This is a genomic window from Aquimarina celericrescens (assembly GCF_042682765.1).
GTDB classification, from domain to species: domain Bacteria; phylum Bacteroidota; class Bacteroidia; order Flavobacteriales; family Flavobacteriaceae; genus Aquimarina; species Aquimarina celericrescens.
Genome location: NZ_JBHUHY010000003.1, coordinates 692,055 through 749,725, shown reverse-complemented (window position 1 = coordinate 749,725; position 57,671 = coordinate 692,055). Strand labels below are relative to the sequence as shown.

45 protein-coding genes (2 of these 45 cut by a window edge) are annotated in these 57,671 nt (G+C 35.2%); 21 read left to right on the top strand and 24 right to left on the bottom strand.

From position 1 onward, the window contains the following. The 6 genes from ACFSJT_RS07120 to ACFSJT_RS07095 form a co-directional block, all read left to right on the top strand. Positions 1-302, top strand: partial view of a peptidase domain-containing ABC transporter gene (locus ACFSJT_RS07120; protein WP_378319532.1) — the 3' portion only. Its footprint begins 1,960 nt before the window's first position; 302 of the gene's 2,262 nt are visible here — the last part of the coding sequence; its start codon lies beyond the left edge, outside the window; the stop codon is at positions 300-302. Positions 303-328: 26 nt separating this feature from the next. Continuing rightward, positions 329-1,633, top strand: a complete 1,305-nt coding sequence (locus ACFSJT_RS07115; RefSeq protein WP_378319531.1) for an HlyD family secretion protein — start codon at positions 329-331, stop codon at positions 1,631-1,633. Between the two features lie 18 nt (positions 1,634-1,651). Beyond that, positions 1,652-1,816 carry a hypothetical protein gene (locus ACFSJT_RS07110; RefSeq protein ID WP_378319530.1) on the top strand — a complete coding sequence of 55 codons (165 nt, stop codon included), beginning with the start codon at positions 1,652-1,654 and terminating at the stop codon, positions 1,814-1,816. A 35-nt stretch (positions 1,817-1,851) separates the two neighbouring features. Then, positions 1,852-2,007, top strand: a complete 156-nt coding sequence (locus ACFSJT_RS07105; RefSeq protein ID WP_378319529.1) for a hypothetical protein — start codon at positions 1,852-1,854, stop codon at positions 2,005-2,007. Positions 2,008-2,236: 229 nt separating this feature from the next. Continuing rightward, positions 2,237-2,713, top strand: a complete 477-nt coding sequence (locus tag ACFSJT_RS07100; protein WP_378319528.1) for a hypothetical protein — start codon at positions 2,237-2,239, stop codon at positions 2,711-2,713. An 82-nt stretch (positions 2,714-2,795) separates the two neighbouring features. Continuing rightward, positions 2,796-3,224, top strand: coding sequence for a regulatory protein RecX (locus ACFSJT_RS07095; protein ID WP_378319527.1), 429 nt, complete (start codon positions 2,796-2,798; stop codon positions 3,222-3,224). Positions 3,225-3,232: 8 nt separating this feature from the next. Here ACFSJT_RS07095 and ACFSJT_RS07090 read toward each other — a convergent pair whose 3' ends face one another. From ACFSJT_RS07090 to ACFSJT_RS07080, 3 genes are all read right to left on the bottom strand, one after another. Continuing rightward, entirely contained in the window at positions 3,233-4,099 is an 867-nt protein-coding gene (locus ACFSJT_RS07090) for a cupin-like domain-containing protein (protein ID WP_378319526.1), read from the bottom strand. A 54-nt stretch (positions 4,100-4,153) separates the two neighbouring features. Then, entirely contained in the window at positions 4,154-5,257 is a 1,104-nt protein-coding gene (gene bioB / locus ACFSJT_RS07085) for a biotin synthase BioB (protein ID WP_378319525.1), read from the bottom strand. Between the two features lie 83 nt (positions 5,258-5,340). Further along, positions 5,341-6,519, bottom strand: coding sequence for a beta-ketoacyl synthase N-terminal-like domain-containing protein (locus ACFSJT_RS07080; protein ID WP_378319524.1), 1,179 nt, complete (start codon positions 6,517-6,519; stop codon positions 5,341-5,343). Between the two features lie 134 nt (positions 6,520-6,653). Between ACFSJT_RS07080 and ACFSJT_RS07075 the strand changes: the two genes are divergently transcribed. Beyond that, positions 6,654-7,082, top strand: a complete 429-nt coding sequence (locus tag ACFSJT_RS07075; protein WP_378319523.1) for a cytochrome c oxidase assembly factor Coa1 family protein — start codon at positions 6,654-6,656, stop codon at positions 7,080-7,082. On the opposite strand, the gene bioA is transcribed toward ACFSJT_RS07075, so the two are convergent. From bioA to ACFSJT_RS07060, 3 genes are read right to left on the bottom strand one after another with little or no spacing between them, the layout of a single operon-like run. Next, positions 7,079-8,398 carry an adenosylmethionine--8-amino-7-oxononanoate transaminase gene (bioA, locus tag ACFSJT_RS07070; RefSeq protein WP_378319522.1) on the bottom strand — a complete coding sequence of 440 codons (1,320 nt, stop codon included), beginning with the start codon at positions 8,396-8,398 and terminating at the stop codon, positions 7,079-7,081. The two genes, ACFSJT_RS07075 and bioA, sit on opposite strands and share 4 nt — an antisense overlap. Next, positions 8,395-9,012, bottom strand: a complete 618-nt coding sequence (gene bioD, locus ACFSJT_RS07065) for a dethiobiotin synthase (protein WP_378319521.1) — start codon at positions 9,010-9,012, stop codon at positions 8,395-8,397. The genes bioA and bioD overlap by 4 nt, the downstream gene beginning before the upstream one ends. Positions 9,013-9,047: 35 nt before the next feature. Beyond that, positions 9,048-10,199 (bottom strand): aminotransferase class I/II-fold pyridoxal phosphate-dependent enzyme, encoded by a 1,152-nt coding sequence (locus ACFSJT_RS07060; RefSeq protein ID WP_378319520.1) that lies wholly within the window; start codon positions 10,197-10,199, stop codon positions 9,048-9,050. A 160-nt stretch (positions 10,200-10,359) separates the two neighbouring features. Here ACFSJT_RS07060 and ACFSJT_RS07055 point away from each other — a divergent pair, with 160 nt between their 5' ends. Then, on the top strand, positions 10,360-12,159 hold the full coding sequence (locus tag ACFSJT_RS07055) for a M61 family metallopeptidase (RefSeq protein ID WP_378319519.1): 1,800 nt from the start codon (positions 10,360-10,362) through the stop codon (positions 12,157-12,159). A 13-nt stretch (positions 12,160-12,172) separates the two neighbouring features. Next, on the top strand, positions 12,173-12,712 hold the full coding sequence (locus ACFSJT_RS07050; protein WP_378319518.1) for a GNAT family N-acetyltransferase: 540 nt from the start codon (positions 12,173-12,175) through the stop codon (positions 12,710-12,712). Positions 12,713-12,766: 54 nt separating this feature from the next. On the opposite strand, the gene ACFSJT_RS07045 is transcribed toward ACFSJT_RS07050, so the two are convergent. Further along, on the bottom strand, positions 12,767-13,045 hold the full coding sequence (locus ACFSJT_RS07045) for a F0F1 ATP synthase subunit delta/epsilon (RefSeq protein ID WP_378319517.1): 279 nt from the start codon (positions 13,043-13,045) through the stop codon (positions 12,767-12,769). Between the two features lie 97 nt (positions 13,046-13,142). Further along, entirely contained in the window at positions 13,143-14,651 is a 1,509-nt protein-coding gene (gene atpD / locus ACFSJT_RS07040; protein WP_378319516.1) for a F0F1 ATP synthase subunit beta, read from the bottom strand. 266 nt (positions 14,652-14,917) lie between these two features. Between atpD and ACFSJT_RS07035 the strand changes: the two genes are divergently transcribed. After that, positions 14,918-16,180 carry a sterol desaturase family protein gene (locus tag ACFSJT_RS07035; RefSeq protein ID WP_378319515.1) on the top strand — a complete coding sequence of 421 codons (1,263 nt, stop codon included), beginning with the start codon at positions 14,918-14,920 and terminating at the stop codon, positions 16,178-16,180. 65 nt (positions 16,181-16,245) lie between these two features. On the opposite strand, the gene ACFSJT_RS07030 is transcribed toward ACFSJT_RS07035, so the two are convergent. From ACFSJT_RS07030 to ACFSJT_RS07005, 6 genes are all read right to left on the bottom strand, one after another. Then, positions 16,246-17,835: a G-D-S-L family lipolytic protein gene (locus tag ACFSJT_RS07030; protein WP_378319514.1), complete on the bottom strand. Its 1,590-nt coding sequence runs from the start codon at positions 17,833-17,835 to the stop codon at positions 16,246-16,248. Positions 17,836-17,861: 26 nt separating this feature from the next. Further along, positions 17,862-20,630 carry a TonB-dependent receptor gene (locus ACFSJT_RS07025; RefSeq protein ID WP_378319513.1) on the bottom strand — a complete coding sequence of 923 codons (2,769 nt, stop codon included), beginning with the start codon at positions 20,628-20,630 and terminating at the stop codon, positions 17,862-17,864. A gap of 224 nt (positions 20,631-20,854) precedes the next feature. Next, complete coding sequence (locus ACFSJT_RS07020) at positions 20,855-23,617, bottom strand: TonB-dependent receptor (RefSeq protein WP_378319512.1); 2,763 nt, start codon at positions 23,615-23,617, stop codon at positions 20,855-20,857. Between the two features lie 468 nt (positions 23,618-24,085). Beyond that, the gene (gene glmS / locus ACFSJT_RS07015) at positions 24,086-25,933 is read right to left on the bottom strand and encodes a glutamine--fructose-6-phosphate transaminase (isomerizing) (protein WP_378319511.1); all 1,848 of its coding nucleotides are present in this window, start codon (positions 25,931-25,933) and stop codon (positions 24,086-24,088) included. 27 nt (positions 25,934-25,960) lie between these two features. After that, positions 25,961-27,676: a DUF4270 domain-containing protein gene (locus tag ACFSJT_RS07010; protein ID WP_378319510.1), complete on the bottom strand. Its 1,716-nt coding sequence runs from the start codon at positions 27,674-27,676 to the stop codon at positions 25,961-25,963. A 16-nt stretch (positions 27,677-27,692) separates the two neighbouring features. Then, positions 27,693-28,502, bottom strand: coding sequence for a glycogen/starch synthase (locus ACFSJT_RS07005; protein ID WP_378319509.1), 810 nt, complete (start codon positions 28,500-28,502; stop codon positions 27,693-27,695). A 112-nt stretch (positions 28,503-28,614) separates the two neighbouring features. Between ACFSJT_RS07005 and panC the strand changes: the two genes are divergently transcribed. The 5 genes from panC (at position 28,615) to radA (ending at position 33,638) form a co-directional block, all read left to right on the top strand. Beyond that, positions 28,615-29,463 carry a pantoate--beta-alanine ligase gene (panC, locus tag ACFSJT_RS07000; protein ID WP_378319508.1) on the top strand — a complete coding sequence of 283 codons (849 nt, stop codon included), beginning with the start codon at positions 28,615-28,617 and terminating at the stop codon, positions 29,461-29,463. Positions 29,464-29,482: 19 nt separating this feature from the next. Beyond that, on the top strand, positions 29,483-29,833 hold the full coding sequence (panD, locus tag ACFSJT_RS06995; RefSeq protein WP_324181540.1) for an aspartate 1-decarboxylase: 351 nt from the start codon (positions 29,483-29,485) through the stop codon (positions 29,831-29,833). A gap of 4 nt (positions 29,834-29,837) precedes the next feature. Beyond that, positions 29,838-30,797: a lysylphosphatidylglycerol synthase transmembrane domain-containing protein gene (locus ACFSJT_RS06990; RefSeq protein WP_378319507.1), complete on the top strand. Its 960-nt coding sequence runs from the start codon at positions 29,838-29,840 to the stop codon at positions 30,795-30,797. Positions 30,798-30,852: 55 nt separating this feature from the next. After that, positions 30,853-31,998 carry an alpha/beta hydrolase gene (locus ACFSJT_RS06985; protein ID WP_378319506.1) on the top strand — a complete coding sequence of 382 codons (1,146 nt, stop codon included), beginning with the start codon at positions 30,853-30,855 and terminating at the stop codon, positions 31,996-31,998. Between the two features lie 272 nt (positions 31,999-32,270). Beyond that, positions 32,271-33,638, top strand: a complete 1,368-nt coding sequence (gene radA, locus ACFSJT_RS06980; RefSeq protein ID WP_378319505.1) for a DNA repair protein RadA — start codon at positions 32,271-32,273, stop codon at positions 33,636-33,638. 1 nt (position 33,639) lies between these two features. Here radA and ACFSJT_RS06975 read toward each other — a convergent pair whose 3' ends face one another. The 3 genes from ACFSJT_RS06975 to ACFSJT_RS06965 form a co-directional block, all read right to left on the bottom strand. Continuing rightward, positions 33,640-34,671, bottom strand: coding sequence for an aldo/keto reductase (locus ACFSJT_RS06975; protein ID WP_378319504.1), 1,032 nt, complete (start codon positions 34,669-34,671; stop codon positions 33,640-33,642). A 702-nt stretch (positions 34,672-35,373) separates the two neighbouring features. Beyond that, positions 35,374-38,628 (bottom strand): CHAT domain-containing protein, encoded by a 3,255-nt coding sequence (locus ACFSJT_RS06970; RefSeq protein WP_378319503.1) that lies wholly within the window; start codon positions 38,626-38,628, stop codon positions 35,374-35,376. A 191-nt stretch (positions 38,629-38,819) separates the two neighbouring features. After that, on the bottom strand, positions 38,820-39,332 hold the full coding sequence (locus ACFSJT_RS06965) for a hypothetical protein (RefSeq protein WP_378319502.1): 513 nt from the start codon (positions 39,330-39,332) through the stop codon (positions 38,820-38,822). 277 nt (positions 39,333-39,609) lie between these two features. Between ACFSJT_RS06965 and ACFSJT_RS06960 the strand changes: the two genes are divergently transcribed. Then, positions 39,610-40,017, top strand: coding sequence for a hypothetical protein (locus ACFSJT_RS06960; protein ID WP_378319501.1), 408 nt, complete (start codon positions 39,610-39,612; stop codon positions 40,015-40,017). A gap of 69 nt (positions 40,018-40,086) precedes the next feature. Here ACFSJT_RS06960 and ACFSJT_RS06955 read toward each other — a convergent pair whose 3' ends face one another. Then, positions 40,087-41,046, bottom strand: a complete 960-nt coding sequence (locus ACFSJT_RS06955) for an OmpA/MotB family protein (RefSeq protein WP_378319500.1) — start codon at positions 41,044-41,046, stop codon at positions 40,087-40,089. 136 nt (positions 41,047-41,182) lie between these two features. Next, on the bottom strand, positions 41,183-41,947 hold the full coding sequence (locus tag ACFSJT_RS06950; protein WP_378319499.1) for an exodeoxyribonuclease III: 765 nt from the start codon (positions 41,945-41,947) through the stop codon (positions 41,183-41,185). A gap of 131 nt (positions 41,948-42,078) precedes the next feature. Between ACFSJT_RS06950 and ACFSJT_RS06945 the strand changes: the two genes are divergently transcribed. Then, entirely contained in the window at positions 42,079-42,441 is a 363-nt protein-coding gene (locus ACFSJT_RS06945; protein WP_378319498.1) for a hypothetical protein, read from the top strand. Positions 42,442-42,443: 2 nt separating this feature from the next. Here ACFSJT_RS06945 and ACFSJT_RS06940 read toward each other — a convergent pair whose 3' ends face one another. The 3 genes from ACFSJT_RS06940 to ACFSJT_RS06930 all read right to left on the bottom strand — a co-directional run bounded on the left by ACFSJT_RS06940 (position 42,444) and on the right by ACFSJT_RS06930 (position 48,211). Further along, positions 42,444-45,449, bottom strand: coding sequence for a GEVED domain-containing protein (locus ACFSJT_RS06940; protein ID WP_378319497.1), 3,006 nt, complete (start codon positions 45,447-45,449; stop codon positions 42,444-42,446). A gap of 227 nt (positions 45,450-45,676) precedes the next feature. Next, positions 45,677-47,212, bottom strand: a complete 1,536-nt coding sequence (locus ACFSJT_RS06935) for a glycine--tRNA ligase (protein ID WP_378319496.1) — start codon at positions 47,210-47,212, stop codon at positions 45,677-45,679. Between the two features lie 117 nt (positions 47,213-47,329). Next, positions 47,330-48,211 (bottom strand): hypothetical protein, encoded by an 882-nt coding sequence (locus tag ACFSJT_RS06930; protein ID WP_378319495.1) that lies wholly within the window; start codon positions 48,209-48,211, stop codon positions 47,330-47,332. Between the two features lie 76 nt (positions 48,212-48,287). On the opposite strand from ACFSJT_RS06930, the gene ACFSJT_RS06925 reads away from it, so the two are divergent. Continuing rightward, the gene (locus ACFSJT_RS06925) at positions 48,288-48,968 is read left to right on the top strand and encodes a ComF family protein (protein ID WP_378319494.1); all 681 of its coding nucleotides are present in this window, start codon (positions 48,288-48,290) and stop codon (positions 48,966-48,968) included. 179 nt (positions 48,969-49,147) lie between these two features. Beyond that, a complete protein-coding gene (locus ACFSJT_RS06920) occupies positions 49,148-50,761 on the top strand; it encodes an Ig-like domain-containing domain (protein WP_378319493.1) in 1,614 nt (537 codons plus the stop codon). Here ACFSJT_RS06920 and ACFSJT_RS06915 read toward each other — a convergent pair. Together ACFSJT_RS06915 and ACFSJT_RS06910 are read right to left on the bottom strand one after the other, a co-directional pair. Next, positions 50,753-51,535, bottom strand: coding sequence for an amidohydrolase (locus ACFSJT_RS06915; RefSeq protein WP_378319492.1), 783 nt, complete (start codon positions 51,533-51,535; stop codon positions 50,753-50,755). The genes ACFSJT_RS06920 and ACFSJT_RS06915 overlap by 9 nt on opposite strands. A 153-nt stretch (positions 51,536-51,688) precedes the next feature. Beyond that, positions 51,689-52,324 carry a MarR family winged helix-turn-helix transcriptional regulator gene (locus ACFSJT_RS06910; protein WP_378319491.1) on the bottom strand — a complete coding sequence of 212 codons (636 nt, stop codon included), beginning with the start codon at positions 52,322-52,324 and terminating at the stop codon, positions 51,689-51,691. 126 nt (positions 52,325-52,450) lie between these two features. Between ACFSJT_RS06910 and ACFSJT_RS06905 the strand changes: the two genes are divergently transcribed. Together ACFSJT_RS06905 and ileS are read left to right on the top strand one after the other, a co-directional pair. Next, positions 52,451-54,805, top strand: a complete 2,355-nt coding sequence (locus ACFSJT_RS06905) for a TonB-dependent receptor (RefSeq protein WP_378319490.1) — start codon at positions 52,451-52,453, stop codon at positions 54,803-54,805. 175 nt (positions 54,806-54,980) lie between these two features. After that, positions 54,981-57,671 carry the 5' portion of an isoleucine--tRNA ligase gene (gene ileS / locus ACFSJT_RS06900; RefSeq protein ID WP_378319489.1) on the top strand. Its footprint extends 714 nt past the window's final position, so 2,691 of the gene's 3,405 nt are visible here — the first part of the coding sequence; it begins with the start codon at positions 54,981-54,983; the stop codon falls past the right edge of the window.

The window sequence follows — 57,671 nt, the reverse complement described above, 5'->3', positions numbered from 1 at the left end:
CAAGTGCATTAGATGCCAAAAATGAAAAAATTATTATGGAAAACCTAAATACCTTCTTTAAAGGTCGTACAGCTGTAGTAATTGCTCACCGATTGAGCACGGTAAAAAATGCAGATCAAATTTTGGTGATGGACAAAGGAAAAATTGTAGAAAAAGGAACGCATCAAGAACTAGTTACCTTAAAAGGAGCATACTATGAATTAGTGAAAAATCAACTTGATTTAGAGCGCTTAAACAATAGAAAACAAATGGTGGCTGAAAAACCGAAAACCAATGGTAAGAAAGTAGTAGTCGGCGTTTAAAAATTAACAAAATAAAACAATACATCATGTCTGATAAAAAAGAAAACACATTACAAGATTTTGAGCTACGCTCAGAAGAAGTACAGGAAATTCTGAGCAATCCACCAAGTTGGATGACTCGATGGGGAATAACGCTAGTCTTCTTTATCATCTTACTGATTATAGGGGCCAGTTGTATAGTTGAATATCCTGATGTAGTTACTTCAAAGATTACTATTACAACCGAAGTACCTGTAGAGAAAATAGAAGCCAAAACCAGTGGCCGTATTGTCAAAATATTGGTGCAAGACCAACAACAGGTTAAAAATGGTCAAATTCTTGCAGTAATAGAAAACACCGCAAACTTTGATGATTTTTTACAGTTAAAAAGTATCATTGATACTCTACAATTGGATTATAAAAGCTTTGAATTTCCAATCGAAAAAACAGAACACTTATCTCTTGGTGAATTAGATCAGGATTATGCTTTATTTGAAAAATCATATATCGATTTTGTATTGAATAAAAACTTAAAGCCCTATGCGATGGAAACATTATCTGGACAACGAACATTGTCTGAATTAAATAGCAGAATACAAGTTCTCAGAACGCAAAGAGAATTAGAAAAAAGAGAACTGGAGGTTAGAAAACAAGATTTAGAGCGTACCAAATTACTATTTAACAAAGGAGTAATTTCTAAAGTAGAACTTGAAAATAAAGAATTAGGATACTTGCAAGCGAGACGTAATTATGAAAACACCAGAATTAATATGTCTCAAATACAGGAATCCAAAAACAATACCCGTAGAAGTATTCAAGGATCCAACATTAATAAAATCCAAAATGAAACCAAATACCTAAAAGAAGTAATTTCTTCTTACAAACAATTAAAAAGAGCCTTGAAACAATGGGAACAAAACTATTTACTTATTGCATCCATAGATGGTAAAGTGAGTTTCCAAAAGTTTTGGGGTGAAAACCAATTTGTGAAATCTGGAGATGATGTCCTTTCGATTTTACCTAAAGCATCAGCACTTGTTGGAAAAATAACCACTTCTGCTATTAATACTGGGAAAATAAAACCCGATCAAAACGTACTGATAAAACTAGATAGTTATCCCTATCAGGAATTTGGAATGATAAACGGAGAGGTAATTAGCATGTCTTTATCACCGGATAATGAAGGAAATTATTACGTCGAGGTAGATTTGTCAAAAAAATTAAAAACCACTTATGGAAAAACACTGGTATTTAATAGAGAAATGAGAGGTACAGCAGGGATAGTTACCGAAGATCTAAAAGTAATAGAGCGGGTGTTTTACCAATTCAGAAACATCTTTAAATACAATTAGTACCAAAAAAATAAAATTATGAACAGTTTAAATCAATTTTCAGCACTAAAAAGAAATGAGCTAAAAGGAATTTATGGAGGTCAATTGGTACCACAATCCGAAAATAATAAGGAAATACCCATTATTAGTTTCGGAGATCCACAAGATTGGGATTCTAATTTCGCAACTCAGAATTTATTTTAAAACTTTTAATAATCACTTTTACAAAATTAATAATCATGAAAAATTTAACAATGCTTTCAAAACAAGAATTAAACAAGATTAATGGAGGAAATGACTATTACGACGATGGTAATGGAGGATGCATTCCTGACCCAAATAAGAAGCCAAAAACAGGCGGACCAATTATAATTATAGACCCTGTTTTATATTAAAAACGGTATCAATACCATTATACAGAACATAGGGAAAAATCTGTAAAATAACCCAAAGCTGAAATATCATGGTAAATAGGGCAGAAATGATACTATTTTCGGGGGTAATGATATCAAGGCACTACGTTATTTATGGAGTATTGTGAGTTCAGATTCCTCTGCGCTTATTAGTTCGGGGGAATCATTCTCAAAATACACTCGATTACCAGGAATTAAAAATCAAACCAGTATGACCGATAAAAACAAACTTCTTTATAAAATAGTAAAAAAGCTAAATGGATTAAGTAAAATAGAGGCTTATGAATTAGCTCATAGGTTAGAAACATTTTTATTTTATGCTTCTAATCCTATCGATATAAAAAATCTGAAACAAATTGTGGATTCTGATATTGATGACAACCAGGAAATTGATCCTTTTCATTTTACTATTTTACCCAACGGAAATTTCTGTGAATTTGATGGGTCCAATGACTGGCTACATATTTATAAAGAAAACAAAAGAATCCTTCCAAACTGGCCTATATTTAATACTTATTATTTTAAAACTAAATATGCGCCTTTAGAGCTTATAAAACTCACCAAAAAAAACTTATTAGAGAATATTCAAAATACCGAAAAGGAGAAAGATATTCTTGATTTTCTAAAAACACACGCTGTTACAAAAAAAAACGTACTAACCAATAAGTTATTACTTTTAGATTCATAGATAAGCAAAAAAGGTTTCTATCTTTGTATCTATGCATCAAAATTCGGCACAATCCGTAACAGTAATAGAGGCTCTAAAAAAAATGGAGCACTACTGTGCTTATCAGGAACGATGTCATAAGGATGTTGAGGATAAGCTTAAAACAATGAAACTGATTCCTGAAGCAAAAGAAAAAATAATTCTGCATCTTCTAGAGCAAAACTTTCTTAATGAGGAACGTTTTGCTAAAAGTTTTGCCAGAGGGAAATTTAGAATTAAAAATTGGGGCAAACAAAGAATTGTAAGAGAGTTAAAATATCGAAACATCTCTTTATATAATATTAAGACTGCCCTAAAAGAAATTCCAGAAAAAGACTATTTTAACATGTTTCATCAAATAGCCGAAAAAAAACACACTTCTCTTAAAGGAACCAACAAATACAAAAAACGAAAAAAACTAACCGATTATTTACTCTATCGAGGTTGGGAAACTCATTTGATTTTTGATAAAGTTAAGGAACTAATAAAATAGCATGTTAATTAGAATCTATTCATCATATTAGTTCTTCGAATAGCTTCTGTATTCTTGTATTCTATCCATTTTTGGCCTCTAATCTTTCGCATAAAATTGTCAAAATATCTCATAAAAAACACATTATATGTTGCTTTTGCAAAATTGCTTATATTTCTAGGAACTGAACGGATGCTCATAGAAAAACCAGGAGTAAGATATGTCATTTGATGCCAATATCCTTCGGGCATATAAAGCGTTTCTCCGTGCTTTAAGTTTGCAATATATCCTTTTGCATTTTTTAGTGCCGGCCATTTTTTAAAATCCGGATTGGTAAAATCTATCTCCTGATGTGATATTAGTGCATGTGGTACTTTGTATAGATATTTTGTTTCTGAAGGAGGAAACAATATGCATTGTTTTTCACCATGAAAATGAAAATGGAGAATATTGCCGAAATCAATATCGTAATGCATAAATACCTTGGATCCAGTACCACCAAAGAACAGAAATGGCATTTTTTTCATGAAAGTAAGTCCAATATCAGGATAGGTAAAATCCTTTTGAAGCTCTGGCACTTCTTTAAGTAAATTGTATAAGAAAATACGGTAATTTGTAGGTTTCTCATCGAGTAAATCGATGTATTCACTCATTTTCATGCGGTCATGAGGCTCATTGAATTTATGTTCTGAAGTAATTGGCCTGTCATCGTATATAGGAACTATCTTATCACCTGCCAATTTATTGATATAACCTAAGTCCCATTTTTGATACGCTGGCCAACCTTCAATTAAATGCTCAATCACCACTGGTTTTTGCAATGCAACATACTGCCTAAGAAATTCTTCTTTGGTTATTTTTTGTACGCGTGGTATTTGCTCTAAATTTAATCCCACCTAGTTTTAGAAAATAATTCAAAACCTTACTTGACAAAGATACTAGTAGTGGCTTTATTTATCTGCTGCAACCTTTTTAGCCTTTTCTTTAGCAGCCTCATTTCTTTCGATAGTATGTCCTGGCCTTGACCATTTCGGTTTTTCTCCATAAGCCTCAAATTTTGAGGCTGAAGCTTCAATGGTTTCTGGTTGTGCCTTTTTAACAAATGGTTTTTGAGGTTGAAGGCCTAATAATTTAAACATTTTCATATCCTCATTTACATCAGGATTAGGAGTGGTTAATAGTTTATCTCCTGCAAAAATAGAATTTGCTCCGGCAAAGAAGCACATGGCCTGCCCTTCTCTATTCATTTGAGTTCTTCCTGCAGACAATCTCACCTGTGTATTTGGCATTACGATTCGAGTAGTAGCCACCATTCTTATCATATCCCAAATAGGTACAGGCTTTTCATCTTCCATAGGTGTACCTTCAACAGCTACCAGTGCATTTATTGGTACAGATTCTGGTTGCGGATTTAACTTGGATAATGCTACAAGCATTCCTGCACGATCCTCAACGTTTTCTCCCATACCTATAATTCCGCCACTACAAACCGTTACATTGGTTTTGCGAACGTTATCAATTGTTTTTAATCGATCTTCGTATCCTCTGGTTGAGATCACTTCTTTATAATACTCTTCTGAGGTATCTAAATTATGGTTGTAGGCATATAAACCTGCTTCAGCAAGACGTTGTGCCTGATTTTCGGTAATCATTCCAAGCGTACAACATACCTCCATATCTAATTTATTAATCGTACGAACCATCTCTAGTACGTCTTCAAACTCTTGCCCATCCTTCACATTACGCCATGCTGCTCCCATACATACTCTAGAACTTCCTGAAGCCTTTGCACGTAGGGCCTGAGCTTTTACCTGTTGTACACTCATCAAATCATTACCATCAATATCTGTATGGTACCGAGCAGCTTGCGGACAATATCCACAATCTTCTGGGCATCCTCCTGTCTTTATAGATAACAAAGTTGATACTTGTACCGTATTTGGCTCATGATACTGCCGATGAATTGTGGCTGCTTCATACAGCAAATCCATCATAGGTTTATTATAAATGTCTAAAATCTCTTGCTTTGTCCAATCGTGTCTTATAACGCTCATAAAAAAGGTATGTAAGTCTTCAAAAGTAATTGTTTATAATCAAAAAACACAACTTATAAACATCAAATTACTAGTTTTTGAGTTTAAATTTTGTTAATTCTTGAAGGCGTTTCTAACAGCACACTAACTGCATTACCACCAAAACCAACGGCATTTATCATTATTTTCTGTAATCGTTCTGGATTCTTTTTGTGGTCTACATAAGGTACAGGTATAAATTCATTCTGCCTAAGCATTAATATAGCAAGCTCAACACTTAGAATTCCACTAGCGCCAAAAGTGTGCCCTATTTTCCATTTGTTGGTAGTTAATGCAGGAATATTATCTCCAAAAACAGCTTTAATAGCATTATACTCTGCTACATCACCTTTTACGGTTCCTGGGGCATGCATCACGATGGCATCTACTTCATTGATAGGAGTACCGGCTAATGCCATACGCATCGATTTTTGAAAACAATCGGCTTCCGTAGAAATCGATATATTATGTTGTAATATTTCTGTAGCATATCCTATCCCTGTTACGAATGCTAAAGCATTTTCTTTTTCTCCTTTTTCTAAACATGCAATCGCTGCACCTTCACCCAGCAACATCGAATTTGTATTTTTGTCCCAATGCATAGCTTGACAAGGGTAAGCTGCTGTATTTTCTTTGGCATAGATCTTTAATGCCTTCATTTGTGCTATAGTAAATGGAGTCAAAGGCGCCTCGCTGCCTCCTACCAAAAATTTATCTGCCAAACCTGATTGTAGCCATGCAACCCCATTAAGCAATGCATGTAGTGCGGTTGAGCAGGTAATAGAATGGCTGATTTCTGGGCCATTGCTTTTTAAATCATGTGCTATCCATGATGAGATATTACCCAATGTAGTGGTTGGCGAACTTAATGTGGATGATGTACCGGTAGAAAGAAATTCCTGATGATATTTTTCAAAAAGTTGAGTAGCACCACGAGAAGATCCTACATTGATTCCAAAATCATAATCATCACTCCACCCAGAATTTTTAATTGCATGTCTGGCAGCATAAATTCCGAAAAGAACAGAATCATCGAGGGAGCGATACTGTTGGCTTTCTGATCTCAGTTTTGAAATTACATGCTTACCTTTAGTAGAAAGTTCGGCAACAGGAGTTTGCTCTCCGCTATACTCTTTAAAAGAAATACAATGAGAAGTACTTTTGTAACTGTCCCATATTTCTTCCGCAGAAATTCCTAATGGGGATATCGAAGAAATGCCGGTAATGGATATTTTGTGCTGCAATTTTTAAATTTTGACAAATGTAGGGGTTTGTTCTTTTTTGTTCAATAGTAAACTACTAAATTGTAGCTATACTTTAGTAACAAAAATACAGTTTGATCTACTTATTCGTTAAGAACTCATAATTACATTGTACTATGGAAAATCAAATACCACAAAAAAGCTGGTTTGCGCGTAACTGGGGTTGGGTAGTTCCTCTGGGTGGCTGTCTCACTATAATTGTCTTGTTTTTTGTTTTTTTAGGTTCTGTGATATTTGGTGTGAGCGAATTAATGACGGGGTCTGACCCTTACAAAGAAGCTTTAGCCAAAGTAAAGCAAGATGAATATGTTATTGAAATACTAGGTGAACCTATAGAAACCGATGGTATTATGCAAGGAGAGCTTTCCTTTAAGAATAGTACCGGTAAAGCAGATATTTCTATTCCGATCAAAGGACCCGAAGGTAAAGCCAAAGTTTATGTAGTGGGCACCAAACAAAATGATCGATGGGAGTATACCGAGATGTATGTTATCATTGCTAAAACAGACGAGCAAATAGACTTATTGGGATATGAAAATGATTAGACTACATTAAGCAACTCAATAATAGCATGGTAGATTTTTTCTAATTGGTCGTTGGTGATGATATATGGAGCCAGGACATATATAGTATTCCCGAGAGGCCTTAAGAATATACCTCTATCCATAAAGTGATTAAAAATCTCATATCTTTTTTTACCATATCGATCCATTTCTATATTTAAATCTAATGCATAGATTACTCCTTTTTGTCTTGTTGACTTTATTTTAGGATGGTTCTTTATTTTATTATCAAAATTTTTGTGAGATTCTATAATTCGTTGAATTTTATTTTGAATTGCTTCAGTTTTCAGCAATTTTATTGCAGCTAATGCCGCAGAACAAGCAATTGGATTGGCAGAGTAGGTATGTGCGTGAAAAAAAGCTTTCCCTACAGAATCATCTAAAAAAGCATTGTAAATTTCCTGAGTACAACTTGTAACTGCCATAGGGACAAAACCTGCAGTTAATGCTTTTGACATTGAGATGATATCAGGTTTCTCTTCAACATGATCCGAAGCAAAATCACTACCCGTCTTCCCAAAACCTGTCATTACCTCATCGGCAATAGTGATAATCTTATTTTCCTTACAGATTTTTAGGATTTGATCTAGATATTCTGCTTCAAACATATGCATTGCATTGGCCCCTTGTACTAAGGGTTCGTAAATAAAAGCTGCCACTTTATTACTTTTAATAATACCTTGCAATTGTTCTAAAACAGTATCAATATTTTCTGAATTGGGAGTAGAAATGCGCTTTACATCGATAAAAAAATCTTCAAACGGACCATTATAAACCGATAACCCGGAAGCAGACATTGCACCAAAAGTGTCACCATGAAAACCATTTTCAAAAGCAATGATGGTATTTCTTTTGTCTCCTTTGTTAAAGTGATACTGTAAAGCCATTTTGATTCCTACCTCATTAGCTGTAGAACCATTATCCGAGAAAAAGATCTTTTCCTGATTGTCAGGAAGGATTTTGATCAATTCTTCTGACAATCTAATAGCAGGTTCGTGTGTAAATCCAGCAAACACAATCTGATCCAACTGTTGCATTTGCTCTTGCACCTTATTTAAAATAAAATCATTACAATGCCCGAACATGGCTGTATACCATGATGCTATTCCATCTATGTATTCTTTGCCATCTTCTCCATATAATAGCGCTCCCTTTGCTTTTACAATAGGTAAGGCTTCTGGATGAATTTTATGCTGGGTAAGTGGGTGCCACAAGTGTTTTTTGTCTCTTTCTTTTAAGGTACTACCCCGAGCCATCTCTTCAGAAATTATAGGAAGTTCTTCGTTTAGTTTCTTCATAGTTCTTCTAGTCTTTCCGCGAATAAGTCTGCATATTCCTTAATTACCATCGAGTCAAAATACGGTTCATCATTAATTCTTCCCAACACATTCACATCGGTCATCTTTTTGATAATATCTTCGGTAGTTTTGTGTTCATCGCCATTAAAAATTATCGATACATTAAAACCTCGCTCTTTTAAGATCCAAAGGGTCATTAACGTATGATTAATACTTCCCAGGTAATGTCTTGAAACCACAATAACGTTATAATCTGGTCTGATTAAGTCTAAAATGGTGTCTTTATTATTTAATGGAACCAATACACCCCCAGCTCCTTCGATCACCAGATAATTATCGGTTTCGGGAATTTTTATGTTATCCAATTCGATAGTAAGTTGATCAATTTCTGCAGCCGCATGAGGGCTCATAGGTGTGTTTAATGCATAACTGTTTTTATGAAACTTTGACTTTTTATTAGATATAAGTTGTTTTACCTTATCCGTATCAGAAAACTCTAAATCTCCTGCTTGTACAGGTTTAAAATAATCTGCCTTCAGGGCTTCAACAACAATAGCCGAAGCTACTGTTTTTCCGACATCGGTTCCTATTCCTGTAATGAATATTTTTTTCATAAACCCAAAAATGATACTTTATATGATTGTGTTTCTTAATTAGAAACAAAGGTAGTCAACAACTCTAAAACTTCAGTTATTTCAGCTTTAGAATTAAAACTATGCAAACAAATACGTAATCGCTCTTTACCTTTGGGAACGGTTGGTGATAAAATAGGTTTTACATCAAAGCCCTTCTTTTGAATTTCTTGAGCCACATGTTTTACACGATCATTACCCGAGATAATACAACAATGTATCGCAGAATCACTTTTAATAAATTTTGATTTCAGGTTCAATTCTTCAAGTTTATTATTAAAAAAACTAATATTGCTTTTAAGTTTTTCAATTTCTGAAGTGCTTTGAAGGGTCTTGTAAGCTGACTGAATAGCAGCTAAAGAATGTGGAGGCAATCCAGTAGTATAAATAAAACTTCTTGCAAAATTAACCAGGTAGTTGATCAAATCCTGTGATCCCAAAATCACAGCACCATGGCAGCCTAAAGCTTTTCCAAAGGTATTGATCCTTGCAAATACTTGATCTTCGATTCCTAATTCTTGAAGTATACCAACGCCTTGTTTCCCAAAAACACCCGTGGCATGAGCTTCGTCTACTATCAAATGGCAATTATTGTCTTTACAAAATTGAACAAAGCCTTTAAGGTCCGGCACATCACCATCCATAGAGAATATAGATTCGGTGGCGACATACACTTCTTTGTAATCATTGTTTACATTTCGCCTACGCCCAATGTGAAGGCGAAGATTTTCTAAGTCATTGTGCTTAAACTTGTAGGATTTTGCATGACTCATTTGTATTCCATCCCTAATAGATGCATGAATCAATTCATCATAAAAAATAAGGTCTCCTCGCTGTGGTACAGATGAGAAAAAGCCTATGTTGGCGTCATACCCCGAATTAAAAATTAAAGCCGCTTCAGCATGGTGAAACTTTGTCAATATTTTCTCAGCTTCTACATACCATTCGTGATTACCCGATAATAAACGTGATCCTGTTGACCCGTTTTTTTTTTGACCTCTATTTCTAATAAGTTCATTTGTATAGTCAAAAAGATCTTTGGAAGCTGCGAACCCCAAATAATCATTTGACGAAAAATCAATGAGATTACTCTTTTTTGTGAGTGTACGCAGCGCATTGCTCTGTGCTCTGTTCTGAAGTTTTTTCTGAAGTTTTTTTGGCAATTGCATAATGTTCAAAAATAAAACAAATACTGCTTACCATACTCAAATTTTTGAATTTAAGAAGATACTTCAACTACAATAGTCTTATTTTTCGTTTACGCAAAACTATTCAAGATCAGTTCTAATACTTATATTTGATACTCATCAATCTTCTTAATGACTTAAAATGAAAACACTACAAGCTGCGTTTCTAATCCTTATTGTCCAACTTGCTTTTTCCCAAGCAAAGAATCAATATAGAATTTCTTTTGAGAATGCGATTCATCACGAAGCCAAAATACAAGTCACTTTTCCCGATATAAAAACAGACACATTATCTGTAAGAATGAGCAGAACCTCTCCTGGTAGATATGCCTTACACGAATTTGCCAAAAATGTATACGATGTTGTTGCAACAGACGGACAAGGTAAAAAGATTAACGTTACCCGTCCTAACCCGCATCAATGGGATATATCTAATCATGATGGGACAGTACATCTATCTTACATTTTATTTGCAGATAGAGGAGATGGCACTTATTCTCAAATCGACGAAACTCATGCTCATCTCAATATTCCTGCGACTTTTATGTATGCTCCGGCGTTAAAAGACAGAGCTATAGCTCTAACTGTTGAACCAAGAGGTGATCTTAACTGGAAAGTGGCTGCACAGCTTAACGATGCAGGGAATAACGTATACACCGCTCCTGATCTACAATATTTTATGGATAGCCCTGTTGAAATAAGCAACCATACGGTAAAAGAGTTTAAAGTTACATCAAATGGAGCAGAGTATATCATAAGGCTTGTGTTACACCATCAAGGTACCGAAGAAGAAGCAAATACCTATTTCGAAAACGTAAAAAAAATTGTTCTGCAAGAAGAAGCAGTATTTGGAGAATATCCAAAATTTGATAATGGCATATATACTTTTTTGGCTTGTTATATGCCACAAGTATCCGGTGATGGTATGGAACATCGAAATTCAACAATACTCACCAGTACCCGTAGTCTTGCTAACGAAGGAATGAAAAAGAATATAGGTACTGTTTCTCACGAATTCTTTCATGCCTGGAATGTTGAACGTATTCGACCTAAAACTTTAGAACCTTTTAATTTTGAAGAAGCCAACATGTCTGGAGAACTATGGTTTGCTGAAGGATTTACCAGCTACTATACCAATTTAATTTTATGTAGAGCTGGAATTTTAAGCCAAGAAGAATATATTAAAGGGCTTACTAAAACCTTTAATTATGTATGGAATTCACCGGCAAGAGCCTATTTTAATCCTATAGAGATGAGTTATCAGGCTCCTTTTGTAGATGCAGCAACATCTGTTGATCCTGTAAACCGGGCAAATACTTTTATCTCTTATTACTCCTATGGAAGCGTACTTGGATTAGCTCTTGATCTATCACTAAGAAGCTATAAAAACGATCTCAATTTGGATGACTACATGAAACTTGTCTGGGGAAAATATGGTAAGACCGAAGTACCTTACACCAAAGAAGATTTGCAAAACACCTTACGACAATATGCCGGAGAAACCTTTGCAAATAATTTCTTCGGCAAATATATTGACAATAGTCAAATGCCTGATTATAAAACTTTATTTTCAAACTTTGGGATTGCATTACTAAACAATACTAAAATTCCGTATCACGGCATCCCAATTACATTTGATAATAATCAAACAATTGTATCCTCTTATCCCAAAAAAGGTACACCCGCATATGCTATAGGATTAAGTAAAGATGACATTATTTTAGATATAGACGGTCATTCTTTTACTAATAAAAAAGAACTATCTGAATTACTTAATAACTATCGCCCTGGACAAGAAGCAACAATCACCTATAAAAGATTTGAAAAAGAGATAAAAACAGAAATCACTTTTGCTGTCAATCCTAACTTTGAAATCTCCTTGCAAGAAAAACCTAGCAAAGATGCTTTGGCTAAAAGAGAACATTGGTTGAAGGCCAAATAACAATTGTATCGATATGAATCTCTCTTATACCGTAACCTCGTCTATAGAAGAATTACAACAGATCATTCATCTCCAGCAAAGTAATTTGCCTTCTTCGATTTGCGAGGAAGAAAAAGAAGCCGAAGGATTTGTGACTGTACAACATGATTTGGAAATTTTAAAAAAGATGCATGATTATGAACCTCATATAATTGTTAAAGATGAGGGTAAAATAGTGGGATATGCATTATCAATGGTAAGCGATTTTAAAACAGATATTGAAGTACTAAAACCTATGTTCGAAAAAATTGAGCTGTTATTAGATGGTCAAACTTCTTACCTGGTGATGGGACAAATATGTATTGATAAAGCCTATCGGAAACAGGGGATGTTCAGAGGGCTATATTATAAAATGCGAGATGAGTTTATGCATAAATACGATTTACTAATTACCGAAGTAGCTGCAAACAATACGCGTTCAATGCAAGCGCATTATGCTATTGGATTTTCAGATTTGCTTGTATATGAAGCTGATGGATTTACCTGGCACTTAATCCAATGGAATTGGAAATAGAAAAAACGCCTTCTAATTTGAAGGCGTTTTATGATTCTTATCAAAGTAAATTGCTTAATCTGCCAAAACAATCACTTTATTATCTTTCATTTCAATAGTTCCCGAATTAATAGGAAGTAATGTTGCCCCATTTTCTCCTTTAGAGAATTTATCTGCAACTTCTTCTTCCAAATTCATGTCTCCATACACTTTTACATTTCCTTGTCCTAATAAAGAAACAATAGGCGCATGATTGTCTAACATCTGAAATTCTCCATCAACACCCGGCACTGCAACTGAAGTTACTTCACCGCTAAATAATACTGCCTCTGGAGTTACTATTTCTAAATACATAATTTTTAAGTATTGAGTAGTTAGTAGTTAGTAGTTAGTACTTAGAAATTAAGAAAGTAACCCTTCTCATTACTCAATACTAACTTCTCACTTCTATTTACGCTTCAGCTAACATTTTCTCACCAGCCTCTATAGCTTCTTCAATCGTACCTTTAAGGTTAAATGCTGCTTCTGGAAGGTGATCTAACTCTCCATCCATAATCATATTAAATCCTTTGATGGTATCTTTAATATCTACCAATACTCCAGGAATACCGGTAAACTGCTCTGCTACGTGGAATGGCTGAGATAAGAAACGTTGTACACGACGTGCACGCCCTACTGCTAATTTATCTTCTTCAGATAATTCTTCCATACCCAGGATGGCGATAATGTCCTGTAATTCTTTATAATGCTGTAATAACTCTTTTACTCGTTGTGCACAATTGTAATGTTCATCTCCTAAAATATCTGCAGTAAGAATTCTTGACGTAGAATCTAACGGATCTACCGCTGGATAAATACCAAGCTCTGCAATTTTACGAGATAATACAGTTGTTGCATCCAAGTGAGCAAAAGTCGTTGCCGGTGCTGGATCTGTTAAATCATCTGCAGGTACATAAACTGCTTGTACAGAGGTAATAGATCCTTTCTTAGTAGAAGTAATACGTTCCTGCATCACACCCATCTCTGTTGCAAGTGTAGGCTGATATCCTACCGCAGAAGGCATGCGGCCAAGAAGTGCTGATACTTCAGAACCTGCTTGAGTAAAACGGAAAATATTATCTACGAAAAAAAGTACATCTTTTCCTTGTCCATCTCCAGCTCCATCACGGAAATATTCAGCAATCGTAAGACCAGAAAGTGCAACACGTGCACGTGCACCTGGAGGCTCATTCATCTGACCAAATACGAAAGTCGCTTTAGAGTCTTTCATAACTTCTTTATCTACTTTGGAAAGATCCCATCCTCCTTCTTCCATAGAATGCATGAAGTCATCACCATACTTGATAATTCCTGATTCAAGCATTTCACGAAGAAGGTCATTTCCTTCACGAGTTCTTTCTCCTACTCCTGCAAACACAGAAAGACCTCCATGACCTTTTGCAATATTGTTGATCAACTCCTGGATCAATACAGTTTTACCTACACCAGCACCACCAAATAATCCAATTTTTCCTCCTTTTGCGTAAGGCTCAATAAGGTCGATTACTTTGATCCCTGTAAATAAAACTTCTGTAGAAGTTGATAAATCTTCAAACTTAGGCGCTTGACGGTGGATTGGAAGACCATCTTTTCCAGCTTTTGGAAGATCTCCAAGACCATCAATAGCATCTCCAATTACATTAAATAGACGTCCGTATATATCACCACCAATTGGCATTTGAATTGGCGCTCCGGTTCCTACAACTTCCATTCCTCTGCTCAATCCATCACTTGAATCCATCGCAATGGTGCGTACAGTACCTTCCCCAATGTGAGACTGAACTTCTAACACTAGTATACTACCGTCTGTTTTATTAATTTCTAATGAATCGTAAATTTTTGGTAATTCAGTCCCTGCTGCGAATTCTACATCGATCACAGGACCTACAATTTGAGATACTTTACCCGTAACTTTAGACATTATCTAACTATTTAATGTTTAGTATTTAACTATTTCAAAAGATCATTTATTTATACATAAAAAATACGACCTTTTTTCAGGCTGCAAATATAGTCTTTTAAAATGAAAAAATAATGCCTTTTATTTTGTTTTTCTGAAGCTGGAAAATCCTAGCATTTTTCACCTCGAAAAGAATAGATTTAGTACTGGTTTTTTTGATTGTGAGTGTAATAAATCGTACTTTTCCTACAAAATGATTGTACTTATTTTGTTTAAAAGTTAGTTTTATGGAAACGTATGCCACCGCATTAAGTTATGCTATACCTGGTTTTATAGTTCTCATCTTACTTGAGTATTTGGTGAGTAAATGGAAAAGAATTTCTGTTAATGAAGCTATGGATACGATTTCGAGTTTAAGTTCTGGCATTACAGACACTTTAAGAAGTCTAACTGGGTTAGCCCTAATTATTATTAGTTATGACTGGATGGTAAGCCATATCGCTTTAGTAAAAATACAATCATCTGCCCTGGTATATATTTTGGCCTTTGTAGGATTAGATTTTGCAGGATATTGGTCTCATCGTTTTAATCATACCATAAACTTATTCTGGAATAGGCATATCATACATCATAGTAGTGAAGAATTTAATCTTGCTTGTGCGCTGCGTCAGAGTATTTCGGCTATTATTTCTATTTACTTCTTTCTTTACATTCCTTTAGCGCTATTAGGTGTGCCGGCAAAAGTTATTGCTTTAGTGGCTCCTATACATTTATTTGCGCAGTTCTGGTACCACACCCGATTAATTGATAAAATGGGGGTTTTAGAACACATCATTGTCACTCCTTCTCATCATAGAGTACATCATGCCATTAATGATGAGTATTTGGACAAAAATTACGCTCAGATTTTCATATTTTGGGATAAGTTTTTTGGAACCTTTCAAGAAGAATTACCAAACAAACCTCCTGTGTATGGTGTTAAAAAGCCGGTAAACACCTGGAATCCGTTTTATATTAATTTTATGCATGCCTGGGGAATCTTAAAAGATGCCTGGAGAACCAAAAAGTGGTGGGACAAAATACGAATTTGGTATATGCCAACAGGTTGGAGACCTGATGATGTAAAAGAAAAGTACCCCATACAAATCATAACCGATCCTTATAACCGGGAGAAATATAGAACCGAGAGTTCCCTATTTTTAAAGATATGGTCTTGGATACAATTAACTGTTACCTTGGCTTTGCTATATTATATGTTAATTAGTTTTGGTGATTTGGAGTTTACTCAAATCATTAATTATTCTATTTTCTTGGCTATTACAATTTTTGGGTATACAGCACTTATGGATCGACATATTATTGCTGTATATGCTGAAGTGATCAAAATTGCATTTGGAATATTCCTTATAATCAACAACAATGGATGGTTTGGTATGGATTCCTTGTTTGATAGTGCCACTTATCTTATAGTGATTTATCTGGTAATCTCTCTGGGGTTGTCTTTCTATTTTCAATTCCTTGAAAGGAAGTATGCACTTTTATCTGCCTAGAAAATCGCATAAAAAAACCGTCTAAGTACTATTATCTTAGACGGCTTATTAATTTTATAAAATATTTACGGAAGCATTGTTGAATAAAAAGTAGGATAATCTACTGCTTTAACCATAGGCAGATTAGAACCATAAGTAGTATTAATAGCTACTGCTGCTTGGTTAGCTAAGAAAGCATATCCACGTGCTGTTGGATGTACTCCATCAAGAGAGAACAATCCTCCAAATACTAAATTACCTTGTAATTGAAATTCATCAAATGACAATCCATTTTTAGAATCAGAAACCTGATTTAAGAGAGCATTAGCATCTACAAATGCCAGGCCAGCTTCTTGAACTGCTGAACTTATAACAGCATTAAATGCAGTAGTTGCTGTTGCTATTTCTTGTTGTTCACTGGGCAAAAGAACCCATTTATCTTCCAAAGGATACGTAACCCCATTCACAGCTAATTGTCCTGCTTGTTCTTGAGAAAGTCCTAATCCCATTAGAGTTGCTATAGCTTCTGTATTTACCTGACCAATAATCGAAGAACTAGGAAGCACTAACAGATCACTTGCATTAGCAGGTCTGGCCTGACCGTATAAAAATCCTGTAACGGCCGCAGTACCTGCATCAACTCCATTTGCCTGTAAAGCTCCGGTAATTTCAGCGGAAAGATTGGTTAATGATTCGTCTTTTATCACTACCGGACTCGCAGCATCTATGGCAAATTCAATAGATCTCTCTGGAACTCCTAAAGCTACAAAAACCTGATTTAATCCGGCAAACTGAGCATTTAATGTCGGGATCAATGGTCCGAAACCAGGATTTGTTGGATCTAAAGGTGCAAAAGGAACTGTCGTAAAGTGTGCAATTGATGTTACATCCGGAATGTTAAACACCACCCCTTTTGCGTCTTGAGAAGTTAAGGTTGTGATTAATGTATTATACACTTGTGTAAAAGTCGTTTCATCGGTTATTGGATCACTTCCATCTCCTCCTGATAATGCATAACCTAAAACATCATTATTACCAATCCATAGCGAGAAGAACGTTGGATCTTGAGCCATTGCATCTCCTAAAACAGTTGATGTTGCACCCGAAGCGATTCTTACATAATAGGGATTAGCGGTTTGTGGCATTGTACTTAACCCTGCCACATTGCCGTATCCAGGAGCTACCAGATGAAAGCTTTTGGCACCGGGAACTCCCCAGTTATTTATTGACCCTGTTACTGAGGTTGTAATCTCTGTAGTTGGTACAGCGGGAGTATTATCTTCAGGAGTAGTTCCTAATAATCTTGGCCCCGATAAATTAGGTGGTGCAGGATCAGGGTCACTATAAAAATAGAGTCTTGGACTAAGAACAACATTTCCTCCTAAAGTTGCTCCGCCAATATTATCATTCATGAGCGGTTGTACAAACTCTCCACCACCAACCAATGCAAATTGACTTGCCATAATGTTGGGTAATGAGTTTTCTTGTCCGGCAATGAACAAAGCACCATCAGTAAACCCTGCAGTTAATGAGTTTCCAAGAGACACAAATGTTGAGAAATCAGCCTCACCAGAAGTTATTGTTACTTCTTCTTCAACTGGGGCATCGTCATCTGATTCACAGGCGATAAATGCAAAAATCAAAAGGAAAAGTAGCCATTTATATTGAGTATTCATATGTTATTTTTTAATATAAGTGTTCTTTATAAATTATTTATAGAAATTCCGATATAGTATTGGGATCCTATAAAACCAGTTCCAAAAGCCGTGAAATATTCATCTCCACCAATATTTGTACCTCCTGCTTTTAGTGTAGTTTTCAGTTTAGGAATTCTATAATTGATCTGGGCATCGATTACAGAAAATGATGGAACATCGCCATCTCCAAAAGAAGCTTCCCAGAAATAGGCATCACTCCAACGATAACTAGTATTAAATCCAAAATTCTTAAACAAATTAGTATGTCCAAATGTTGCTTTTACTTTATGTTCTGGGGTATTAAACTCGGTTCTAAAATCCGGATCTCGTTCCTCGTCCAAGTCTAGTTCAGCATATGTATAATTGACACCCAAATCAAAATCTCCTGGCAAAGTAGTATTCACTCCGATAGTAGCACCCAACGATTTTATGTCTGCAGCAGAGTTTGTATACGCTTGGTAAACTTCAAAATCATCATTCTGTAATGCCAGAAGAGACAAACTTCCATCTCCAACTTCTCCATAAAATGGTACTAGTACGTTTTGTGTAGAAATAAAATCACTATACTGATTGAAGTAACCACTTATGTCAATTACAAATCGATCTACTTTACCTCGATATCCTAATTCGAAAGCAATAACTTTTTCAGGTTCTACAGGTGCTGCATTTGACTGCACCGGATTACCTTCACGAACTGAAGAGGCAGAAAAAGAATTTTCATAAGCAGATCTACCCACAATATCCACACTATCCGAACCTAAAATAGCCTGACCGGCACCACTAATTTCGGTATCACTAAAAGTTCTAACATCACGATCCAGATTATCTTCTGCAGAACCAACAAGAATTGCTCTACCCACGTTCAATCCAATATAAAGATCTTGGGTTGTTGGATTTCTAAATCCAGTCTGCACAGAAGCACGAACATTATGGTTTCTTTCTTCACCCAAAGTATACCCTATAGATAATCTCGGAGAAAAATTTCCATCAAATAGCTCTGACTTGTCATAACGTATAGATCCAGTTACTTTTGCCCTCTCATCTGCAAATTTTTTCTGAATTTGTGTATACACTCCAAATTCTGAATACCGAATCGGACCATCAAAATCTGTAAAAATAGTCCCTGAAGAATTGAGCTTATATTCTCTAAAGGAGCCTCCTACTTGAATATCAGCAAAATCGCTAGTAATATGACTGAAATTGTAATTTACGTCTGCATGTCTCAATTGGGTAGCATCTTGAAATTTTGATCCTGTGGTTAAATCAGAATCACTGGTTACAGTATTAAATGCCTGTTGAAACTCTGGCGTTCCCGGAATCAAGCGACCAGTATCTGCCACTTGCCTTGCCAAAGCATGCGCATCTTCTGGCGATTGCCCAGCGAGGGTAGCTTGAACAAAAGTACCTGCATATTCGCCAAACCAGGTTTGATCATCCTTCCATGATCTATTGATATTGATTCCTGTAAACCGTGTGTCATAAGAATCCCCCGAACTCTCATCTGTAATGTATCCTCTTATAAAGAAATTATTGTTTTTTACCTCTATTTTATGCTGTTGCAAGAAAAAATTACGAAGAGAATATCTATTGGCTCCCTGGTATATGGTAGTTCCTCTACCAATCTTTCCATGGTAAATTATTTCTAGATCATCCGCAAATGGCCTGTAATGCATTGCAGCATCAAATTTTACACTTTCTGCATTATAAGCATTTAGGTCCTCTTCATTATAGCCTGTTCTACTCACATTTGCATCGGGTAACAGGTTTTCTGCTCCTGCGGGTAAAATCCCTCTATCTACCAGGATCTCACCAACCCCTCTAATATTAGTACTTACTTCATCACCATATATATTAAGCCCGTCGTAATTGGGATCGCTTCTGTCTGTACCAGGATTCAAAACATTCACCGTACTTGTGGCAAACCAATCTGTACCTCTTAAATATGAGAAATTGGCTTTGGCAGCAAACTTATCTGAAAATGCATGTGCTACTCGAACTCCATAATCATAAAATTCATTATCTCCCGCTGCATCCTGGGAAGTAATTCCTCCTTTAAAGTACCCACTTATACCTTGGTAATCGAACGGATTCTTACTAGTCATAAAAAGAATCCCGTTAAATGCATTAGCCCCATATAATGCCGAGGAAGCTCCTGGTAAAAGTTCCACACTATTTACATCAAGCTCTGTCATACCGATTAGATTCCCTAGTACAAAATTAAGAGCAGGCGCTGTATTATCCATTCCGTCAACCAATTGCACAAAACGTGTATTTGCAAAAGTGGCAAATCCTCTTGTGTTAATGGATTTAAATGTTAAACTATTGGTATTAATATCAACACCTTTTAAGTTTTCAAGTCCATCATAAAAGTCTGCTGCAGGTGTATTTTTGATCTCTTTAATACCAAAACGCTCTACGCTTACAGGAGATTCAAATATTCTTTCTGGTGTTCTGGAAGCAGAAATAATTACCTCATCCAGTTCTGTACCTTCCTTAAGTGTAATTGTCACCTCTTGAGATTGTGAAGTAATCACAGTAGAGTTTTCTTCAAAACCTACGCTACTTACTATTATAGTAAAAGGCGGAGATTGTTCTACGGTAAGTGTAAAGAATCCATCAAAATCTGTTACTGTACCTACAGCCGAACCCTGAAGTTTAATATTAGCCCCGGGGATCGGTTGATCATTGTCGTCTAAGACCGTTCCCTTAATTGTTGTTTGCGCAGTAGCAACGATGCTTAACATCAGCATTATTGCTAAAGTAATTGTTCTCATACCCCTGAAATTTTATAGTTACAAGAACAATATACGTTTTTTTAGGAATTTTTTAATAAAATCGTTAAAGCTTTGTTTATTTCTTTGAAAAAAACTTTTATTTGCACTATCTGTAAAATTACTTTGCGCTAATTCTTAATCCTAAAAAAACTAAAAACTCATCTGAAAAAAATCAGATGAGTTTTTTAATATAAATTTACTTTTCTTAAGTAATACTATCTTTTCTAAAGGTTATTTATCGTCAATCCTACATAATATTGAGCACCAATAAAACCAGAACCAATTGCAGTATAGTATTCATCTCCTGTAATATTGTTTGCTCCTATTTGCAATCTAGATTTTAGGGCGGGAATCGTATAATTAATCTGTGCATTAATCACTGTATATGAAGGAATCTCTCCTGTACCAAAATCTGATTCCCATAAATAGTCATCGCTCCATATTGCATTGGCATTGAATCCAAAGTTTTTAAATAAATCGTTCTTACCAATAGTAACTTTTACCTTATGTTTTGGTGTGTTGAAGTTACTTCTAAAATCTGGGTCTTTCTCTTGATCAAAATCTTGCTCTGCAAAAGTATAGTTTACGCCAAGATCAAAACCTTTTACTTGGGCTGTAATGCCACCTACAAAACCATAAGAGTTGATATCAACATCAGAGTTTGTAGAAGCCGTAAAGATTTTTCTTCTTTGAATATCTTGAGCAGCTTCTCTAGCTAGCTGTTGTTCTGCAGGCGTACCATTTACATTACCTTCTCCCGGAACGATTACTTCTTCGTTAGCAATAAAGTCTTCGTATTGGTTATAATATATACTACCATCTAAAATAACAGAACCAAATTGTGCACGGTATCCTATTTCGTAAGCAGTAATTTTCTCTGGTTTTACGATATCAATATTTGCCACTGTTGGATTACCTTCAGCCACAGAACGAGCAGAATATGAATTCTCATAAGCATCTCTACCTGTAATTGTATTACCTGATGGGTCTGTTATTACATATCTATCAAGGTTATCAGGAGCAGAACCAATTAAAGCATTTGCTCCCACATCTAAACCTATATATAAGTCTTGTGTGGTAGGGTTTCTAAATCCTGTTTGTATAGAAGCACGAACATTACGATTTCTATTTGCTCCCAAAGTATATCCTACAGAAAATCGTGGAGAGAAGTTACCATCAAATAACTGTGATTTGTCATAACGTACAGATCCTGTTATTTTTAATCTATCATCTAATAATTTCTTTTGAACTTGAGAATAAACTCCATATTCAGAATATGTAATTGGGCCATCAAAATCTGTAAATATAGTTCCTGAAGAATTTAACTCATATTCTCTAAAAGATCCACCTACCTGGATATCTGCAAAATTTCCTGTTAAATGGCTGAAGTTATAATTTGCATCAGCATGCCTGAATTCTGATTTATCTGTAAATTTAGACCCTTCTGCAAGATCAGGATTACTGGTTACAGCATTAAATGCCTGTTCGAATTCTGGAGTACCAGGAATTAATCTACCTGTATCTGCAACTTGTCTTGCTACTATGTGAGATTGTTCCTCAGATCCAGTTTGTCCGAATGCTGTTAGGTAGGCTCCAGCGTATTCAGCAAACCATTGGTTGTCACTTTTCCAAGCCCTATTAACATTGATACCCGTAAATCGTATATCATAAGAATCTCCGGCATCCTCTGCTGTTACGTATCCTCTTACGAAAAAATTATCGTTTTTTATTTCTAGTTTATGCTGCTGTAAAAAGAAGTTTCTTAAAGAAGTTCTGTTTGCATCTTGTGTAAGCGTAGTACCTCTTCCTAATTTGCTATTCAAAATGATCTCAAAATCATTTTCAAAAGGCCTGTAATGTAATGATGCATCAAATTTTAAACTTTCTGCTCTATTATCAACAAGATCTGCTTCGGCATATCCAGTCCTACTTACCAATGTGTTTGGCAATAAACTAGCTTGTGCAGGAGTTAAAAACGGTTGTCCTGTCTCTGGATTAATATTTGTCGCTAATTGAGCACCAACTCTATCTAAGGTTTGAGCCACCACATCCCCATAGACATTTAATCCATTATATCCAGGGTCAGAGTCTCTAGTTGCGCCAGGATTCGATAAATCTCGCTGATCTGCAGCCAACCAATCCGTACCTCTTAAGAAAGAGAAATTAGCTTTTGCTGCAAATTTATCAGAAAAAGCATGAGCCATTCTTATACCAACATCATAAAATTCGTTATCCCCAGCTGCTTCTTGAGATGTAATCCCTCCTTTGGCATAAGCACTGATTCCTTGATAATCAAACGGACTTTTGCTGTTCATAAACAAAATACCATTAAAGGCGTTCGCACCGTATAATGCAGAAGAAGCTCCTGGTAGAAGTTCTACACTTTGCACATCTAACTCACTAAGACCAACAAGATTTCCTAAAACAAAATTCAACGCTGGAGCGGTATTATCCATACCATCAATCAATTGTACAAAACGAGTATTAGCAAACGTAGCAAAACCCCTTGTGTTTATAGATTTTAAGGTCAAACTATTGGTATTGATATCGACTCCTTTTAAAGTTTCAAGACCTCCATAAAAATCTGCTGCAGGAGTATTTTTAATTTCTTTAATACCAAAACGTTCAATACTAACAGGTGATTCGAATAATCTTTCTGGTGCTCTCGAGGCAGAAATTACCAGTTCATCAAGAAAGGTGATATCCTCTAAGATAATTGTGATATCTTTTGTCTCTGATGTAACTACAAATGTAGTGCTGTCAAAACCGATACTGCTTGCCTCTAGAGTAAAGGGATAATCCTTATCGGTGGTTAAGGAGAAGTTTCCATCAAAATCTGAAATGGTTGAAGTAGAGGTTCCTTTTACTGTAATACTAACACCAGGAATTGGTTGATCGAAACCATCAATTACCCTACCGTCGATTACATTTTGTGCGATGCTAATGGTACTTATCAGAAGCATTAAAATTAGCGTAATTTTTTTCATAAGTAGTTAATTTATAATTAAGTTGTTTTTTTCCTATGCACACATAGGAAAATTTAATTTGGGACGCAAAAGTAAACTTTTTTGTTAGACAAAAAAGAAAAAAATGCTTTTTGTCGGGTGAAAATTGTTTTTCGGCGATGATATTTTTGTGAAAAATTGTTAATAAACTTAAAAAAATCCTAAATTATGAGTTTCTTCGGCCATTATATCTGAAGAGGAAAGAGTTATTTATAAAAAATTAAAAAAAGTAAACTCTCAATAACGTTATTCATATCAAAAAAAAGAGTCATTTTCAGAGGAACAATTAGAAAACGTGAAGATCTTTTAAAAATTTTTTAGATTTGATTGGATAAGTGTTCCCATATTTTTATAAAGGGTTCATTCCTGAATACTTTATGTTTAAAAAAGCAATAAAAAAGACCATTTTAAAAAATGGTCTTTTACTCTTATAAGGAAAAAATTATATCATTACTCTACTGTTACAGACTTGGCTAAATTTCTAGGCTGATCTACATTTTTATCTAGCATTACTGCAATATGATAAGACAATAATTGTAATGGTATTGTCGTGAGCAACGGCGTCAAGAATTCCTCAGTTTCTGGTATTTCTATAACATGATCTGCTAATTCTTTTACCGTAGAATCTCCTTCAGTAACTATTCCTATAATTTTTCCTTTTCTCGATTTGATTTCCTGAATATTACTTACTACTTTGTCATAATGACCCTTTTTTGTAGCAATAACAACAACTGGCATTTGATCATCAATTAAGGCTATTGGCCCATGCTTCATCTCTGCAGCGGGATATCCCTCTGCATGAATATAAGAAATCTCCTTAAGTTTTAATGCACCCTCTAGCGCAACCGGAAAGTTATATCCCCTACCTAAATAGAGAAAATTTCTCGCATTCTTATAGGTATCAGCTATATGCTTAATATGATTATCAGATTCTAATGCTACTTTTACTTTTTCCGGAATTCTTTCAAGCTCCTGTAAGTAGTAATGAAAGTCACTATTGGATATAGTCCCTTTTCGTTCTGCCAGTTTAAGTGCAATAAGAGAAAGGATGGTAATCTGTGTTGTAAATGCCTTGGTAGAAGCCACTCCAATCTCAGGTCCAGCATGGGTATATGCACCAGCATGTGTCTCTCTTGAAATAGAAGAACCAACAACATTACACACACCAAAAACAAAAGCTCCTTTTTCTTTAGCTAATTTAATAGCGGCCATTGTATCTGCTGTCTCACCACTTTGCGATATGGCGATTACCACATCATCCTGGTGGATTACCGGGTTTCTATACCTAAATTCTGACGCGTATTCTACTTCAACAGGCAAACGAACCAATTCTTCAAAAATATATTCTGCTACCAGACCTGCGTGCCATGAGGTACCACATGCTATGATAATAATTCTTTTCGCATTAAGAAGTTTAGCCAAATTATCATCAATCCCTGCCATCTTAATGATTCCGTCAGAAACTCTCATTCTTCCTCTAAAAGTATCACTTATAGCACTAGGTTGTTCATATATCTCTTTGAGCATAAAATGATCGTATCCTCCTTTTTCTATTTGTTCCAAATTAATTTGCAGTTCTTGAACATATGGATCAACTAATTTGTCATCTTTTATCTTCCTTACTTTGACCCCTTTATTTCTTCTTACGATTGCCATCTCGCCATCTTCCAGATAAATTGCATTGTTAGTATACTCTAGAAAAGGAGAAGCATCTGAAGCTACAAAGAATTCATCTTCACCAACACCTATAGCCAAAGGACTTCCCAATCTGGCGACTACAATCTCATCTGGTTTTTCTTTATCAAAAACTGCAATTGCATATGCTCCAATAGTCTGGTTGAGGGCTATTTGAACTGCTTTTCCAAGCTTAACATTCTCTTTGTTCTTTACGTCTTCAATCAAATTTACCAATACTTCGGTATCTGTTTCAGAAGTAAACGTATATCCTCTTTTAAGCAATTCTTTTCTAAGAGATTCATAATTCTCAATGATTCCATTGTGTATAATAACCAGATTTCCAGAATTTGAATAATGTGGGTGAGAATTCACATCGTTAGGAATCCCGTGGGTAGCCCATCTTGTATGTCCTATACCTATATTTCCATTAGTAGGAATTTCATTAAGTAATCGTTCTTCAAGATCTGCAACTTTACCTTTGGTTTTAGATAATTTGATATCAGTTCCATCATAAAGAGCAATCCCTGCAGAATCATACCCTCTGTATTCTAATCTTTTTAATCCTTTTAAGACAATTGGATAAGCTTCCCTATGCCCTATATATCCTACTATTCCACACATCGCTATAGTTTTATGTACGTTTATTAATTAGTTGTCTTTTGATTCTGTATAAAAAATCTCAAGTTTTAATCGCTTTGATTCGGGAACACTTGGTAAATTTCCATAAAGAATTGTCCCTTCATGCGAAATTATTGATGAGGTAGGGATAATCTCATCATTAGTAACTGAAGTATCTCCAAGAGCATTTGTTGTTATGTTAACATTTTGAGAAACAGACACTCCTAATTTTATATTGCCTATATCTCCATTAAGAAGATCGATTATATGTTGTGTTATTCTTATTCTATAGAATTCTCCCGCATCATCTGAATCTCTAGTGATTCTTCCTAAATGACTGAGTATTGAGTTAATTGGATCAGCGCTATTTAATAATTGAAAACTTGTATCTAATTGATAATCAGATAGAACTTCTCCAGTTTCGACATTAAATATGTAAATCCTTTCAGGTTCTGCAGCTCCAGAAGAAATCTGATCTTGATCGACATAAAATTTAAGATTTACATCATTAATCAACCAATTTTGTCTTTTTATAAAGTCAAGTTCATTTTCTTCTTCTCCGTTTTCATTTACAATAGAGTTCCTAAACAAATCAAGTACAGCATAAGATCCGGCTCCTCCTTTTAAATATAAATTATCTTCTCCATTAACTTGATTTTGATTTTCTATTTTTAATTCTTCAGCAATAATTGGATTAACATCTAACTTTATAGAATTTATTACATTACCAGTAAATGCCAAAGACCATTCTTCTTGATCCCTTATTAAATCGTCTGTATTTCCATCTTCATTTTCATCTGTAATATCCTGTTTATCATAACTATAATGCAATGTTAATCTGGCCTCTCTGATGTTGAGGTAGAGCAAATTTCCTGTATTGTTTAAAGGTTCTGCTTTGAAGTAAATACCTCTAAAATAATTATTAAAATTACTTGCATTACTTAGTTCTATACTTCCTTCTTTGTCAAAAAATAATTCCTTAAATTTATCCTTAATTTCTTTATTGAATACGTCTGAAAATAGTACTCTAAATCTTGGGGAAACTCTAGTTCTGTCCCTAGCACTGTTTGCGTCGTTTCCATCTGGAGTTGTAAGAATTAATTCTTCGGCTGATGGGAGAAAATTTTCTTCTGTATATAAAAGGGTTTCTTCAACTTGAGCCCCAAAATTTTCTATATCATCAGAATAATATGCTTGTCTTTCTGTTGTAGAAGGATCAAAATCTCTCAAAAAATAATTCGACTGATATATTGATAATCTGTAAGGCTGTGGGGTTTGGTAAATCGAATCAATTTCATAGGTAGTTGCAGTTTCTGTGATTGTAGACGCATCTTCAAGTCTTACTTCTACAGTTTCTCTCTCCGTAGGTCGACTAATATAAGGTATACTAAGAACTACACTGTCCAAAACTGCATTGTCACCAAAATCAGGATCAAATCGCTCTGGTTGTAACTGGGATAAAATGCTATATACAGATTGCCCATATACTGGATCGTTATAAACACCAAGCAAATTAGCATGAAAAGCGAGTTGATTACCTTGCGAACCGCTAATCAAGCTATTGGTTTGGACTCTTTCAAGCCTTTTACTATAAGCAACCGGTACAGATGTGTAAAGACTGTCTCGAAAATTAACATCTCCTATAATCTCACTACCAACCGAGTTAAAATCATCGTCACAGGACAAGAAAGTAAAAATAACAACTACCAAAGTTGTTATTTTAGTCAAAATGTTCATCAATTTCATAAATAATTAGTTCTGCTTACACCAGTACCTCTGTTTGATAAAAGGCCTCATAGGCATCCGCAAATTCATCTGGTTTTTTATATTCTAATACTGGTTGATCTATAGTTTTTAAATGCTCTGTAAGCTCGTCAGGAATGTTTTCTGATCCCACAATAATAGCATCAGAGTTATCTATTGCCACCTTCATGACATTACTGTAGGTTGGGGAAGCCAAATCACTAATTTTACCTTCATCAATCCCATCAAACTTTACTTTTTCCATCATTTTACTATCGAGCGTTCCTTCATATCCATGATCATATACCGAAGTAACAATCTTGCTATGACCAAAAAGCGGCTCATTAGCATAATAGTTTTTTAGATACAATGGCAAAAGAGAAGCTAACCAACCATGAACATGAATTACATCTGGCGACCAATTCAATTTTTTCACAGTTTCAATAACGCCTTTGGCAAAAAATATCGCTCGTTCATCATTATCAGGAAATAAATTTCCATCCTCATCTGTCAATGTCGCTTTTCTCTTAAAGTAATCCTCATTATCTATAAAATATACCTGCATACGTTCTTTTGGGATCGAAGCTACCTTAATAATAAGTGGCATATCTAAATCGTTAATAACTAGGTTCATCCCCGACAAGCGAATCACTTCGTGCAACTGATGCCTTCTTTCATTAATATTGCCATATCTAGGCATAAAAATTCTAATTTGACCGCCTTTGCTATTCACCATTCTTGGTGCTTCAAAAGACATAGATGAGATTTCGGTCTCTGGCAGGTAAGGTATTACTTCTGATGATACATACAATATCCTCTTATCTTTCATATAATCGATACTTTTATCGTCCTCCTTTTTGGAATTAATTTTGCAAAATTACGAAAATTTATGCAGTCTGCCAGTAATATCTTATTTTTGCACCCCTTTAAGTTTTAGACCAATGCATGTATACGAAAAAAGACGAGACATAGTCTCTAATGTTGCAACTCTTTTAAAAGAGCAAAAAACCATTGGTTTTGTACCCACCATGGGAGCTTTGCACCAGGGGCATATTGCATTGGTAGAGCGTGCTGTAAAAGAAAATGAAGAAGTAATCGTGAGTATCTTTATTAATCCTACACAGTTTAACAATTCTGAAGATTTAGTAAATTACCCGCGCACTTTAGAATCTGACATCACGCTTTTATCCCAAGTGTCGACTAATATTATTGTGTTCACACCTACACCAAAAGAAGTTTATGGAGATAAAATGCAATCTACAAATTACAATTTTGAAGGACTGGAAAATGAAATGGAAGGTAAGTTCAGACCAGGTCATTTTAATGGAGTAGGAACTGTATTAAAACATTTGTTTGATATCGTTTCTCCAACCAAAGCTTATTTCGGAGAGAAGGATTTTCAGCAATTGCAGATTGTTAAAAAACTGGTAGAAATTGAAAAAATGTCAGTACAGGTGATCGGTTGTCCTATCTTTAGAGAAGAAAGCGGACTGGCATTAAGCTCAAGAAACAAAAGACTTGACAAAGAACAACTAGAAGCTTCTCCTTTGATCTACAATACTTTAAGTCAAGTTAAGAAGAAATTTGGCACAAAAAGTGTTATAGAATTAAACGAATGGGTTTCAGAACAATTTAAAAATAATGAAATCTTAAAATTGGAATATTTCGAAATTGCCAAGATATCTGACTTGAAATCTGTAAAGCGAAAACAAAAAGACACTAAATATCGAGCATTTATTGCAGTATTTGCAGGTAAAATAAGACTTATTGATAACATTGCCCTAAACTAAAAATAACTAACTTTGTAACATGTTTGTACACGTAGTAAAATCAAAAATTCATCGCGTAAAAGTGACCGGAGCAGACCTAAATTATATAGGTAGCATAACTATCGACGAAGATTTAATGGACGCTGCCAATATCATTGAAGGAGAAAAAGTACAGATCGTTAATAATAATAACGGAGAAAGATTAGAAACATATGCGATTCCTGGTCCGAGAAATAGTGGTGAAATCACTCTAAATGGCGCTGCAGCAAGAAAAGTAGCAAAAGGAGATGTCCTCATTCTAATTACTTATGCCATGATGGATATTGAAGCTGCTAAAAACTTTAAACCAAAACTCCTCTTCCCTAATGAGGAAAACAACTTATTAAAGTAGAAGTGTGAACCCTAGGCTTGTCAAAATTTTAAAAATAATACTCCCGCTTGCGTTGGGAGTTTTTTTAATTTGGTATTCTATAGCATCTGCCACTCCAGAAGAGCGACAAAAAACCCTTGAATATATTTCACAAGCAGATCCAAAATGGATTATTCTATCCTTGATCATGGGAATTTTATCGCACCTCTCCAGAGCTTACAGATGGAATTTTTTATTGCAGCCAATAGGATACTCTGCGAAACTATCAAATAGTTTTATGGCCGTTATGGTTGGATATTTAGCGAATTTAGGGATTCCAAGATCAGGAGAAATTCTTCGTGGAGGAACGATATCAACTTATGAAAACATACCGTTTAAAAAGGCTTTTGGCACCATTATATCAGAAAGAGTGATAGACCTGGTAATGCTTTTACTTATTATCGGCATTACCTTACTCTTTCAATCAAAAGACCTATTTTTCTATCTAGAAGAGAAAATTGCAGGTAAATTTATTATTCTTGTAGCTTTTATAGTTTTAATTTTATTAGGAATTATCTTCTTAAAGATTTTAAAAACTACGCAAAATTCGTTTTTAATTAAAATACGTGATTTTGGATATGGCATTTTAGAAGGAATTAAAAGTATTTCTAAAATAAAACAGAAAGGAGCTTTTGTTTTTCACACTTTACTCATCTGGACGCTATATGTTGGAATGTTTTATGTTGTTAAGTTTACTGTTCCGGAAACAGCATCACTTACCATCGGACCGATTCTGGCAACATTTATAGCCGGATCAATTGCTATGTCTACCACCAATGGTGGTATAGGGGCATTTCCAATAGCAATAGCAGCTATTTTATTATTGTTCGATGTTGAAAAACCAGCCGGTGAAGCTTTTGGATGGATCTTATGGGGGTCGCAAACCGCAATAAATATTATTGTTGGTGCGTTATCCTTTTTGTTTCTGCCGATTGTAAACAGATAGAAATAAGGAAATAATTTATATATTGTCCCTTGCTTAACCGTAATCCTAATTACTTATGAAAAAAAGTATAACTCTTTTAATAGCTTGTATTTTTGTTGTCTCTTCTTACAGTCAGGTAATCTATGAGTCCTTCAGATCTATAAAATTAGATCAAAGCAGAGAATTAAAAATTCAACTGCCTCGTAATTATAAGAAAAATCAAAAGAAAACATATCCATTAATCATTGTATTAGATGGGGATTATTTATTCGAACCCGTTGCAGGAAATGTTGATTACTTCTCTTATTGGGAAGACATGCCAGAATCTATTGTTGTTGGAATAAACCAAAGAAAAACGAGAGAAGGCGATGGTGAGTATGATAGTGCAGAATTTTTACCTACCCTAAAGGGTGCAGAGTTTTTCGAATTCATTGGTCAGGAACTCGTTCCTTATCTTAATCAGACTTATCGCACGGCACAATTAAAAATTATCGTTGGTCATGATTACACAGCTAACTTTATAAATTATTTTTTATTTAAGGATAATCCTATTTTTCAAGGGTATATTTGTTTGAGTCCAGAATTAGCGCCTCCTATGGCAGATCGTATTACTAGCAAATTAGCTTCTTCTTCAGACATTTGGTATTATCTTGCTACTGCAACCAATGATGCCGAAGGTATTAAGAAGCAGGTTAGGGAGCTCAATGAAAAAATGCAAGCTGTAGATAATCCTAATATTCACTATTTCTTTGATGATTTTGATGAATCTTCTCATTATACCCTGGTGGGAAGAGGAATTCCTAAAGCTCTTGAAGCTATGTTCGAAATGTACCGACCAATAAGCAAAAAAACATATAAAGAAGTGCTATTACCTTTGGAGACATCAACCTACGACTATTTGGTGGATATGTATCGTACCACTGAAAAATTATATGGTATAAAAAGACAAATACGAGTTAATGATTTTATAGCAGTATCTACAGCAATAGAAAAAAATGAAAGATGGGAAGAATTAGAGCCATTAGGGAAACTGGCTATTAAAGAATATCCTGACACCATGTTGGGACATTACTATCTTGCAATGTTCTATGAGCAAACGGGAGAACCCAAAAAAGCTATGAGATCATACGAAAATGGTTTTCAACTTGCTGAAGTTGCTTTTTTAACCAAAGATTATATGCTTGATAAGGTAAATAAAATCAAAGAAGATTTTGGCTGGTAAGCGTTCTCAAAACCAAGAATATAAAAGATCCTTCCTAAGGGTCTTTTTTTATACATCTTATTATTCTAAATAACCTAAGTTAATTGGTCATCCTTGCTATCAGAATTAGAGTTTCCTATCCCTTTGGGAAGAGGATTAAGGTGAAGGTTTTAATGTAGAAATCCTCTCATCCTAGCCTTCTTCCCCTTGGAGAAGGAATCCAAAATGCTTACAAAAAAGTAACTAGCAACTTAAGCTAAATAATAGTATTTTTACCCCTCATCGTTATATCTATGGCCAAAACTAAAACCGTTTTTTTCTGTCAGAACTGTGGAGCTCAATATGCCAAGTGGCAAGGACAATGTACATCGTGTAAAGAATGGAATACGATCGCAGAAGAAGTGGTTCAAAAAGCCGAAAAAAGTGATTGGAAAAGTGCATCATCTACTGCAAAAACAAGAAAAACTGCCAAACCTTTACGAATATCAGAGATTGATACCAGTCAGGAAGCCAGATATAATACCGACGATAGAGAACTCAATAGAGTACTAGGTGGTGGATTAGTTCCTGGTTCTCTCACTTTATTGGGCGGCGAGCCGGGTATTGGTAAAAGCACACTGCTGCTTCAGATCAGCTTGAAATTACCTTACAAAACATTATATGTTTCAGGAGAGGAAAGTCAGAAGCAAATCAAAATGAGGGCAGAACGTATACAATCAAAAACTGATAATTGCTTTATCCTTACTGAAACCAAGACTCAAAACATCTTCAGGCAAATTGAAGCAACAGCACCTGATATTGTCATTATAGATTCTATACAAACCTTACACAGCGATTATATCGAGAGCAGTGCAGGAAGCATCTCCCAGATTAGAGAATGTACTACAGAATTAATCAAGTTTGCCAAAGAAACTGCTACTCCCGTAATTCTCATTGGTCATATCACCAAAGACGGTAATATCGCCGGGCCCAAAATTTTGGAACACATGGTAGATACTGTTTTGCAATTTGAGGGTGATCGTAATCATGTATATCGAATCTTGCGTGCTTTAAAAAATCGATTTGGCTCGACTTCTGAACTGGGTATTTATGAGATGCAAGGGAGTGGACTACGAGAAGTGAATAACCCCAGCGAGATCTTAATCTCTAAAAAAGAGGAAGAATTAAGCGGTACTGCAATAGCTTCGACTCTTGAAGGTATGCGGCCTCTAATGATAGAAATACAAGCATTAGTAAGTACTGCGGTTTATGGCACACCACAACGTAGTGCCACAGGATACAATCTTAAGCGTCTTAACATGATCCTGGCAGTTCTTGAAAAGAGAGCAGGTTTCAGGCTAGGAGCAAAGGATGTTTTTCTAAACATTACCGGGGGAATATCAGTAGATGATCCAGCAATCGATCTTGCTGTGGTGGCTGCTATATTGTCCTCTAGCGAAGATATCCCGATACCAAAAGATTATTGTTTTGCAGCAGAAGTTGGACTTGCCGGTGAGATTCGTCCCGTAACCAAGGTAGAACAACGCATACAAGAGGCAGAGAAACTAGGGTTCTCTACCATCTTTGTTTCAAAATATAATAAGATATCACTTCAAAACACTCAAATCAAAATTCAGCTCGTTGCCAAAATTGAAGATGTTGTGGAGTATCTCTTTGGATAATTTATGGCGCTGGATTAGGATTACCCTCGTGTACAGCTTCAATCTCTTTTAGAACCTCATCAGAAAGTGTAAGATGAATACTGTCGATATTCTCTGTAAGCTGTTCCAGGCTTGTAGCACCAATAATGTTGCTAGTCACAAACGGACGATCATTTACAAAGGCCAGTGCCATTTGAGTTAAACTAATCCCATGTTTTTTGGCAATTTCGTTATAGGCTCTTGTGGCTTTAAATGAATTCTCATTATGATATCTCGCAAATTGAGGGAACAAAGTGACTCTCGCATTTTTTGGAGCATCGTCAAGGTATTTACCCGTAAGCTGTCCAAAACCCAGTGGAGAATACGGTAAATGACCTACATTTTCGCGATGCAGTACTTCAGTAAGTCCAACCTCATCTTTTCGGTTCAGCAAATTATATGGATTTTGTATAGTAATCATTTTGGGCGCACCTTTTCGCGCTTCTTCAGTATAACGCATTACACCGTAAGCAGTCTCATTAGACACCCCAATTTGTCTGATCTTTCCTTCTTTTATAAAATCCTGAAGGTACCTTAGCACCTCAGCAAAATTATCGTTCCATTTTTCAGCTTCATCATGTTGATATCCCCGCACACCAAAGAAATTGGTGTTACGCTCTGGCCAATGGAGTTGATATAGATCAATATAATCTGTTTGCAATCGCTGCAAACTTTTGTTAATCGCATCTGTAAATTCTGCTTTAGTAAATCCACCTGTACGAATATGTTTTACAAAGTCGCGAGGCCCAACAATTTTTGTTGCTATCACTACCTCATCTCGTTTTCCTGATTTTTTAAGCCAGGTCCCTATAATTTTCTCAGTACTTCCCTGAGTATCCTTGTTAGCAGGAACCGAATATAGCTCTGCCGTATCAATAAAATTTATGCCTTGTGTTGTCGCATAATCTAATTGTTGGTGCCCTTCTGCTTCAGTATTTTGTTCTCCCCAGGTCATGGTCCCCAGACATATTTTGCTTACTTTGATATTGGTGTTGGGTAGGGTAGTATACTTCATATTTTTGAACTCTGGGTTTTTAGTGGGTTAACGGTTTCAAAAGTAGAAACTATCCTTCTAAATCTTTGCAAAAATTATCATAATAAATCGCAATTGTGCACCAAGAAATGTGTATAATCTCTACAATCCAGAATGATTTATCTACAGTTACAAAGAAAATAGCATAGCATAAAATTATTCAATTAATTGATAAACAGATACTTATTAAAAACCACCTCTATGGAATGATTATTTCTATCTATACTAATAGTAAGTAAACCATATACTCTATGCTAGACGAGGATTGGTGTGATTTAATAAATAGGGGTACGACTGACTTTACCCTATTTAACCGAAAAGAGCTTCTACCAGAGGCTCTTTTTGTGTTTCAGGTTATAAAAAATTAACGCTATTAATCAAAAATAACGGACATAGCTACCCCATTGCCATGTCCGTTTCAAACAACTAACCAACCTAAAATTTCATTAACATGTTCATCCTTTTCAGTTTTATAGGTACATGATAAAAGTAAGGTTAAAGGATATGCTATGAAATATGTAATGAGGGAATGGAAGTTTTGAGTGAGGGAAGTTGATTTTTTGGCTAATTTCAGATAGCGATAGCGATACTTTGTTACAGCAAAAAAGCTTCTAACCAGCTTTTAAAAATTTGAGCAGTATTTGAATTACTCATCAAGATATAAAATCAAACATAAATAGAATACTACGCTTTCTTTCGATACCAAAACAAAATTAAGAACAGTAGCCCAAGAAGTCCTAATCCTATTGTCCAGTACTGCCATGTGGGATTATCAAAATGTATTGGAGCAGGATCTCCCACCAAGTAAAAACCTCCCCAGTAGAAAGGATGCGTACGATTAATATTGGCCGTACTTAAATATTGTAGTTTGGCTTGTTGTAACGCTTTAGCTTTGTTCATTCCTTCTTTGAGATTACTGTAGAAATATTTCATCAAATCTGGTGTAGTTTGGTCTGAAACTTCCCACCCCGTTAATAGCAAACTCTTGGCTCCTGCATATTGAAAGGCGTTTCCTAAGCTCATGATCCCTTCGCCTTTGGCTATTTTACCGCTTCCTGTATTGCATGCACTTAATACGGTAAGTTCTGCCGGAATATTTAAGGCAAATAATTCATGGGTATATAAAAAGCTATCTTCTAGGGTATCTTTACTTTTTGTAAAAAATAACCTTGAGTTTTCAGGATGTTCATGATCTACTTCGCCATGAAGAGCCAAATGCAAAATATTGTACTTATCAGCATTATTTTTGAAGTTAGCTTCGATTGCCTGAGAACCATAATAATACTGCCCGTCTATTATATCAGAAATTGCTTTGATTTCTTTACGAGTTCCGGGCAGATCATCTCCCGCATCTCGTAAAGTAGCTAAACTCATCATTTTGGTTTCTGCGATATTAGTACTGTCTGAAAAGGAAAAGGCCAAACATTCTCGTGCCACGCCTGATCGTTTTTGATTTTGAAATGAATTGAATAGCAGGGTAGCAGAATTGGCATAGCTCACGGTGTAATGTCTAAGTAAATAAGGCAAATCTTTAGGGTTCTTAGTATCTGTTTGTCGCGTAAGCAATAGATCAAAGTTGAGATGCCATAAAGGGCCATCGGGTACGATGATCAATTGATCACCAACTAATTCATTCTTTATTGGGGATATCAACTTTTGGTATAATTGATTTGACTGGTTTTTGAAGGAACTCAGGTCTTTATTACTAATATCTTTTCGAAACTGTTCTATATCCTGCTGAAGATTAGGAGTTGACAATGGTTTTACAGCTAGTTTGTTTTTAGTAATCGTAAACGCATAGGTAATGCTATCGGTTGTAAAAAACTCTACCAAAGTAGTGGTATTATCCAAATTATCTTGAATATCAGAAACTGAAACCACGTCATTTTGATATTTGAGCTGGTAATATTTAGGGTACTCTTTTTCTAGAACGTTGGTCAATGAATCTTGTTTTCTACTAAGGTCAAAGAGTTGGTTTTCGTATTGTTTTATTTTTAAAGAATCCTTATTCCGTTTTTTAGATACTTCTGAAAGTAATTGTGATTGGTAGAAAGCTTTATCTGTTTTCAGATTTTGTTCTAAACTTATTATTTCTTTGGGTAATTGTGCAAAACTTTTCGCTGAAAAGGTGTTTAGTTGTTCTTTTAGGACATTGGCTTTACTTTTTTCAGCATAATAAAACGCTTTATCTAATGATGTGGAATTATTTTCTAATTGATGTAAAAATATATGAGCTTCGATAGTACCTTGATATATTTTTTTAGAATTTTCGACAAATGTTACTTTGTCTCTATAATTATTTAAGGACTGTCTAATTGAATTTATTACTAAATCAGCATTATTGTAGATAACAATAGATTCTTCAAGGTTATTCTTATCCTTTTTTTCATCATATAAGTCTTTAAAAATTTTTGCTTTCCCCTCTAAACTTATTAGTAATTCCTTTAAACTGAAGAATTCATTGGGGTCAAAGCTGTTATTAGCAGTATTTTTTTCTTTTTGTTTCGAATTAACAATAAGCGCTTTTTGATAATGTTGTAAAGCATTATAAAACTCTCCACTTTTTGAATAAGCAAATGCTGTATAATTATAAGTGGTAGAAAGTTTAGGGTTATTTTTTCCTAAAGAATTTTTATAAGTATTTTGAGATTTTATAAAATATTCTAAAGCTGTAGCGTAATCTTCTATTTCTTCATACGTTTTACCAAAATTATTGTACGAGTGTGCCGCAAAAGAACTTTTCTCTCCATAAGTATTTAAGATTATATTTAACCCTTTTTGGTAGTACTCCAGCGCTTCGTCATATAATTTCATTTTATGATAAACAATTCCTGCATTATGGTAATTCTTAATTAATATGGGATGATCTTCATGAAAGAGCTTTTCATTTATTTCAATTCCTCTTTTTAGATATTCTAACGCTTTAACATAGTTTTCTTTGTTTTTATATGTAATGCCGATCTTATTATATAGTTCTGCGATAGAGGGATGGGTGTCTCCGAATAATCTTTGATAATTATCTAAAGCCTTTTTATAATACTCCAATGCTTTATCAAAGGCATAAGTTTCATTATACAAGGTCCCTATGTTTTCATATGATTTGGAAGCGTACAATTGATTTTCATTTACTATGCTTAGCCTCAATGCTTCTTCATAATATCCTAAAGCCTTATTGACTTCTAACCTATTCAAATAAGCATTTCCAATATTTACATAACTACTGATTACACTTTTATGTTCTTTCCCAAACTTATTAATTTTGATTTCAATACTTTGTTTGTAATTTTCAATAGCAAGATCATATTTACCAATGTCACTATAGATCAATCCGATATTATTATGAAAATTAGCAACTTTTGGATGATATTTACCTAAAACTTCCATGGTAATGAATAAAGCTTTTTGGAAATACTCTAAAGCCTTGTTAGGATCTCTTTTTTTGGCATAAATTATACCAATACTATTATATAATGTTGTAAAGATCAAATGATTTTCCGAATATAATTTTAATCGAATTTCAAGTGATTTTTTATAATTATTTAGTGCATTATCAAAATTAAAAGCTTGATCATGGTAGTTTCCTAAATTATAATAGGCATTTGCCTCTTCAGCAGTATTTTGGCCAATATATTTAGAATTAATTTCCATTGCCTTTTTCGCATTGAATAATGATTCTTTAAGTTTTCTATTTCTCCACTGATTTTCAGAAATCTTGTTATAACAACTAGCCACCCTCTCCCATGCTTTTGCTTTTTTATAAACAGGCAGAGCTTTTGAGAAAAGCTTAATGGAGCTATCGTGTTTTCTAGCAGTTAACAACGAATCTGCCTTTTGATAATATTGCCAGGCTAGTAAAGTATCCTTTGCTGTTTGTGCTTGAGCATTGAAAAATGGAATAGTAATGCATACAATTACAAAAATAGATGGTGCAAATCTCATAATTTAAGAGTAAGGTCTATACTTATGAATAGCAAAGAAAGGCAAAATGTTACTGTTTTTCTCATCACGAATATTATTTTCAAAATGAAAAGATTACTTCGTTGCTCCTTTTTCGTAATGGTCATTGCAGTCAGCAGATAGTAATGCCAGCTTAGCGATTATTATTCATGTTTTAATTTTGACCCGTAATACTATTCCTTATTCATTTTATTAGAGATACCGCATTTTCTACGCACCGTTCTTTCGGCAAGAGCGGCGGCGTTTCTGGCTGCATCCTCAGCGCCCCCGTTGTTTACAATCTCGTTATAAACCGTTTTGTTTTCTATAAGACCGCGTAGGATACACACAAATCCCGGGCTGTCTTTACCCTTGTAAGGATTCTTTTTATTAGGTTTTGCAATCAATTCTCTAAACAAGCGATCTTTTAATACGGCATCTTTTTGAACCTCTACTACCAATTTATTAAGTTCATCTTGTTCTTCAGGATACATATCACTTACCTTATCTGTAGCGTTAGCATACTCATCATTGGTAAAATTGAAATAGTTGTAAATATCAAAGTAGTTGTTATCTCCTTGTTCTTCCTCTTGCACCTCTTCTTCACTTTGTATTTCTTCTTCGTTCTGGTACTCTTCTTCGCTTTCCTGGCTCATTCCTTTAAACACAGATACCAGTATTAGTATAGAAATAGATAGCTTCTTCATTTGTTCAATGGTTTTAAATTGATTGGGGTATATAAACGTCTTGCAACGTCCTTTTGTTATCTGTCTTCCTTATTTTTACGATTTTCACTTTACATAATTAAGAATTTTATTTTTGTTTACTAAATTCGTGGCACACTTTTTGGTTTTTATTGAATAAAATGCCTATTTTGAGGCGATTTTTAAGGTTATTTTAACAATAAAAAAAGTTTTATTACGTTGTGATAACCGGTGTAATTAACCTATAAACTTTTAATACATTTTTTAACACCCAAACATTATGAAAAAATTATTTCTACTTGCATTTGTGCTATGCGCAGGATTCTCGGTTCAGGCTCAGGAAGATACTTGGAAACAGAGAGCTGAATCTTTTACTCAATTATACGCTCTAGCATCAGAACTAAATGACGTTACGGAAAACGTAGTAGCGCAAGGTAGTGTCGTTTCTGTAGTCAAAAAAGATGGAACTATCTCAATTGAACAAAAATTGGATCCTTCAAAACCAAAAGAAAAGAAATTTTATAATTATAATTTGCTGACTTCGACTGGAAAAATTGTTCCTCTTGATTTGAAGAATTCTGAACGTGTAATCGAAAGTTTTTATTCTAAGCTTTTACAGCTAAAAGAAAGCTTGAGAGTTAACTACGACCAAGATGTTGATAAAATATTGGGAGATCTTTTCAACTAGAATAGTAATATATTTATTAAAAAAAAATAGCGGCCAAATGGCCGCTATTTTTTTTACATCCTGCTTCAATTATATATCGTTGAGCAGTTTTGAAATTTCGTCCAGTTTTGGAGTCAAAATCACCTCGATACGTCGGTTTTTGCTCTTTCCTTCGTTGGTGTCGTTACTGGCTACAGGAGCAAACTCTCCTCTACCTGCAGCAGTTAAATTCTGCGGATCAATTTGACTATTTTCTAACAAAATATTGACAATAGCCGTAGCCCTTTTGGTCGATAGATCCCAGTTACCCGATAACTGTGCATTACCCAGGTAGGGATCGTCATCGGTATGACCTTCTATTAATACAGCGATATCAGGATTTTGAGCCAGTACTTTACCTAATTGTTTTACGGCTTTACGGCCTTGTGTTCCTACAGCCCAGCTTCCAGATTCGAACAGCAACTTATTTTCCATAGAAATATAAACTTTACCATCGCGTTCTTCTACGGTAAGGCCTTTACCTTCAAAATTACGTAAGGCTTTAGAAATTGCAGATTTTAACGCTTGCATCTTGGCATCTTTGGCGGCAATTAAGCCTTCTAGTTCGTTAACTCGTTGCGAGCGCGCTTCTAAATCTCGTTGTAGTGCATCCAAACGCGTACGCTCTTTAGCCAATGCTCGCTCCTTATCCTCAAGTTGTGCCAATAATTCTCTGTTCTTTTTGCTATTGGCAGCAATGGCAGCAGAGCTGTTTTTTTCTAAAGCGTCATACGATCGTTTCAGGTTTTCATAATTGGCTTGAGCAGCTTCATAGTTACGTTGCAACTCGTCTCTTTCGGCCTTTGTTTTTTCGTACTGTGTGCTAAGCTCGTCTATTGACTTTTTATCGGCCCTGTTTTGTTTCTCCAGTGCCGCTAATTCGTCTTCCATTTTACGATTTTCTCGTTTCAGATTGGCATACTTATTTTCTAAATCTTTATAAACTTTAGACGTCACACACGAAGTCATAAGTAAACCAATGACGATAATGAATACAACTTTTTTAATCATTTTATGGGGTTTTATATACTACAAATAATTATATACTTCTTTTTTTTGACTACTCACTACTACTCTCCTGTCACATCGAGCGTAGTCGAGATGTTTTTTGTCTACCTTTCGACGTAAAGTAATAGAAAAGCAAAAATTACAGTTCTAACTCTACTACAATCGGACAATGATCACTATGTTTTGCCTCTGATAAGATAACGGCTCTTTTCAATTTTTCTTGTAGAGGTTTGGCGACCATCCCATAATCTAAACGCCATCCTTTGTTGTTTGCCCTGGCATTAGCCCGGTAGCTCCACCAGGAATAATGATGCGGTTCCTTATTGAAATGTCTAAACGAATCAATAAATCCACTATCCATAAAATTACTGATCCACTCGCGTTCTACCGGTAAAAATCCAGATACATTTTTATTACGTACTGGATCGTGAATATCGATGGCTTGGTGACATATATTATAATCCCCCAGAATGACGAGGTTTGGATGGTTCTTTTTTAAATGATTTATGTACGATTGAAAGTCAGCCATATATGTTAACTTATGTTCTAATCGATCCATATTAGTTCCACTGGGCAAATACAGGCTCATTATTGAAACTCCATTAAAATCTGCCCTAAGGTTACGCCCTTCATGGTCCATATATTCGATCCCGGTACCATATTCAATATGATCAGGAGCAGTTTTAGATAAAATTGCTACTCCGCTATATCCCTTTTTCTGGGCACTATACCAATAATTATGAGGATATCCAGCTTCGGCAAACACATCAAGATCCAATTGGTCTTTGTTGGCTTTTATTTCCTGAAGGCAAATCACATCGGGATCTGCTTGTTGTAACCACTCTAAAAATCCTTTATTAAGTGCCGCTCTAATTCCGTTTACGTTATAGGAAATAATTTTCATGAAGTATCAATTTAAATTTTTAGTAAAAATAAAATTTACTGTTATTCCATTGTCTAAATACATCATAAACTTTTGGGTGTTACAAACTAATTAGGCTAAAACCTCTATCTTTATAAAAACAACCACAAATCATGAAGATCATGCTTAAAATAGCGTACCTATTTGCCATGCTTAGCCTGTATACCTGTGCCACTACAAAAACTACAAATACGGCTGAAGCAAAAGCTGATGTACAGCAAATAGATGAAAAAGAAATGATTGAAAAAGGATTTAGCAAAGGCACCATCACTGTAAACAAATCAAAAGATTGCCCCTATGTTCTTACTGTCGAAGAATATCAAGACAAGCTGGATCCTATTAATCTTGGTGAATTTTTCAAAGACGGTCAGATACCTGAACGAGTTTGGGTAAAATTTTCCAGTCTTAGAATGCCCAGCAGGTGTAGCGAAGCGCGTCCTGTTTCCATTAATGAAATAAACAAACGTTCTAAATAAATTTATAGCACGCCAAACCCTACCACATTCCTTTTACTATTGCCAAGTCTGGCAAAATAAATACCCGACCTGGCAAAAGACATGTCCAATTCGTAGGTGAAAGTATTATTCCCATCTTTTCTTATAAGATTAGAAGCTACAATTTGTCCCCTAATATTAAATATATAAATTCTTTCTTCAACAGGAGCGTTAGGATCTGTTTTAGTGATTACAAATTGATTGTTAGGTTGACTAACTACGATCAAATCAGTTACGATGTTGGGGTCTGGCCCTACGGGTTCATCGACTATTTCTACTGTATAATCATGTGTGGTTCCAAATTGCATTGAACCACATGGTTCATTAAGAAGAGCCCCATTATTTGTATTAGTATCACCCGCTCTAATTCTAAACAAGTGCGAACCCAGTGTAGCATCTCCGCTTAGTGATAATGCATAACTCTGATCTAGATTAATCTCTGTAATAACTTGACTGTTTAATACTAATTCTGATACTTCAAATATATTATCATCATCAAAATCTATCCATACAGAAAATTGCTCAGACTCATTCTCATCTGCAAATCCAGATTGAACAGTTAGGGTATATTCCTCTGATCTGTTAAGCTGTATTATGAAATCATTTGTAAAATCTTCATATCCCGTAGTACAGTTTATTGGTGAATTGGTAACATTTGCCAGTTGGAACGAAGTTATCCCGTCTCCAAACTGAGCACAATCAGATGTAGGTGCACAAATTGCGTTTTCTATGGTTCTTGTTATAACATCATTGGTGGTGTCCTCATCACTGGATAATAAGGCACCTATTTGAAAACTATACTCTCCAAACTCCAGAAGGTTTACTGTGGTCGTAAACGTGTATATCGCAGATTCTTGAGATGCCAACGTCCCGGTAAACACTTCATTAACACGAGTTCCCTCGTTAAGCGAATAAAAAACAGGAATATTTGATTGTGGTGAGCCTCCATAATTAAAAATGGTAATCGTTATTTCTTCTTCGGCAGTAAACTGACCATTGGCCTGTGGCGCAACCAGGTCGGTTACTCCAACATCATTAGAAAATAAATTTCTAACATCTCTAGATGAGCAATCATTTTCTGGAGTAGTATCCCCAGTCAAATTAGTTTCTGCAGTGATATTATAAGATCTCTCTGCTGTAAGATCTGCTGGGGTAGCAAAAGAAAAAGAAGCCGTTCTTCCTGCACTCAAAGGCCCTGCAAATAATTCGGTAACTGGTGTTCCCCCATTAATAGAGTAACTCACTGGAATATCAGTTTGTGTAGAAGAGCCAAAATTTTTGATAGTTACCGTAATAGTTTCATCTGTAGCCAAAACTGCATCTATAGGAGTATCTATTTTTATTACGCCAACATCACTGGTAACATTACTGGCAATTTTAAAAACTCCAACAATATTTCTTGCGTTATCTCCTGTTTCTTCAAAATATTCTGCGATATGCCAAAAGGTTTGGTCATCTAACGGATCTACGCTCAACTGGGCATAATCACCATATCTATTTTGATCTGTATTATTGATTGCAGTACCAATGGCAATAGTCTCTTCGGGAAACGTCATAGTGCCTAAAGGGTCATCGACTAACCTACCCGTATAGCGAATCGACACAAAACTATCTTCTGTGGCTAAATTGGTCGTCGTGCCCATCGTAGAATAACCCATACCAATATTACCAAAAACGTCCATTGCCATACTGGCACACCACGCACTTTTGCCATCTGTAGAAGTATAGGTCCCTTCCTGAAAAACCGTCCAAGGTTGTCCATCTCCATTCTGTCGTAACTCGTACCATCTAATTCCAGAAACATTGTCAGAATCCTGTCTGTCATCAATATCTACCGGAAAATTAAGCACTACAGCATTGTAATCACAAAATCTTCTGTAATTAGTGGCATACATTACCGCTCCTTGTAACACATCAATATCCTGACCATCATTAGGCTGAGGAAGATTCCCAAACGAACCTCCATCAAATGTAGAATCAAATGCATTGATAGCTCCACTGCTCACCGTTAATTCTTCAGATTCAGCGATGGTTGATTGACCTGGATTTATCCAATCTACATTAATAGTCCATAGTTTAAGAGCGTCTTCAGTAACTCCCTGCCATGCGTCATCCTGGTAATAGATTATTCTTGCATCGCCATCTGGAGGTAGTGTATTACCTATGGCATTAAATGATGCCGGACTGTAGAACCCTCCAATTCTTGCTCCTGGAAGTGGGAATCCCACCATTTTTACATTTTCTTCACCCACCAGCATTTTTTCTCTTTCTACTACAAATACAACTTCATCATTTTGTAATGAGTTTTGATCTTTATTTGCGGTTACATAATACCCATCTGACCATATTGAAAATTTTGTGTAATCAGGGAAACTCCCGGTATCAAATCGATACGTAAACCAACCATCATTTACAGGATCTGGACCTTGGCATACTGCTACCAAAAATCCATTAGGTGAATTAGAAAATTGAGTAACTACAAATCGATCTGCAAAACTATCATAAAATACGATAGGATCTCCCAGACTTTCTCCTGGAAAGATATTTTCTAATGACGCTGAAGCCATTAACTCGACTCCTGAGCGATCATGTATCGCAAATTCAAAGTTCTTGGCACTTACATAATGATTGGGACCTATAGCCCCTGTAGGATCCGATGGGGAAAATGTACTTGTATTGGCTTCAAAAATTAAAGTAGGGGCTTTACTAGCTCTTATGCTTTGAGCGCTCTTTTGCCTTTTCACCAATGGATCCGGCCCTTTAGATCCTTTTCCCGGTACTATTTTATTTCCGTCTGTTCTTCTGGGGTTTATCTTACCTTTTCTTGGTTTTCCAGGGATTAACTTCTTCCCTGCCATCGGTTCAACATTTTTCATATATGTTGCGGTAGAAATCAAACTGGCATTTTTTATTTCTTTCTTTTTCACTTGAGAAAAACCAAGTGTGATAGAGAATATAGAAACTAAAACTAAAATCTTTTTCAACAGCATAAAATGGGCATTTATTGAGTAATTAAACTCTGTACTTTTCGACTAAAATACAATTAAACTTCAAGATATGATAACAATAGAATAGTTAATCACCATGATCGACATCAAAGAATTTTATTTTTTCAAAAAAATCATAAATCTTTAGTTAACTATTCTGTTCTTATGAAAATACAAAACTGCCCATTTTTACAAGGCAGTTTTGTTCTTAAAACAGAAGGTTTTATATATTATTTTAACCAATATTCTGCATCAGTTTTTTCTGAAATGATAGTTTTCAAATCTGAAATAGGCACCCGTTTTTGTTCCATAGTGTCTCTATCCCTGATCGTTACTGTTTGATCTTTAAGAGTATCGTGATCTATGGTGATGCAAAAAGGTGTACCATTGGCATCTTGTCTTCGATATCGACGACCTATCGCATCTTTTTCATCATATATCACGTTAAACTTCCATTTAAGATCATCTACAATTTGTTGTGCTATTTCTGGCAAGCCGTCTTTCTTGACCAAAGGAAGAATTGCGGCTTTAACAGGAGCTACAACAGCTGGTAATTTTAGAACCACTCTACTACTCCCGTCTGCCAATTCTTCATCCTGTAATGCAGTAGAGAAAACAGCCAGGAACATGCGATCCAACCCTACCGATGTTTCTACTACGTAAGGAACATAGCTTTCCTGTAGCTCTGGATCGAAGAATTGTAATTTTTTCCCTGAATATTCCTCATGTGCTTTAAGGTCAAAATCGGTTCTAGAATGAATACCTTCTAATTCTTTAAAGCCAAATGGAAAATTAAACTCTATATCTGCCGCCGCATTGGCATAATGTGCCAATTTATCATGATCATGGAAACGGTAATTCTCTTCTCCTAACCCCAGGGAATGGTGCCATTTTAGCCGTGTTTCTTTCCAATATTCGTACCATCTCATCTCATCTCCAGGTCGTACAAAAAACTGCATTTCCATTTGTTCGAACTCTCGCATTCTGAAAATAAACTGTCTTGCCACAATTTCATTTCTAAATGCTTTTCCGGTCTGGGCTATACCAAAGGGTATTTTCATACGACCTGTTTTCTGAACATTAAGAAAGTTTACAAAAATTCCCTGAGCCGTTTCGGGGCGCAAAAATAAATCTGTAGCAGTTTCTGCCGAAGCTCCCAATTTGGTACCAAACATTAGGTTAAATTGCCGTACTTCTGTCCAATTTTTTGATCCGGTCTCTGGATCAGCAATTCCCAGTTCTTCAATTAAAGCTTTTACGTCGGCAAGATCTTCGTTTTCTAAAGACGAGCCCATACGTTTAAGCACTTCTTCCCTCTCAGACAGATACTTTACTACTCGAGGATTTGTTGATACGAATTGTGCTTCATCAAAATCATCACCAAAACGCTTTTTTGCTTTGACAATTTCTTTTTGAGCTTTTTGATTCAGTTTTTCGGCATAATCCTCGATAAGAACATCTGCCCTATATCTTTTTTTAGAATCTTTATTATCTATGAGAGGATCATTAAAAGCATCTACATGTCCAGATGCTTTCCATGTGGTAGGATGCATAAATATAGCAGCGTCTAAGCCTACAATATTTTGGTGCATATTTACCATGCTTTTCCACCAGTATTCTCTAATGTTCTTTTTAAGTTCTACTCCGTTTTGACCATAGTCATATACTGCACTAAGTCCATCATAAATTTCGCTCGAACCAAAAATATACCCATACTCTTTTGCATGAGCTATAACCTTTTTAAATTTATCTTCTTGCTTTGCCATTGCGCAAAAATAATCGAATTTATCTAATTAGTAACCTACAAAATTAATTTCTATTGAAAGCACAAAAAAACCGCCATATTACTAAAAATATGACGGTCTATATTGTAGTTGAAAGAATTATTTCAATTCGAATTGTGTATTAGAAATCATCCTTGGTCCAGAGAAAAGGTTTACAACATAATTACCTTTTACTAATTCTCCTTCTGCAGCATCCACTAATACGCAAACATCCAGTGCATCATTCTCATAGAATACTTTATTACGACCACTATAAGTAAGGATAGCGTCATCAAAGTTGATAGAAACTTTGTCTCCGATTAAGTTATTTTCAGGATTTATAACCTGCACAAAAAGTTCTTTATCACCTTTCTCTGTTAATTTATTTGGTGAAAGTGTAAAGCAAACTCTTACTTTTTCTGCTCTACTGGCTTTAGAAGAGCTTGATATTTTACCGCTGTTACGCACTCTCACTCCTTCTGCTTTGATATTCGCAGCAGTAAGAGCAGAACCTCTTTCTACGATTTCGGCGAGTTTTTGATTTTGAGTCTGTAAAGAATCCGATAAAATAATTCTTTGATTTAAAGCTACAGAAGTACTATCTAGATCTGTGGCCAATTGTGTATTCGCTACCGTCAGACTGTCTGCAAGCTTAAATAATCTTTCTCGCTCCTTTTTAAGTTTTCCAACCTCTCTTCTATATCTAGAGATTAGTGCCAGGTTAGCATCGTTATCTTTTACGCTATCCAATAGAACTACAATACGTTCTTTAGCTTTTAGTAAATGGTCATCCATTACTTCATTAAGAGCGATAGCATTGTCATATTTTGTGATCAATTCTCCTAATTCACTTTCAATAAGATCCTTTTCTTGTTGCAAAATTGCTTTATTTTGCTTCTCTTCGTTGTAAAACTTATAGGTGAAAATCCCTAGAATTAGCAACAGTGCCCCTAGAACACCAATAAGAATTTTAAGGGTCAAGTTATTGTTTTGAGTTGTCATAATTAATTAATTTCTAATTTAGATGGTTATTTTCAATAGCTAAAATATAATATTTAATGGTAATCTCCCTAATAAAATGCTAAGAGACTTAGCTTATTTATTCTATCCTATATATTGTGCCTCCTGCAATGGTGCACTATATAAAAACGAAAAGTTGCTGTGCACTACATGCAGGCACGAACTCCCTTTGGGCAATTTCCATAACGTAAACGCAAAAAAAATTGAAAAAGTATTTTATGGTCGTGTCAAAATTGAAAACGCCGCCTCTTTATTCATCTTTCAAAAGGATAGTTTAATACAAAATTTGATTCACAATCTTAAATACAAGGGAAGAGAAGAAATTGGAGAAGAATTAGGGAAATGGCTCGGAGAAAAATTGGCTCAAAATCCTGATTATCAAAAAATTGATGTTGTTATACCAGTACCATTACACAAAAAAAGACTTCGAGAAAGAGGGTATAACCAAGTAAAAAAATTTGGAATTGAAATTGCTGAAAAATTGAATGCAGGCTATATTGATTCTGTTTTGAAAAAAAACTCTTACCACAAAAAACAATCAAAACATAATAAAGGTTCTAGATGGATTAATATTTCTGAAACATTTGGAATCCAAAATGAGTCTTTACTAGAAAACAAACACATTTTGTTGGTAGATGACATTATTACCACAGGAGCCACTATTGAAGCTTGTATTGAGGCGCTAAAAGCTATTCCGAATATTAAAATTAGTATCGCTACTATGGCAATAACAGAATAGATTAGAATAATGTTTATGATACATTAAAATTTTGAGTTTGGTGTCCCGTTATAAAAACAGAATTAATTCAACTTACGATTTAAAAGCCATTTAAAGTAGGGGTTCAAATAGAGTTTCATTAAGTTTTTTTGTTTTTCAATATAGTTGTTTCTTTGTGTCTTAAAATAGCGAAAGGAGATATGAACAAAAGATTAGAAATGTTATTGTTGACCTTGGTAGTGCTAGCCTTTGTAGGTAGTTGTGCAAAAAAAGGATCAATAACTGGCGGAGAAAAAGATGAAACGCCGCCTGTTTTTGTAAAGGCTTTTCCTCCTAATTTTTCGACAAATTTTAACAAAGATGAGATTCGAATCTATTTTGATGAGTATGTAAAGCTAAAGGATGCTCAAAAACAAATCATCATTTCACCTCCTATGGATCCAAAACCAACCATTACTCCTTTAGGAAGTGCCAGCAAGTATATAAAAATTAAGTTTGAAGATACTTTATTACAAAATACAACGTATAGCATCAATTTTGGAGAAAGTGTCGAGGATAATAACGAAGGGAATGCATATCCCTTTTTCAGATATGTTTTCTCTACCGGCGATTTTCTGGATTCATTAAGCATAAAAGGTTCGGTCAATAACGCTATTCAAAAAAAGATAGATCCTTACATGACAGTGGCATTATATGAAATAGATGAAAATTACTCTGATTCGTTAGTTTTTAATACGGTTCCAAAGTATATCACCAATACCCTGGATAGCACCTTTTTTGAATTTTATAACCTAAAAGAAGGAAAATACAAACTTATTGCTCTCAAAGATGCGGCTTCTAACTATCTTTATGAGCCTAAACAAGATAAAATAGGTTTTTATGAAGAAATTGTAACCCTTCCTGCTGATACTGCTAAGATATTTACTATTGAAATATTTAAAGAAGTTTCTGAGTTTAAAGCGCTCTTACCTAAACAAGTTTCGAAAAATGAATTTATATTCCCTTATCGAGGTGAAGTTGATAGTATGAAAATCAATTTGTTAAGTGATACCCCAGAGAACTTTGAAACCCTTGTTTTTCAAGATAAAGAAAAAGACACTTTACACTATTGGTTCAAACCATTTTTTGAGGTAGATTCTTTAATTTTTGAAGTGACAAATTCTAAAAATTATCGTGATACTTTGGTCCCCCGATTTAAAGACCAATATAAGGATTCACTACAAATTTCTACAAGATTCAGGTCAATGCTGCCTTTAAATGAAAATTATGTTTTCTACTCTAATACCCCATTAGATAGTATTAATGAACAGCTTATCTCATTAAAAGATAAAGATACACTGGATGTTCCTTTTTCAATGCAACTAGATTCAGTAAACAATGAAGCCCAGTTATTATTTGAAAAAACAGAAAGTAACTCTTATACGCTACAGATGCTACCTGAGGCACTCAAAGATTTTATTGGTAATGTTAATGATACCATTACTATTAATTTCAGGACAAAAAAATTAACCGATTACGGCACCATTTTTCTTACGCTTCAAAATGTTGAAAATTATCCGGTTATCGTAGAACTCACCAATGAAAAAGATGAAGTCATCTCAGAACGAATTGCTACAAAAGAAGAACTGATTACTTTTGATTATTTAGATCCCGGCAAATATTACATGCGAGTCATCATAGATTCAAATAAAAATGGAATATGGGATACGGGCAATTTCTTAAAAGGTATTCAACCTGAAGAAATAAAGTATTTTCCAGATGTTATTGATGTTCGAGCCAATTGGGAACTAAAACAGACTTTTATCTTAGAGTAACTTAAAATGATCCCGATCCTTTAAAAATGCCAATTTTTCTCTAACATCAACTATGTGAGATTTGTCTAATCTTGTATATAAAATTGTTTCTTTTTCGACAGGATTTTCTTCTAAAACCGAATTCCCTAAAACATCGTATACAGCAGAGTGCCCATTGTACTCATATGCTTTACCATCGATACCCACCCTATTAACTCCTACACAATAACACATATTTTCGATCGCTCGTGCTTTTAACAAGGTATCCCAGGCATTGATTCTTGGTTTTGGCCAGCTTGCCACGTACAATAACAAATCATATTCAGAAGTGTTTCTTGCCCAAACGGGAAATCTAAGATCATAACAAATCTGTGGCTTGATTTTCCATCCTAAATATTCAATAATCACCTCTTTTTGCCCTGCCGTAAAAACTTCATGTTCTCTTGCCAGCGTAAATAACTGATGCTTATCGTAGGTGTGATATTCACCATTGGGTAGCATAAAAATTAAGCGATTGTAATATTTTTTGTTCTCTTCTATAATTATACTTCCGGTTATCGCACAATCTTTTGTTTTCGAAATAGTTGTCAGCCATTGGATTGTTTCTCCCTTCATGGTCTCAGCCACCCCAGCGGCATTCATAGTAAATCCTGTGGTGAACATTTCTGGTAGTATGATAAGATCGACATCCTGGGGGATAGTGTCAATTTTTTGCAAAAAAGCTTCTCGGTTTTTGGGCGCATTTTCCCAAACCAAATCAGGTTGAATCAATGCTATTTGTAATATTCCCTTCATAGGTTAAAAATACTAATATCATTTGTTGTTTGAATTTACTGAAAAGAAAATTAAGATTTTTTTAATTCAATGAAGGAGAAAAAAGAACATTTTATCCAGGTAAATTCAAATGATAAATGGTATAAGATCTTATGGCTAGCAAATCGTTTAAGACTACAAAGAATACCTTTCTATAATTACATTTAAATCTTTTTCTTCTTCAAGGTAAATGGGCAGATGAAACTCATCTAGTTTTTTTAATATTCGTAATAATGCAATCTTTTCACCAGTATCTAAACAACCACTAACTGTCTTTGCTGCTTTATGCGCTTCTGAGTAAGCTTTTATAACATTTTCTTCTCCACTTTTGGTCAACCTCAACAATTTACTTCTTTTATCATTTGGGTTTGGAAACTGTTCGATAATTCCATTTTTTAGTAATCGTTTAATCACCTCCATTCCAGAAGATTTATCATAAGCCATCTTCCTGATCAAATCTGTTTTCCCTATAGGCCCAGCCCGATGCAGAATAGCGGTAAAAGCAAAATCCATATCGGTTGCAAAAGGTAAATCAACCAACGCAGATTTAATATATGTATTAGAATACCTACTCATTCTGCCAATATATGCTGCTATTTCAGCCTCTAAGCTATGCCCCGTGATCTCATAATCCTCAGTAGAAACCGTTTCATCCATGCGTTTGGGTAACCAATTCAAAAAAGATTTTATATGAATGTCCTTATCTATTCTACCTTTTGCAAACTCTCCAGTGAGATCTATCAATTGTCTTATTAACTCGTAAATCTTCATTAAAACTATTTTTTAACACTAAATTACAATAATTTATTATTATATAATACCTAATTGTTTAATATTTGCACAAACCAATTAAACAATTAACTCTAAAATACTTTAAAACCATTAAAAACCGTAGTTATGAATATTAAAAACACCGTTTTAGTACTTACCTTACTTCTCATCTCTAATCTGCATGCCCAGGTTTATGGTGAGCTATTTGGAAATGTAACAGATCAAACCGGCCAACCCGTATTAGGAGCCTCTGTTTTTCTTGAAGGCACAGAAAAAGGAGCACAAACCGATTTTGATGGTAACTATCGCATCGAAAACATAACTCCGGGATCATACAACTTAGTTGTAAGTTATGTTGGTTTTGAAACACAAACCAAATTTAATGTTATTGTACGATCAAAAGGAACTCCGGCTTATAATTTTATCCTAAAAGAGTCAGCTGAAGCGTTGGACGAAGTAGTCATAACTAATGCGAACAAAATTAGCAGGCCCAAAGAAACTCCCTTATCTACACAATCTTTATCGGCAGTAGAAATTGCTACCTACCCGGGAAGTAATAATGATGTAGTGCAAGTTGCACAAACACTCCCTGGAGTGTCTCCATCAATTGGTGGCTTTCGTAATGATTTAATCATTCGTGGTGGTGCTCCCAACGAGACTGTTTATTATCTAGACGGGATGGAGGTTCCTAACATCAATCATTTTAGTACACAAGGAAGTGCGGGAGGCCCGGTGGGACTGATCAATGTATCATTTATAGATAACGTTACTTTATCAACTTCTGCCTTTGGGGCTCAATATGATAATCCGCTTTCGGGAGTTTTACAGTTTAGTCAACGTACCGGAAATCGTCGGGATTTTAGTGGTAACTTTCGTGTAAGTGCCAGTGAAGCCGCGCTAACATTAGAAGGACCTCTTTTTAAAGGTAAAAATGAAGAAGCAAAAACGACTTTTTTAGTATCGGCAAGGCGCAGTTACCTACAATTTTTGTTTGAAGTGATCGGACTCCCCTTTAGGCCCAACTACTGGGACTATCAATATAAAATAAACCATGAGATCGATGCTTACAATGACATAAGCTTTATTGGTCTAGGGTCTATAGATGATTTTTCTGTAGAAGCACCAGAAGATTTTGATGCAGAACAACAAGCACAGTTAGAACAAGCTCCTTTTATTAATCAGCGAACCAATGCAATAGGTCTATCCTGGAAACGCCGTTTTAAAGACGGGTCTGGTTTTATGGAAACTACAGTAAGCAACAATACGCTAATCAATGAATTTACCAGATATGAAGACCCAGAAAATGAAACCGGCGTCATTTTTAGCAATGATGCTACAGAGTCTGAAACCAAATTACGATATCAACTCACAAAATTTTTTGGTGATTGGAAGCTTACCACAGGTTTTAATACGCAATATTCTGATTATAGCAACGAAACAGTAAATCTCACCGACAATAATATCTTTAACACAGACATTGATTTTGCTAAATATGGGGTGTTCGCGAACATGACAAAATCATTCTTTGATGATAAATTAGATGTTTCTTTTGGTTTCAGAATAGATGATGATACCTTTACAGAAGAAGACAATTTACTATCTACCTTCTCTCCAAGGCTCTCTCTATCTTACGAATTCAAAGAAAATTGGAGGCTAAACGGTTCTATAGGTAGATACTATAAGCTACCTCCTTATACCATTTTAGGGTTTAGAGACAATAATAATATCCTGGTAAATCAAGATGTAGATTATACGGTAAGTGATCACTATGTACTTGGTTTACAACATTATTTTGGTCCTTCTGCAAATATATCTGTAGAAGGTTTTTATAAACGTTATGATGATTATCCAGTTTCCATACTAGACGGTGTATCTCTGGCCAACAAAGGTGCTGACTTCGAAGTGTTAGGAAGCGAAGATGTCGCTACCGTTGGTCGAGGAAGAAGCTATGGAGCAGAACTTCAGTTTCAGCAAAAACTAACGAATAACTTCTACGGTATATTTGCATATACTTGGTTTTATAGTGAATTTACAGGCTTCGACAGGAACGAATATTTACCTTCTGTATGGGATAGCCGCCATCTGGTTTCATTTACAGGTGGATATAAGCTAAAACGCAATTGGGAAATAAGTGCCAGGTATCGTTTTGCAGGTAACACCCCTTTTGTTCCGACAGATCTCGATGCTACTCTTGCTAATTATCCAGAAGTTATTTTGGATTACGGCCGTTTGGGTGAAGAAGAGCTAGATACATTTAGCCAACTTGATGTGCGTATTGACAAAAAATGGAATTTTAAAAATCTTTCACTAGATGTATTTGTAGAGGCGCAGAATGTCCTGGGACAAGAAATTCCAGAACCCACTCAATTTGGACTTAATAGAGATGCAAACGGAGCGGTTGTAGAGCCGAGAAGCTTAACGGCCATAGAGACTGAAACAGGACAAATTATACCAAGTATAGGCATTGTAGTGGATTTTTAAGAAAAACGCATATCTCAAAATCTGACCGCCCTTATCTCATTTTGTAAATAAGGTACTTTAATACATACTCATAGAATATGGCTTTAGAATCGATCTGTATGATTCTAAAGCCGTTTTTTGATAATTTTTTCAATAAAATCCTTATTTTCGCAGACTTAATAGAAAGAACGAGCAAATGAGCACTAAGTTTCCTGAATATAAAGGACTTGACTTACCAAAAGTAGCCGACGAAATACTTGATTTCTGGCAACAAAACGACATCTTTGAAAAAAGTGTTAGTGAGCGTGAAGGGGCAGCACCATATGTGTTTTTTGAAGGGCCTCCTTCTGCTAATGGGCTACCCGGTATTCATCATGTAATGGCTCGTGCAATAAAAGATATTTTTTGTCGATACAAAACCCAAAAAGGATACCAGGTAAAACGTAAAGCCGGATGGGATACTCATGGCCTTCCTGTAGAACTTGGTGTTGAGAAAGAATTAGGGATTACCAAAGAGGATATTGGTAAAAAAATTACTATTGAAGAATATAACGAAGCCTGTAAAAAGGCCGTAATGCGATATACTGATATTTGGAATGATCTTACTCAAAAAATTGGATATTGGGTGGATATGGATGATCCCTACATCACTTATAAACCCAAATATATGGAAAGTGTTTGGTGGTTACTTTCTCAAATCTATAAAAAAGGGTTACTATATAAGGGGTATACCATCCAGCCATACTCTCCAAAAGCAGGTACCGGACTCAGTTCTCACGAGCTCAACCAGCCGGGAACGTATCAAGATGTTACAGATACTACTGTAGTAGCACAGTTTAAAGCACAAAAAGAAACATTACCTGACTTCTTGAAGAATATAGAAGGAGATATTTTCTTTTTAGCATGGACAACGACACCTTGGACACTTCCATCTAATACTGCATTAACCGTAGGTCCTAAAATTGATTATGTTATAGTAAAATCATACAATCAATATACATTTGAACCCATCACTGTTATTCTGGCCAAGAATTTAGTTGGAAAACAGTTTTCAGGAAAATTTGTTCAGGCAGAAACTGAAGCAGAAGTAGATGCTTTTAATAAAGGAGATAAAAAGATACCTTATTGTATCCTGAAAGAATGCAAAGGAGCTGATTTGGTTGAAATTCGATACGACCAACTCATCGACTATGTACAACCCTATCATCATCCGGAAAATGCTTTTAGAGTTATCGCAGGTGATTTTGTAACTACTGAAGATGGTACCGGTATAGTTCATACCTCACCGACCTTTGGTGCAGATGATGCGTTTGTAGCCAAACAAGCAAAACCTGAAGTTCCAGCTTTATTAGTTAAGGATGAAAATGATAATTTGGTTCCTACTGTCGATTTACAAGGAAGATTCATCAAAGAAATGGGTGATTTAGGTGGTAAATATGTGAAGAACGAGTATTATGATGATGGTACTGCCCCTGAGAAATCTGTCGATGTAGAAATTGCCATCAAACTTAAAATAGAAAACAGAGCCTTCAAGGTAGAAAAATATGTACACAGTTATCCTAACTGCTGGCGTACCGACAAGCCTGTATTATATTATCCATTAGATTCCTGGTTTATAAAAGTGACCGATTTTAAGGATCGCATGCATGAGCTCAATCTGGGCATTAATTGGAAACCAAAAGCTACCGGGGAAGGACGTTTTGGCAACTGGTTGGCCAATGCCAATGATTGGAATTTATCACGTTCTCGTTTCTGGGGGATACCATTACCGATCTGGAGAACAGAAGACGGTAAAGAAGAAATTATCATAGGCTCCCTGGAAGAATTAAAAGCAGAAATGCAGAAAGCAATGGAGGCCAAGGTACTCGAAGCTGATGTTTTTGCAGATTTTATAGTGGGTGATATGAGTGAAGAAAATTATGATAAAGTTGATCTTCACAAAAATGTAGTCGATCAAATCACCTTGGTATCTCCTTCAGGAAAGCCAATGAAACGTGAAAGTGATTTGATAGACGTATGGTTTGATTCCGGATCTATGCCCTATGCTCAATGGCACTATCCTTTTGAAAATAAAGAAAAAGTAGAAGGCGGAGAAAGAAAGGCAGATTTTATAGCAGAAGGTGTGGATCAAACCCGTGGATGGTTTTATACCCTTCATGCCATTGCAACTATGATATTTGACGATGTAGCTTATAAAAATGTAGTGTCAAATGGATTGGTTTTAGACAAAAATGGCCAAAAAATGTCAAAAAGATTAGGTAATGCAGCTGATCCTTTTGAAACATTGAAAACCTATGGCCCAGATGCTACTCGTTGGTATATGATCAGTAATGCTAACCCTTGGGATAATCTAAAATTTGATATTGAAGGAATTGGCGAGGTACGTCGTAAATTTTTTGGCACATTATACAACACCTATTCATTCTTTACATTGTATGCTAATATCGATAAGTTCACCTATGCTGAAGACGACATGCCACTGGCAGAACGTCCAGAAATTGATAGATGGATTCTTAGTGAACTACACACATTGATCAAAAATGTAGACGAATATTATAATGACTATGAGCCAACCAAGGCTACTAGAGCGATATCAGATTTTGTACAAGAAAACTTAAGCAACTGGTTTGTACGACTAAGCAGAAGAAGATACTGGAAAGGCGATTATCAACAAGATAAAATATCGGCCTATCAAACCTTATATACTTGTTTACTTACCATTGCCAAGCTTGGAGCCCCTGTAGCACCATTCTTTATGGATCGATTGTACAAAGATTTGATTGCAGCAACAAATCAAGAAGATTTTGAAAGCGTTCATCTGGCACATTTTCCAAAATACGATAAAAGCTTTGTTGATAAAGTATTAGAGCAAAAAATGCAAAAGGCA

What these genes read in the sequence shown, in the direction of transcription:
- ACFSJT_RS07025 (WP_378319513.1), bottom strand. Translation starts at nt 20,630, where the DNA reads ATGAGAACAATTACTTTAGCAATAATGCTGATGTTAAGCATCGTTGCT.
- ACFSJT_RS07110 (WP_378319530.1), top strand. Translation starts at nt 1,652, where the DNA reads ATGAACAGTTTAAATCAATTTTCAGCACTAAAAAGAAATGAGCTAAAA.
- ACFSJT_RS07020 (WP_378319512.1), bottom strand. Translation starts at nt 23,617, where the DNA reads ATGAAAAAAATTACGCTAATTTTAATGCTTCTGATAAGTACCATTAGC.
- ACFSJT_RS07075 (WP_378319523.1), top strand. Translation starts at nt 6,654, where the DNA reads ATGGAAAATCAAATACCACAAAAAAGCTGGTTTGCGCGTAACTGGGGT.
- ACFSJT_RS06925 (WP_378319494.1), top strand. Translation starts at nt 48,288, where the DNA reads ATGCTAAGAGACTTAGCTTATTTATTCTATCCTATATATTGTGCCTCC.
- ACFSJT_RS06985 (WP_378319506.1), top strand. Translation starts at nt 30,853, where the DNA reads ATGAAAAAAAGTATAACTCTTTTAATAGCTTGTATTTTTGTTGTCTCT.
- ACFSJT_RS07100 (WP_378319528.1), top strand. Translation starts at nt 2,237, where the DNA reads ATGACCGATAAAAACAAACTTCTTTATAAAATAGTAAAAAAGCTAAAT.
- ACFSJT_RS06945 (WP_378319498.1), top strand. Translation starts at nt 42,079, where the DNA reads ATGAAGATCATGCTTAAAATAGCGTACCTATTTGCCATGCTTAGCCTG.
- glmS (WP_378319511.1), bottom strand. Translation starts at nt 25,933, where the DNA reads ATGTGTGGAATAGTAGGATATATAGGGCATAGGGAAGCTTATCCAATT.
- atpD (WP_378319516.1), bottom strand. Translation starts at nt 14,651, where the DNA reads ATGTCTAAAGTTACGGGTAAAGTATCTCAAATTGTAGGTCCTGTGATC.
- ACFSJT_RS06965 (WP_378319502.1), bottom strand. Translation starts at nt 39,332, where the DNA reads ATGAAGAAGCTATCTATTTCTATACTAATACTGGTATCTGTGTTTAAA.
- ACFSJT_RS06920 (WP_378319493.1), top strand. Translation starts at nt 49,148, where the DNA reads ATGAACAAAAGATTAGAAATGTTATTGTTGACCTTGGTAGTGCTAGCC.
- ACFSJT_RS06950 (WP_378319499.1), bottom strand. Translation starts at nt 41,947, where the DNA reads ATGAAAATTATTTCCTATAACGTAAACGGAATTAGAGCGGCACTTAAT.
- ACFSJT_RS07105 (WP_378319529.1), top strand. Translation starts at nt 1,852, where the DNA reads ATGAAAAATTTAACAATGCTTTCAAAACAAGAATTAAACAAGATTAAT.
- ACFSJT_RS07005 (WP_378319509.1), bottom strand. Translation starts at nt 28,502, where the DNA reads ATGAAAGATAAGAGGATATTGTATGTATCATCAGAAGTAATACCTTAC.
- ACFSJT_RS07115 (WP_378319531.1), top strand. Translation starts at nt 329, where the DNA reads ATGTCTGATAAAAAAGAAAACACATTACAAGATTTTGAGCTACGCTCA.
- ACFSJT_RS06940 (WP_378319497.1), bottom strand. Translation starts at nt 45,449, where the DNA reads ATGCTGTTGAAAAAGATTTTAGTTTTAGTTTCTATATTCTCTATCACA.
- ACFSJT_RS06970 (WP_378319503.1), bottom strand. Translation starts at nt 38,628, where the DNA reads ATGAGATTTGCACCATCTATTTTTGTAATTGTATGCATTACTATTCCA.
- ACFSJT_RS06905 (WP_378319490.1), top strand. Translation starts at nt 52,451, where the DNA reads ATGAATATTAAAAACACCGTTTTAGTACTTACCTTACTTCTCATCTCT.
- ACFSJT_RS06960 (WP_378319501.1), top strand. Translation starts at nt 39,610, where the DNA reads ATGAAAAAATTATTTCTACTTGCATTTGTGCTATGCGCAGGATTCTCG.
- ACFSJT_RS06910 (WP_378319491.1), bottom strand. Translation starts at nt 52,324, where the DNA reads ATGAAGATTTACGAGTTAATAAGACAATTGATAGATCTCACTGGAGAG.
- panC (WP_378319508.1), top strand. Translation starts at nt 28,615, where the DNA reads ATGCATGTATACGAAAAAAGACGAGACATAGTCTCTAATGTTGCAACT.
- ACFSJT_RS06930 (WP_378319495.1), bottom strand. Translation starts at nt 48,211, where the DNA reads ATGACAACTCAAAACAATAACTTGACCCTTAAAATTCTTATTGGTGTT.
- ACFSJT_RS07060 (WP_378319520.1), bottom strand. Translation starts at nt 10,199, where the DNA reads ATGCAATTGCCAAAAAAACTTCAGAAAAAACTTCAGAACAGAGCACAG.
- ACFSJT_RS07010 (WP_378319510.1), bottom strand. Translation starts at nt 27,676, where the DNA reads ATGAAATTGATGAACATTTTGACTAAAATAACAACTTTGGTAGTTGTT.
- ACFSJT_RS07035 (WP_378319515.1), top strand. Translation starts at nt 14,918, where the DNA reads ATGGAAACGTATGCCACCGCATTAAGTTATGCTATACCTGGTTTTATA.
- radA (WP_378319505.1), top strand. Translation starts at nt 32,271, where the DNA reads ATGGCCAAAACTAAAACCGTTTTTTTCTGTCAGAACTGTGGAGCTCAA.
- ACFSJT_RS07030 (WP_378319514.1), bottom strand. Translation starts at nt 17,835, where the DNA reads ATGAATACTCAATATAAATGGCTACTTTTCCTTTTGATTTTTGCATTT.
- ACFSJT_RS06915 (WP_378319492.1), bottom strand. Translation starts at nt 51,535, where the DNA reads ATGAAGGGAATATTACAAATAGCATTGATTCAACCTGATTTGGTTTGG.
- panD (WP_324181540.1), top strand. Translation starts at nt 29,483, where the DNA reads ATGTTTGTACACGTAGTAAAATCAAAAATTCATCGCGTAAAAGTGACC.
- bioD (WP_378319521.1), bottom strand. Translation starts at nt 9,012, where the DNA reads ATGAAAAAAATATTCATTACAGGAATAGGAACCGATGTCGGAAAAACA.
- ACFSJT_RS06975 (WP_378319504.1), bottom strand. Translation starts at nt 34,671, where the DNA reads ATGAAGTATACTACCCTACCCAACACCAATATCAAAGTAAGCAAAATA.
- ACFSJT_RS06935 (WP_378319496.1), bottom strand. Translation starts at nt 47,212, where the DNA reads ATGGCAAAGCAAGAAGATAAATTTAAAAAGGTTATAGCTCATGCAAAA.
- ACFSJT_RS07045 (WP_378319517.1), bottom strand. Translation starts at nt 13,045, where the DNA reads ATGTATTTAGAAATAGTAACTCCAGAGGCAGTATTATTTAGCGGTGAA.
- ACFSJT_RS07095 (WP_378319527.1), top strand. Translation starts at nt 2,796, where the DNA reads ATGGAGCACTACTGTGCTTATCAGGAACGATGTCATAAGGATGTTGAG.
- ACFSJT_RS07055 (WP_378319519.1), top strand. Translation starts at nt 10,360, where the DNA reads ATGAAAACACTACAAGCTGCGTTTCTAATCCTTATTGTCCAACTTGCT.
- ACFSJT_RS07050 (WP_378319518.1), top strand. Translation starts at nt 12,173, where the DNA reads ATGAATCTCTCTTATACCGTAACCTCGTCTATAGAAGAATTACAACAG.
- bioB (WP_378319525.1), bottom strand. Translation starts at nt 5,257, where the DNA reads ATGAGCGTTATAAGACACGATTGGACAAAGCAAGAGATTTTAGACATT.
- ACFSJT_RS06955 (WP_378319500.1), bottom strand. Translation starts at nt 41,046, where the DNA reads ATGATTAAAAAAGTTGTATTCATTATCGTCATTGGTTTACTTATGACT.
- bioA (WP_378319522.1), bottom strand. Translation starts at nt 8,398, where the DNA reads ATGAAGAAACTAAACGAAGAACTTCCTATAATTTCTGAAGAGATGGCT.